At 68.2% G+C, this 56,679-nt stretch carries 51 protein-coding genes (1 of these 51 only partly in view); 25 read left to right on the top strand and 26 right to left on the bottom strand.

Going from position 1 to position 56,679, the window contains the following annotated elements; translation table 11 throughout:
- On the bottom strand, window positions 1-204 hold the beginning of the coding sequence (gene trmL, locus RZR99_RS25760) for a tRNA (uridine(34)/cytosine(34)/5-carboxymethylaminomethyluridine(34)-2'-O)-methyltransferase TrmL (protein ID WP_323122606.1). It extends 267 nt beyond the left edge of the window; the window shows 204 of its 471 coding nt (coding positions 1-204); its start codon is at window positions 202-204; its stop codon lies beyond the left edge, outside the window.
- Window positions 205-244: 40 nt separating this feature from the next.
- On the bottom strand, window positions 245-1,018 hold the full coding sequence (locus RZR99_RS25755; RefSeq protein ID WP_323122605.1) for a ComF family protein: 774 nt from the start codon (window positions 1,016-1,018) through the stop codon (window positions 245-247).
- Between the two features lie 83 nt (window positions 1,019-1,101).
- On the opposite strand from RZR99_RS25755, the gene RZR99_RS25750 reads away from it, so the two are divergent.
- The 8 genes from RZR99_RS25750 to RZR99_RS25715 all read left to right on the top strand — a co-directional run bounded on the left by RZR99_RS25750 (window position 1,102) and on the right by RZR99_RS25715 (window position 8,096).
- Entirely contained in the window at window positions 1,102-2,070 is a 969-nt protein-coding gene (locus RZR99_RS25750) for a methyltransferase domain-containing protein (RefSeq protein ID WP_323122604.1), read from the top strand.
- Window positions 2,071-2,305: 235 nt separating this feature from the next.
- Window positions 2,306-2,782: a DUF2244 domain-containing protein gene (locus RZR99_RS25745; protein WP_323122603.1), complete on the top strand. Its 477-nt coding sequence runs from the start codon at window positions 2,306-2,308 to the stop codon at window positions 2,780-2,782.
- Window positions 2,783-2,832: 50 nt separating this feature from the next.
- Window positions 2,833-4,401, top strand: a complete 1,569-nt coding sequence (gene coxB, locus RZR99_RS25740) for a cytochrome c oxidase subunit II (RefSeq protein WP_323122602.1) — start codon at window positions 2,833-2,835, stop codon at window positions 4,399-4,401.
- A 43-nt stretch (window positions 4,402-4,444) separates the two neighbouring features.
- A complete protein-coding gene (gene ctaD / locus RZR99_RS25735) occupies window positions 4,445-6,055 on the top strand; it encodes a cytochrome c oxidase subunit I (RefSeq protein WP_323122601.1) in 1,611 nt (536 codons plus the stop codon).
- A gap of 72 nt (window positions 6,056-6,127) precedes the next feature.
- A complete protein-coding gene (locus RZR99_RS25730; RefSeq protein ID WP_323122600.1) occupies window positions 6,128-6,268 on the top strand; it encodes a cytochrome oxidase small assembly protein in 141 nt (46 codons plus the stop codon).
- A gap of 23 nt (window positions 6,269-6,291) precedes the next feature.
- On the top strand, window positions 6,292-6,894 hold the full coding sequence (locus tag RZR99_RS25725; RefSeq protein ID WP_323122599.1) for a cytochrome c oxidase assembly protein: 603 nt from the start codon (window positions 6,292-6,294) through the stop codon (window positions 6,892-6,894).
- A gap of 20 nt (window positions 6,895-6,914) precedes the next feature.
- Window positions 6,915-7,115 (top strand): DUF2970 domain-containing protein, encoded by a 201-nt coding sequence (locus tag RZR99_RS25720; protein WP_323122636.1) that lies wholly within the window; start codon window positions 6,915-6,917, stop codon window positions 7,113-7,115.
- 123 nt (window positions 7,116-7,238) lie between these two features.
- Window positions 7,239-8,096 (top strand): cytochrome c oxidase subunit 3, encoded by an 858-nt coding sequence (locus tag RZR99_RS25715; protein ID WP_323122598.1) that lies wholly within the window; start codon window positions 7,239-7,241, stop codon window positions 8,094-8,096.
- A 159-nt stretch (window positions 8,097-8,255) separates the two neighbouring features.
- Here the strand turns inward: RZR99_RS25715 and RZR99_RS25710 are convergent, their stop codons facing one another.
- Window positions 8,256-8,465, bottom strand: coding sequence for a twin transmembrane helix small protein (locus RZR99_RS25710; RefSeq protein WP_323122597.1), 210 nt, complete (start codon window positions 8,463-8,465; stop codon window positions 8,256-8,258).
- Between the two features lie 87 nt (window positions 8,466-8,552).
- On the opposite strand from RZR99_RS25710, the gene RZR99_RS25705 reads away from it, so the two are divergent.
- Genes RZR99_RS25705 through RZR99_RS25685 form a run of 5 tightly spaced genes read left to right on the top strand, consistent with a single transcriptional unit; the run spans window position 8,553 to window position 12,665 of the window.
- A complete protein-coding gene (locus tag RZR99_RS25705) occupies window positions 8,553-9,266 on the top strand; it encodes an SURF1 family protein (protein ID WP_323122596.1) in 714 nt (237 codons plus the stop codon).
- A 57-nt stretch (window positions 9,267-9,323) separates the two neighbouring features.
- Window positions 9,324-9,965, top strand: a complete 642-nt coding sequence (locus RZR99_RS25700) for an SCO family protein (RefSeq protein WP_323122595.1) — start codon at window positions 9,324-9,326, stop codon at window positions 9,963-9,965.
- A gap of 31 nt (window positions 9,966-9,996) precedes the next feature.
- Entirely contained in the window at window positions 9,997-11,109 is a 1,113-nt protein-coding gene (locus RZR99_RS25695) for a COX15/CtaA family protein (protein ID WP_323122594.1), read from the top strand.
- Window positions 11,110-11,121: 12 nt separating this feature from the next.
- A complete protein-coding gene (gene cyoE, locus RZR99_RS25690) occupies window positions 11,122-12,024 on the top strand; it encodes a heme o synthase (protein WP_323122593.1) in 903 nt (300 codons plus the stop codon).
- A gap of 23 nt (window positions 12,025-12,047) precedes the next feature.
- On the top strand, window positions 12,048-12,665 hold the full coding sequence (locus RZR99_RS25685; protein WP_323122592.1) for an SCO family protein: 618 nt from the start codon (window positions 12,048-12,050) through the stop codon (window positions 12,663-12,665).
- Window positions 12,666-12,723: 58 nt separating this feature from the next.
- Here the strand turns inward: RZR99_RS25685 and RZR99_RS25680 are convergent, their stop codons facing one another.
- Complete coding sequence (locus tag RZR99_RS25680) at window positions 12,724-13,014, bottom strand: YciI family protein (protein ID WP_323122591.1); 291 nt, start codon at window positions 13,012-13,014, stop codon at window positions 12,724-12,726.
- Window positions 13,015-13,216: 202 nt separating this feature from the next.
- Here RZR99_RS25680 and RZR99_RS25675 point away from each other — a divergent pair, with 202 nt between their 5' ends.
- The 5 genes from RZR99_RS25675 to RZR99_RS25655 all read left to right on the top strand — a co-directional run bounded on the left by RZR99_RS25675 (window position 13,217) and on the right by RZR99_RS25655 (window position 18,877).
- The gene (locus RZR99_RS25675) at window positions 13,217-14,836 is read left to right on the top strand and encodes a methyl-accepting chemotaxis protein (protein ID WP_323122590.1); all 1,620 of its coding nucleotides are present in this window, start codon (window positions 13,217-13,219) and stop codon (window positions 14,834-14,836) included.
- 143 nt (window positions 14,837-14,979) lie between these two features.
- On the top strand, window positions 14,980-15,795 hold the full coding sequence (locus RZR99_RS25670) for a MetQ/NlpA family ABC transporter substrate-binding protein (RefSeq protein WP_323122589.1): 816 nt from the start codon (window positions 14,980-14,982) through the stop codon (window positions 15,793-15,795).
- 255 nt (window positions 15,796-16,050) lie between these two features.
- A complete protein-coding gene (locus RZR99_RS25665) occupies window positions 16,051-17,022 on the top strand; it encodes an ABC transporter substrate-binding protein (RefSeq protein WP_323122588.1) in 972 nt (323 codons plus the stop codon).
- A 164-nt stretch (window positions 17,023-17,186) separates the two neighbouring features.
- On the top strand, window positions 17,187-18,083 hold the full coding sequence (locus tag RZR99_RS25660; RefSeq protein WP_323122587.1) for an ABC transporter permease: 897 nt from the start codon (window positions 17,187-17,189) through the stop codon (window positions 18,081-18,083).
- Complete coding sequence (locus RZR99_RS25655; protein WP_323122586.1) at window positions 18,083-18,877, top strand: ABC transporter ATP-binding protein; 795 nt, start codon at window positions 18,083-18,085, stop codon at window positions 18,875-18,877. The genes RZR99_RS25660 and RZR99_RS25655 overlap by 1 nt, the downstream gene beginning before the upstream one ends.
- A 150-nt stretch (window positions 18,878-19,027) precedes the next feature.
- Here RZR99_RS25655 and RZR99_RS25650 read toward each other — a convergent pair whose 3' ends face one another.
- The 9 genes from RZR99_RS25650 to RZR99_RS25610 form a co-directional block, all read right to left on the bottom strand.
- Entirely contained in the window at window positions 19,028-20,272 is a 1,245-nt protein-coding gene (locus tag RZR99_RS25650) for an ATP-grasp domain-containing protein (RefSeq protein ID WP_323122585.1), read from the bottom strand.
- Window positions 20,273-20,357: 85 nt separating this feature from the next.
- Window positions 20,358-21,674 (bottom strand): POT-type proton-dependent oligopeptide transporter, encoded by a 1,317-nt coding sequence (locus tag RZR99_RS25645; RefSeq protein WP_323122584.1) that lies wholly within the window; start codon window positions 21,672-21,674, stop codon window positions 20,358-20,360.
- 47 nt (window positions 21,675-21,721) lie between these two features.
- Window positions 21,722-23,053, bottom strand: a complete 1,332-nt coding sequence (locus RZR99_RS25640) for a hypothetical protein (RefSeq protein WP_323122583.1) — start codon at window positions 23,051-23,053, stop codon at window positions 21,722-21,724.
- Complete coding sequence (locus RZR99_RS25635) at window positions 23,050-24,198, bottom strand: amino acid kinase family protein (protein WP_323122582.1); 1,149 nt, start codon at window positions 24,196-24,198, stop codon at window positions 23,050-23,052. Before RZR99_RS25635 ends, RZR99_RS25640 begins: the two co-directional genes overlap by 4 nt.
- 130 nt (window positions 24,199-24,328) lie before the next feature.
- Window positions 24,329-24,826 carry a hypothetical protein gene (locus RZR99_RS25630; RefSeq protein WP_323122581.1) on the bottom strand — a complete coding sequence of 166 codons (498 nt, stop codon included), beginning with the start codon at window positions 24,824-24,826 and terminating at the stop codon, window positions 24,329-24,331.
- Window positions 24,827-24,905: 79 nt separating this feature from the next.
- Window positions 24,906-26,024: a fatty acid desaturase gene (locus RZR99_RS25625; protein ID WP_323122580.1), complete on the bottom strand. Its 1,119-nt coding sequence runs from the start codon at window positions 26,022-26,024 to the stop codon at window positions 24,906-24,908.
- 51 nt (window positions 26,025-26,075) lie between these two features.
- Window positions 26,076-27,353, bottom strand: coding sequence for a diaminobutyrate--2-oxoglutarate transaminase (ectB, locus tag RZR99_RS25620; protein ID WP_323122579.1), 1,278 nt, complete (start codon window positions 27,351-27,353; stop codon window positions 26,076-26,078).
- 43 nt (window positions 27,354-27,396) lie between these two features.
- Complete coding sequence (gntD, locus tag RZR99_RS25615) at window positions 27,397-28,413, bottom strand: guanitoxin biosynthesis L-enduracididine beta-hydroxylase GntD (protein ID WP_323122578.1); 1,017 nt, start codon at window positions 28,411-28,413, stop codon at window positions 27,397-27,399.
- Window positions 28,414-28,566: 153 nt separating this feature from the next.
- The gene (locus RZR99_RS25610; protein WP_323122577.1) at window positions 28,567-29,703 is read right to left on the bottom strand and encodes an inosamine-phosphate amidinotransferase 1; all 1,137 of its coding nucleotides are present in this window, start codon (window positions 29,701-29,703) and stop codon (window positions 28,567-28,569) included.
- A gap of 1,216 nt (window positions 29,704-30,919) precedes the next feature.
- On the opposite strand from RZR99_RS25610, the gene RZR99_RS25605 reads away from it, so the two are divergent.
- The 4 genes from RZR99_RS25605 (at window position 30,920) to RZR99_RS25590 (ending at window position 37,633) form a co-directional block, all read left to right on the top strand.
- Window positions 30,920-31,648 (top strand): 3-keto-5-aminohexanoate cleavage protein, encoded by a 729-nt coding sequence (locus tag RZR99_RS25605; protein WP_323122576.1) that lies wholly within the window; start codon window positions 30,920-30,922, stop codon window positions 31,646-31,648.
- Window positions 31,649-32,043: 395 nt separating this feature from the next.
- A complete protein-coding gene (imuA, locus tag RZR99_RS25600) occupies window positions 32,044-32,766 on the top strand; it encodes a translesion DNA synthesis-associated protein ImuA (protein WP_323122575.1) in 723 nt (240 codons plus the stop codon).
- A complete protein-coding gene (locus RZR99_RS25595) occupies window positions 32,690-34,195 on the top strand; it encodes a Y-family DNA polymerase (RefSeq protein ID WP_323122574.1) in 1,506 nt (501 codons plus the stop codon). The genes imuA and RZR99_RS25595 overlap by 77 nt, the downstream gene beginning before the upstream one ends.
- A 6-nt stretch (window positions 34,196-34,201) precedes the next feature.
- Window positions 34,202-37,633 (top strand): error-prone DNA polymerase, encoded by a 3,432-nt coding sequence (locus RZR99_RS25590; protein WP_323122573.1) that lies wholly within the window; start codon window positions 34,202-34,204, stop codon window positions 37,631-37,633.
- 16 nt (window positions 37,634-37,649) lie between these two features.
- On the opposite strand, the gene RZR99_RS25585 is transcribed toward RZR99_RS25590, so the two are convergent.
- The 13 genes from RZR99_RS25585 to gcvA form a co-directional block, all read right to left on the bottom strand.
- A complete protein-coding gene (locus RZR99_RS25585; protein ID WP_323122572.1) occupies window positions 37,650-37,850 on the bottom strand; it encodes a hypothetical protein in 201 nt (66 codons plus the stop codon).
- Window positions 37,851-38,196: 346 nt separating this feature from the next.
- Window positions 38,197-39,612, bottom strand: a complete 1,416-nt coding sequence (locus tag RZR99_RS25580) for an FAD-binding oxidoreductase (protein ID WP_323122571.1) — start codon at window positions 39,610-39,612, stop codon at window positions 38,197-38,199.
- A gap of 375 nt (window positions 39,613-39,987) precedes the next feature.
- On the bottom strand, window positions 39,988-41,112 hold the full coding sequence (locus tag RZR99_RS25575) for a TauD/TfdA family dioxygenase (RefSeq protein WP_323122570.1): 1,125 nt from the start codon (window positions 41,110-41,112) through the stop codon (window positions 39,988-39,990).
- A gap of 4 nt (window positions 41,113-41,116) precedes the next feature.
- Window positions 41,117-41,779 carry a class I SAM-dependent methyltransferase gene (locus RZR99_RS25570; protein WP_323122569.1) on the bottom strand — a complete coding sequence of 221 codons (663 nt, stop codon included), beginning with the start codon at window positions 41,777-41,779 and terminating at the stop codon, window positions 41,117-41,119.
- Window positions 41,780-41,811: 32 nt separating this feature from the next.
- Window positions 41,812-43,056, bottom strand: coding sequence for a citrate/2-methylcitrate synthase (locus tag RZR99_RS25565; RefSeq protein WP_323122568.1), 1,245 nt, complete (start codon window positions 43,054-43,056; stop codon window positions 41,812-41,814).
- Window position 43,057: 1 nt separating this feature from the next.
- The gene (locus RZR99_RS25560) at window positions 43,058-44,911 is read right to left on the bottom strand and encodes an acyl-CoA dehydrogenase (protein ID WP_323122567.1); all 1,854 of its coding nucleotides are present in this window, start codon (window positions 44,909-44,911) and stop codon (window positions 43,058-43,060) included.
- Complete coding sequence (locus RZR99_RS25555) at window positions 44,908-46,020, bottom strand: hypothetical protein (protein ID WP_323122566.1); 1,113 nt, start codon at window positions 46,018-46,020, stop codon at window positions 44,908-44,910. Before RZR99_RS25555 ends, RZR99_RS25560 begins: the two co-directional genes overlap by 4 nt.
- A complete protein-coding gene (locus RZR99_RS25550; protein WP_323122565.1) occupies window positions 46,017-47,612 on the bottom strand; it encodes an acyl-CoA ligase (AMP-forming), exosortase A system-associated in 1,596 nt (531 codons plus the stop codon). The genes RZR99_RS25555 and RZR99_RS25550 overlap by 4 nt, the downstream gene beginning before the upstream one ends.
- 21 nt (window positions 47,613-47,633) lie before the next feature.
- On the bottom strand, window positions 47,634-48,818 hold the full coding sequence (locus RZR99_RS25545) for a type III PLP-dependent enzyme domain-containing protein (protein ID WP_323122564.1): 1,185 nt from the start codon (window positions 48,816-48,818) through the stop codon (window positions 47,634-47,636).
- On the bottom strand, window positions 48,808-49,800 hold the full coding sequence (locus tag RZR99_RS25540; RefSeq protein WP_323122563.1) for a beta-ketoacyl-[acyl-carrier-protein] synthase family protein: 993 nt from the start codon (window positions 49,798-49,800) through the stop codon (window positions 48,808-48,810). Before RZR99_RS25540 ends, RZR99_RS25545 begins: the two co-directional genes overlap by 11 nt.
- A gap of 94 nt (window positions 49,801-49,894) precedes the next feature.
- The gene (locus RZR99_RS25535) at window positions 49,895-50,149 is read right to left on the bottom strand and encodes an acyl carrier protein (protein WP_323122562.1); all 255 of its coding nucleotides are present in this window, start codon (window positions 50,147-50,149) and stop codon (window positions 49,895-49,897) included.
- A 324-nt stretch (window positions 50,150-50,473) separates the two neighbouring features.
- On the bottom strand, window positions 50,474-52,258 hold the full coding sequence (locus RZR99_RS25530) for an AMP-binding protein (protein ID WP_323122561.1): 1,785 nt from the start codon (window positions 52,256-52,258) through the stop codon (window positions 50,474-50,476).
- 251 nt (window positions 52,259-52,509) lie between these two features.
- Entirely contained in the window at window positions 52,510-53,505 is a 996-nt protein-coding gene (gcvA, locus tag RZR99_RS25525; protein WP_323122560.1) for a transcriptional regulator GcvA, read from the bottom strand.
- Window positions 53,506-53,672: 167 nt separating this feature from the next.
- Between gcvA and RZR99_RS25520 the strand changes: the two genes are divergently transcribed.
- From RZR99_RS25520 to RZR99_RS25510, 3 genes are all read left to right on the top strand, one after another.
- Window positions 53,673-54,683 (top strand): fatty acid desaturase family protein, encoded by a 1,011-nt coding sequence (locus RZR99_RS25520; protein ID WP_323122559.1) that lies wholly within the window; start codon window positions 53,673-53,675, stop codon window positions 54,681-54,683.
- A gap of 85 nt (window positions 54,684-54,768) precedes the next feature.
- Window positions 54,769-55,749 (top strand): iron-containing redox enzyme family protein, encoded by a 981-nt coding sequence (locus RZR99_RS25515; protein ID WP_323122558.1) that lies wholly within the window; start codon window positions 54,769-54,771, stop codon window positions 55,747-55,749.
- A gap of 50 nt (window positions 55,750-55,799) precedes the next feature.
- A complete protein-coding gene (locus tag RZR99_RS25510; RefSeq protein WP_323122557.1) occupies window positions 55,800-56,522 on the top strand; it encodes an aspartate/glutamate racemase family protein in 723 nt (240 codons plus the stop codon).
- Window positions 56,523-56,679: the final 157 nt, after the last annotated feature.

Here is a 56,679-nt window from a genome sequence, read left to right as displayed (position 1 = left end):
GGCGAGGAACGCGTCCCAGTCACGGTGGACCTGCATCTGCGCGTACTCGTGATAATCGAGCCCGGCGCGGCGCAGCTTGGTGTCGTCGAGCGGGAAGCCGAGCGGCTCGATCAGGTGCAGGCGCGCGCCCGTGTTGGCGCACAGGCGGATGACGTTGCCGGTGTTCGGCGGGATTTCGGGTTCGACCAGGACGACGTTGAACATGATTCGGATTCGGACGGTAAATGCGTGAGTCGGACCAACATCAATCTTGCGGGGTGCGCAGCGCGACGAAATTCGTCACGCGCCGCGCGCCCGCTTCCTTCAGCTTATGCGCGAGCGCGTCGAGCGTCGCGCCCGACGTCATCACGTCGTCGACGAGCCCCACGTGCAGCCCCGCCACCGGGCGCGTCAGCGCGAACGCGGCGGCGACGTTGGCGCGCCGCGCGCCGGCATCGAGCCGCGACTGCGGCGCGGTATCGGCGACCCGCTCGGCGAGCGTCGCGGCGGCGCGTACCCGCAGCCGGCGGGCGAGCGGGCGCGCGATCGCCCATGCCTGGTTGTAGCCGCGTTCGGCGAGACGCCGCCGCGCCAGCGGGACGGGAGCGATCAGGTCGAGCCCGTGCGCGGCGCCGAGCCGATCGTCCGCCAGCCGGGCGAGCCGGGCGGCGAATTCCGGGCCGAGCGCGAGCCGCGCACGAAATTTCAGGTCGAGCGCGAGCCCGTCGAGCGGCGCGCGGTAGTCGGCCAGCGCGAGCGTCGCGTCGAACGGCGGCGGCGCGTCGCGGCATGCGCCGCACCGGTAGCCGCCCGTGCGCCGAGATCGCCCGGCGGGTAGCGGCAGCGCGCACTGCGCGCAGCGCAGCCGCGCTTCGTTCCAGTAGGCGGCGTCGCAATGCGCGCAAATCGTCGGATGTGACAAATTGCCGCATAGCGCGCACTGGTTCGGCAGCATCCGCGCCGAGACGCGCGCGAGCGTCTCGGCCGCGCACATTAAGGGTGCGCGAATGCTGCGCTGCAAAATCGCCGGGTATTTCATCCGCTTGGCTCCTGCGAGGGCCGCTTCGCTGAAGGGCGTGAGGCGAGCGAGTATACTTCGGGCTCTTCGCCAGTTTGCCCGACATGTCCCCAGCTCCCGCACCCTCTAGCCGTCCGGCCTATGATTCCCGACGTCTGCGGCGGATCTTCGACCGCCGCGCCGCCGCGTTCGACGCCGTGGCCTTCCTGCCGCGCGAGATCGCGCAGCGGATGTGCGAGCGCCTCGATTACATCAAGGTGACGCCCGCCGGCGTGCTCGACGCGGGCTGCGGCGTCGGCGACGACCTGCCGTTGCTGCGCGCGCGGTTTCCCGAGGCGCCGGTGTTCGGCGTCGATCTGTCCGGCGAGATGCTGGCCCGCGCCGGCGAGCGCGAGACGGTCGAGACGAACTGGCGCCGCTTCCTGCCCGCGTCGCTCGCGAAGGCGCTCGGCAATCGCGGGCCGCGCGTCGCGCAGGCCGATTTCTCCGAGCTGCCGTTCGCCGGCGGCTCGTTCGATTTCCTCTGGTCCAATCTTGCGCTGCACTGGCATTCGCGGCCCGATCTCGTGTTTCCGGAATGGCAGCGGGTGCTGCGGGTCGACGGGCTGCTGATGTTCAGCACGCTCGGCCCCGACACGCTGCGCGAATTGCGTGCAGCGTATGCGCAGGCCGAGGCGGCGGTGGGCGGCGAACGGGCGGACGCGCATGTGGTCGAGTTCGTCGACATGCACGATCTGGGCGACATGCTGGTCGAGAGCGGCTTCGAGATCCCGGTGATGGATCAGGAAGTGCTGACCGTCACCTATAAGTCCGCCAACTCGCTGCTCGCGGACGTGCGCGGCTGGGGCGCCTATCCGTTCGAGCGCGATCTGCTCCGGCCGGGTCCGTCGCGGCGCCTGCGGCGCGCGCTCGACGATGCGCTCGAGGCCCGCCGGCGCGACGACGGCACGATTCCGCTGACTTTCGAGGTGATCTACGGCCATGCATGGAAAGCGGTGCCGCGAACCACTGCCGAGGGGCACGGCATCGTGCGGATCGAGGACATCGGAAAAGGGCGTCCGAGGCATCGTTGAAGCGGTAAAGCGCGGATTTGTTATGTCTGAAATTAGCGGTCGGAAGCGAGTGGAAAAAGCCCCCCGAAATGGCGGGGAAGCTTGTCGTGCTTGGCTCGCCGGGCGATAGGCGTTTGCTTGTGGATGCCATTGATCGCGCCTATAATGCGTCAGTTTGTCGTCCTGGGGGTCCCTACAATACAGGGCGGCGGGCCCGATGCGGGCAAGCACCACGTGCCATTCGCAAGAGGTGGCGATGGAAGCAGCGGACGGGTTGACGGATGCCGAGCCGGTCCTGAAGGACTGGCTGATGAAGCGTAACTGCTCGGTATCGCCGCGCCAGTTCGTGGCGTTCTATGCGTCGCTCGCGGCATGTTCGCTTGTCATCGCCACTGCGTTGCTGTGGCGCGGTGCGTGGCTCGTGCTGCCCTTCACCGGGATCGAGTTGCTGGCGGTAGGCGTCGCGTTCGCCATCTACGCGCGCCATGCGGTCGATTACGAACGCATCCGGCTGTTCCCTCACCGGCTCGTGATCGAGCGGATGAGCGCGGAGCAGCTGACGCAGATCGAATTCAACCCGCGCTGGGTGCGGGTCGAGCCGGGTGCGTCGCCGCGCGATCCGATCCGGCTGGTGTCGCGTGGGCAGGCCGTCGTGGTCGGGCAGCATCTCGCGCAATACCGGCGCGCGCAGTTTGCACACGAATTGCGTGTGTCGCTGCTGCGCTGCGGCTGAACGAGGCGGCCGCCGCGCAGCGAGGCAGCTCGCGACGGGGGAGGGTTTGAATGGAAATTTTGGGTAAGGAAGCTATGAAAACAATCAAGCGAGCCCTGACGGGCGTGCTGGCATGCAGCGGGTTGCTCTTTGCCGGTGCCGCCCTGGCGGTCGGTGACAGCCCGGGCGGCCCCCGTGTCAACGAGATCAATCTCCAGGCGCCTGCGACGAAGATCGCCGAGGAACTCTACGATCTCCACACGATGATGCTGATCCTGTGCACGGTGATCTTCGTCGCCGTGTTCGGCGTGATGTTCTATTCGGTTTTCGCGCACCGCAAGTCGAAAGGCCACAAGGCCGCCAATTTCCACGAAAGCACCACCGTCGAAATTATCTGGACGATCGTGCCGTTCGTCATCGTCGTGCTGATGGCGCTGCCCGCCACCAAGACCGTCGTCGCGATGAAGGACACGACCAACGCCGACCTGACGATCAAGGTCACCGGCTACCAGTGGAAGTGGGGCTACGACTACGTGAAGGGTCCGGGCGAAGGCATCAGCTTCCTGTCGACGCTGTCGACGCCGCGCGCCGAAGTGAACGGCCAGCAGCCGATCACCGACACCTATCTGCAGGAAGTCGACCACCCGCTCGTCGTGCCGGTCAACAAGAAAATCCGCATCATCACCACCGCGAACGACGTCGTGCACTCGTGGTACGTGCCCGCGTTCGGCGTGAAGCAGGATGCGATTCCGGGCTTCGTGCGCGATACGTGGTTCAAGGCCGACAAGGTCGGCACCTTCCGCGGTTTCTGTACCGAACTCTGCGGCAAGGAACACGCGTACATGCCGGTCGTCGTCGAAGTGCTGTCGGACAACGACTACGCGGCCTGGGTCAAGGACCAGAAGGCCAAGCTGGCGGCGGCCTCGGTCGATCCGAACAAGGTGTATACGAGCGCGGAGCTGATCTCGCACGGCGAAGAAGTCTACAAGGCGAACTGCGCGGTCTGCCACCAGCCGAACGGCAAGGGCCTCGGCGCGTTCCCGGCGCTCGACGGCAGCAAGATCGCCAACGGTCCGATCGCCCAGCACGTCAGCATCGTGCTGCACGGCAAGGGCGCGATGCCGACCTGGGCGTCGCTGTCGGACCTCGACATCGCATCCGTGATCACCTACGAGCGCAATGCGTGGGGCAACCACATGGGCGATTCGCTGCAGCCGAAGCAGGTGGCCGACGCGCGCAACGGCAAGATGCCGGAAGGCGGCGCGCAGGCCGCGGCGGCGCCGGCGGACGCCGCATCGGACGCGGCAGCCGCGCCGGCACAGGCCGCGCTGCCCGCCACCGTCTACTTCGAAACGGGCAAGAGCGACCTGCCGGCGGACGCGAAGGACGCGATCGCCGCGGCGGCCGATTACGCGAAGGCGCATCCGGACGCGAAGCTGGCGCTGTCGGGCTTCACCGACAAGACCGGCTCGGCCGACGTCAACGCGGAACTCGCGAAGCACCGCGCGCAAGCCGTGCGCGATGCGCTGAAGGCTGCGGGCGTCACGGAAGACCGCATCATTCTCAAGAAGCCGGAAACGGTCACGGGCGGGGCGGACGCGAAGGAAGCGCGCCGCGTCGAGATCGCGCCGGCGGCGTAACGTGTCGTTGTGATTGTCGCAGTATTCGCATTAGGAGATTTTCATGTCTAGCATCGGGCACGATGTAGCCGGCCACGGCCACGAGCACGACGACCACGCGCACGCAACGCCGCACGGTTGGCGCCGGTGGCTGCTCGCCACCAACCACAAGGACATCGGGACGCTGTACCTGCTGTTCTCCTTCATCATGTTCCTGTCGGGCGGCGTGATGGCGCTCGGCATCCGCGCCGAGCTGTTCGAGCCGGGCCTGCAGATCATGCGTCCGGAGTTCTTCAACGAACTCACGACGATGCACGGTCTGATCATGGTGTTCGGCGCGATCATGCCGGCGTTCGTCGGCTTCGCGAACTGGATGATTCCGCTGCAGATCGGCGCATCCGACATGGCGTTCGCGCGGATGAACAACTTCAGCTTCTGGCTGCTGCCGGTCGCCGCGGTGCTGCTGGTCGGCTCGTTCTTCGCGCCGGGCGGCGCGACGGCCGCCGGCTGGACGCTGTACGCGCCGCTGTCGACGCAGATGGGCCCGGGCATGGACTTCGCGATTTTCGCGGTCCACTTGATGGGCGCGTCGTCGATCATGGGCGGGATCAACATCGTCGTGACGATCCTGAACATGCGCGCGCCGGGCATGACGCTGATGAAGATGCCGATGTTCGCGTGGACCTGGCTGATCACCGCGTACCTGCTGATCGCCGTGATGCCGGTGCTGGCGGGCGCGATCACGATGGTGCTGTTCGACCGCCACTTCGGCACGTCGTTCTTCAACGCGGCGGGCGGCGGCGATCCGGTGATGTACCAGCACATCTTCTGGTTCTTCGGCCACCCCGAGGTGTACATCATGATCTTGCCGGCGTTCGGGATCGTGTCGCAGGTGATCCCGGCGTTCGCGCGCAAGCCGCTGTTCGGCTACAGCTCGATGGTGTACGCGACGGCGTCGATCGCGATCCTGTCGTTCATGGTCTGGGCGCACCACATGTTCGCGACCGGCATGCCGGTCACGGGCCAGCTGTTCTTCATGTACGCGACGATGCTGATCGCGGTGCCGACGGGCGTGAAGGTGTTCAACTGGGTCGCGACGATGTGGCGCGGTTCGCTGTCGTTCGAAACCCCGATGCTGTTCGCGATCGGCTTCCTGTTCGTGTTCACGTTCGGCGGCCTGACGGGCCTGATGCTCGCGATGGCGCCGCTCGACATCCAGTATCACGGGACCTATTTCGTGGTCGCCCACTTCCACTACGTGCTGGTGGCGGGCTCGCTGTTCGCGCTGTTCTCCGGGTGGTATTACTGGGCGCCGAAGTGGACCGGCTGGATGTACAACGAGACGCGCGGCAAGATCCACTTCTGGGCGTCGATGATCTTCTTCAATCTGACGTTCTTCCCGATGCACTTCGTCGGCCTCGCCGGCATGCCGCGTCGCTACGCCGACTACCCGGCCCAGTTCACCGACTTCAACCAGGTCGCGACGATCGGCGCGTTCGGCTTCGGCCTCGCGCAGGTGTACTTCCTGTTCGCGGTCGCGCTGCCGGCGTATCGCGGCGGCGGCGAGCTGGAAAAGGCGGACGACAAGCCGTGGGACGGCGCGACGGGCCTCGAATGGACGGTGCCGAGCCCGGCTCCGTTCCACACCTTCGAGAACCCGCCGACGGTCGAGTAACGCTCGAAGTCGACGCCGCTCTCGGCCCGCTCCGGCGGGCGAGGGCGGCGCAATCCAGAACCAGGCAATGGCATGACCCGGAATCCACCTGAAGGACGAACGCCCGAGCAGATCCGCGCGGGCAACAAGCGGCTCGGTTTGATCCTGCTCGTCGTGGTCGCTGGTTTTTTTGTGGCTGTCGTCGTTAAACAGTGGATCCTGTCCACTTCCTGACGCAGTGTTGAGGACGTTGTTGCATGTCGAAGCCCGAGGCTGACGCCGATCGCTCTTTTAACCGCTCGATGCTCGTGAAGCTCGTCGTTGTCGCGGGCCTGATGTTCGGATTCGGTTTCGCGCTGGTGCCGATGTACCGCGCGATCTGCCAGATCACCGGCATCAACAACCTGCTGCAGCGCGACGTCAGCGAGCGGGAAGCGAAGAACACGCAGATCGACTACAGCCGCAAGATTTCGGTCGAGCTGGACGCGAATGCACGCGGTCCGCTCGGTTTCAGGCCGGAGCAGAACAGCATCGACGTGCATCCGGGCGAACTGACGACGGTGGTCTACGAAGTGACCAACGGGCAGGGCCGCGCGGTGGTCGCGCAGGCGATCCCGAGCTACGCGCCGAAGCAGGCGACCGAGTTTTTCAAGAAGATCGAGTGTTTCTGTTTCACGCAGCAGACGCTGGCGGCGAACGAATCGCGCAAGATGCCGGTGGTATTCGTGATCGATCCGAAGCTGCCGAAGGATGTGAAGACGATCACGCTGTCGTACACGTTCTTTGAATTGAATACGCCCGCGCCGACCGCGCGCGGAACGGCGGGGCGGACGGCCGAGTCTCCGAAGCCGGATGCATGACAGACGAGGGGACGAGGACGATGGGCGGAGCAGGCGACAAGAGCACGTTCGTCAAGACGATCAAGGCTGTGCTGTGGTCGTTTTTCGGGGTGCGCAAGCGGAGCGATCTCGAGGCGGATGCGACGCAGCTCAACCCGCTGTACGTACTGATCGCCGCGCTGATTGCGGCGGGGTTGTTCATCGGCGTGCTGATCCTGATCGTGCATGTTGTGGTGGGGTAGCCGGCAGGGTGTCGACGGAGCGCCGCGGCGCTCCGCAGCAGAAAGAGAGGCGGCGCCGCACGCGCCGCGAGAAATAAAGCCGGAGCCTTCCGGAATACATTGGACTGAAGTGGAGAATCAAGCATGAGCGGTCAAAACGAGAGCCCGTATTATTTCGTGCCGCATCCGTCGCATCACCCGATCAGCGCGGCCGTCGGCCTGCTGGTCATGCTCGGGTCAACGGCGCTCTGGATCAACGGTGAACCGTGGGCGCCTTATACCGCGCTGGTCGGTCTGCTGTGGCTCCTCTTCACGCTGTACCACTGGTTCGGCGACGCGATCTCCGAGTCGGAAGGCGGGATGTACGGCAAGCGGGTCGACAAGTCGTACCGCTGGAGCATGAGTTGGTTCATCTTCTCCGAAGTGATGTTCTTCGGCGCATTCTTCGGCGCGCTGTTCTACGCGCGCGAAATCGCGCTGCACCAGCTCGGCAGCCTCGACTACAAGCTGATCTGGCCGGATTTCAGCGCGGTGTGGCCGAACGAAGGCCCGGCGGCGCTGGCAGGCCACTTCAAGACGATGGGCCCGTGGCCGATCCCGACGCTCAACACGGCGTTCCTGCTGTCGTCGGGCGCGACGCTGACGGTGTCGCACCATGCGCTGCGCGACAATCACCGCAAGAAGGCGATCGCCTGGCTGGCCGCGACGCTCGTGTTCGGGATCTGCTTCCTGTTTCTGCAGGGCTTCGAATATTTCCACGCGTACAACGAGCTGAACCTGACGCTCGGCTCGGGCGTGTACGGTTCGACGTTCTTCCTGCTGACGGGCTTCCACGGTTTCCACGTGTTCCTCGGCGGCACGATGCTCGCCGTCGTGCTGGTCCGGATGATCCGCGGCCACTTCACGGCGGATCACCATTTCGCGTTCGAAGGCGCCGCGTGGTACTGGCACTTCGTCGACGTCGTCTGGCTCGGCCTGTACGTCGTCGTCTACTGGCTGTAATGAAAAACGGCCCGCGCAGCGATGCGCGGGCCGTTGTGCTTTATCCGGCCGTGCGTCGAACCGGCGCCGCCGAACCCGCAGGCCGACCTGTGCGCCGCCCCGACTTCGTCAGGCGGCGCTTTTGCTTGAAGGATGCAGCGAATGCGGCGATATGCCGCATCAGCGGCCGATCGGCAAACCGGTCGAATGGATCCAGCCCATCCAGTTCGCGAACAGGATGAACAGGAACAGCGAGATCGACAGGCCGACCCGCATCGCGAGCGACCACACCATGCGCTTCGTATGGCCGCGGTCGTGCATCATGAAATACAGCGCCGACCCCAGACTGGCAATGATGAGGGCGAAGGCGATGGGAACGAGAATGTGCATGAAGCGAACCGGAATCCGGCAATTCGAAAGGGAGGTGTCAATTATCGCACTTCACCCGTCCGGATGTGGCCGGGGCGGAGCGGCCCGATGAAGATCCGCTGGCTGCCCGCGCTGCTGATCCTGGCCGTCGTCGCGGTGACGGTGCGGCTCGGTTTCTGGCAGCGCGACCGCGCGCATCAGAAGGAAGCGCTCGCCGCGAGCATCGTGCGCTACGAGCATGCGCCCGCGCGCCAGGTGGGCGCGCAGCCGGTCGCGCTCGCCGACATCGAATTCCACCGCGTGCGCGCGCTCGGCCGGTTCATGCCGGAACGCGCGGTCTACCTGGACAATCGGCCGTATCGCGATCAGCCGGGTTTCTACGTCGTGATGCCGTTTAAACTCGCGGACGGCGGCTACGTGCTGGTCAATCGAGGCTGGCTGCCGCGCAACATCTCGGATCGCACCGCGATCGAGCCGTTCGCGACGCCGGCGGGCGAGATCGAGATCGAGGGCATCGCGCGCGCCGATGCGTCGCAGGCGTTCGAACTGGGCGAGGGCGGCTCGGCCGCGCATCAGGCGATTCGCCAGAATCTCGACGTCGCCGCCTACGCGCGGGAAACCGGCCTGCCGCTGCAGCCGTTCGTGATCCAGCAGACGAGCGACGACGGCGACCGGCTGGTCCGCGACTGGCCCGCGCCGACGCTCGGCGTCGAGCGCAACTACGGCTACATGTTCCAGTGGTGGAGCATGGCGGCCGCGGCGGCCGGCTTCGGCCTGTACGCCGCGCGCCGTGCCGCGAGGAAAACATCGGGCGCGGCGTAAGCCGGGCCGGTCCGTCGCGCGGCGGGTACCGCCGCGCATTGTTCGAAGAGGTCTCTTTTGTCTACGCAATCTTCCCGTTCGACGCCGCCCCAGGCCGACAAACCGTCCGCGCAGCGCGGCTCGTGGCAACGCGGCCGCTGGGTGCTGCTCGTGCTGTTCCTGATCTGCGCCGCGCCGATGGTCGCTTCGTATTTCACCTACTACGTGATCAAGCCGCGCGGCGGTTCGACCAACTACGGCACGCTGATCGATCCGCAGCGGCCGATTCCGGCATCGCTGAGCGTCACCGACGAGAGCGGCAAGACGGTGCCGCTCTCGTCGCTGCGCGGCGTCTGGCTGCTGGTGATGGAAAACGGCAGCGCGTGCGACGAAGCGTGCGCGAAGAAGCTCTATTTCATGCGCCAGGTGCGCGTGACCCAGGCCGGCGAACGGCACCGGATCACGATGGTGTGGCTGCGCAGCGATACGGCCGCGGTGCCCGCCGTGATCGATCGGGCGTATCCGGACACCCGCAAGCTGGTCGCCGATCCGGCGGCGGTGGCGGCATGGCTGCCGGCGGACGCCGGCACGCAGGTCAGCGACCACATCTACATGGTCGACCCGAACGGCAACCTGATGATGCGTTTCCCGAAGGATCCGAATCCGAGCAAGATCAAGGGCGACGTGACGAAGCTCCTCAAGTGGTCGAGCATCGGCTGAGCGCGGCCCGGGACCGGTAAGAGAGAACCAGATGTCGTATCTACTGCAACTCGGCCTCATCGGCTTGTGCATCGCGCTGCTGCCGCTGTCCTACGTGTGGGTGAAGGCGGACGACGACAAGTTTCGCAAGCTGGTGTGGATCACCACCTTCCTCACGCTCGATCTCGTGATGTTCGGCGGTTTCACGCGCCTCACCGATTCGGGGCTCGGCTGTCCGGACTGGCCGGGCTGCTACGGCACCTCGTCGCCGTTCATCGCGCACGCGGCGATCACCGCCGCGCACCAGGCGATGCCGACGGGCCCGGTGAGCATGACGAAGGCGTGGATCGAAATGATTCACCGCTATTTCGCGATGGCGATCGGCGTGCTGATCATCGCGCAGACGGTCATCGCGTGGACGGCCCGGCTGCGCCGCCGTCCGCTGCACGTATCGCCTTGGTGGCCGACCGGCCTGCTGCTGCTGATTCTCGTGCAGGGCGCGTTCGGCGCGTGGACGGTGACGATGAAGCTGCAGCCGGTGATCGTCACGATCCACCTGCTGCTCGGGCTCACGCTGCTCGGCGCGCTCGGCTGGCTCGCCGCGCGCCAGACGCCGCTGCCCGCGTACGAGCCCGAAGCGGCCCGCTATCGCGCGGCGGCGCTCGCGGCGCTTGCGCTGCTGGTCGTGCAGATCGCGCTCGGCGGCTGGGTCAGCACCAATTACGCGGTGCTCGCCTGCACCGATTTCCCGACCTGCAACGGCCAGTGGATTCCGCCGATGGATTTCCAGCACGGCTTCCATCTGTGGCGCGCGCTCGGCATGACGAAGGACGGCGACGCGATCACTCAGGACGCGCTGGTGGCGATCCACTGGACCCATCGGACCTTCGCGTTCGTCGTGGTCGCCTATCTGGTCGGCTTCGCGCTCCGGCTGCGCCGCTTCGCGTCGCTTCGGCGGCCGGCCGACGGCGTGCTGCTGGTGGTCGTGCTGCAGTTCATCACCGGCCTGACCAATATCGTGCTGCAATGGCCGCTGCCCGTGGCCGTCGCGCACAACGGGGGGGCGGCGATCCTGCTGCTGCTCGTCGTCATGCTAAACTTTCGCATCCTTTCAAGCCGCCCCGGACGTGCCGCGCCACCCGCGCGCGGCGCCGCGCCCGCGTGACGCCGACCCCACATGGACACCACACTTTCTCAAACACCCGGTAGCCGCATCTCCCAGTACCTGGCGCTGACGAAGCCGCGTGTCACGCAGCTCGCGGTGTTCTGCGCGGTGATCGGGATGTTCCTCGCGACGCCGGGCATGGTGCCGTGGACCGTGCTGATCGGCGGTACGATCGGCATCTGGCTGCTGGCCGGCGCGGCGTTCGCGATCAACTGTCTGGTCGAGCAGAAGATCGACGCGCTGATGCGCCGCACCGCGTGGCGTCCGTCGGCGCGCGGCGAGATCACCACCACGCAGATCCTGCTGTTCTCCGCCGTGCTCGGCAGCGCGGGCGCATGGACGCTCTACACGTTCACCAATGCGCTGACGATGTGGCTGACGATCGCGACCTTCGTCGGCTACGCGGTGATCTACACGCTGCTGCTCAAGCCCGTCACGCCGCAGAACATCGTGATCGGCGGCGCGTCGGGCGCGATGCCGCCCGCGCTGGGCTGGGCCGCCGTCACGGGCGCGGTGCCGGGAGACGCGTGGATCCTCGTGCTGATCATCTTCGTGTGGACGCCGCCGCATTTCTGGGCGCTCGCGCTGTACCGCCGCAAGGACTACGAGAACGCCGGCCTGCCGATGCTGCCCGTCACGCACGGCGAGCAATACACGCGGCTGCACATCCTGCTGTACACGGTGATCCTGTTCGCCGTCACGATGATGCCGTTCATCTCCGGGATGAGCGGGGCCGTCTATCTGGCAAGCGCGGTGCTGCTCGGCGCGATCTTCCTCGGCTATGCGTGGAAGATCTACCGCGACTACTCGGATGCGCTCGCCCGCAAGGCATTCCGCTACTCGATCGTCTACCTGTCGCTGCTGTTCGCGGCGCTGCTCGCCGATCACTACGCTCGCCCGCTGCTCGGGATGTAACCCACCGTCTTATCTTGAATGCGATGCTGAATTCACTGTTTGGGCGCCGCGCGCGCCAGGGCTGGATGGCCGCCGGCGCGCTCGCGGGCGCGCTGCTGCTGGCGGGCTGCGACAAGGCGCCCGCGTTCCAGAACGTCGACATCACCGGCAACACGCAGTTCGGCAGCGATTTCGCGCTGCCCGACACCGCCGGCAAGGTCCGCACGCTCGCCGATTTCAAGGGCAAGGCGGTCGTGATGTTCTTCGGCTACACGCACTGCCCGGATGTCTGCCCGACGACGATGGCGGAGCTGTCGCAGGCGCTGCAGCAGCTCGGCCCGGACGCGGCGAAGCGGGTGCAGGTGCTGTTCGTCACCGTCGATCCCGAGCGCGACACGGCCGCGCTGCTCGGCCAGTACGTGCCGGCCTTCAATCCGACCTTCATCGGCCTGCGCCCCGCCGACGAGGCCCAGTTGAAGAAGGTCACGAAGGATTTCCGCGTGTATTACGCGAAGGTGCCGGGCAAGGCGCCGGGCAGCTACACGATGGACCACACCGCCGCGAGCTACGTGTTCGATACCGACGGCAAGCTGCGCCTGTTCGTGCGCGACGGGCAAGGCCCGGGGCCCTGGGTCCACGATCTCAAGCTGCTGCTGAACTGAGCGGCGCTCCGGGCGGCGTTCTGCCGCCCGATTTCATTCCCTTCGTTTTTCCCGATGCCTACGGCAGCGCCGGCAGGTTGATGCCGGGCGCCGCGCGCGTCATCCGGAACTCGGTCACCGCGTAGGTGGCGAGGCCTTCCGTCACGAACGGGTCGGTCTCCAGGATCGCGTCGAGTGCGGCGCGGTCGATCCGTGCCGCCAGGATCACGCCGCCGTCGCGCGGCACCTTCGGGCCGGCCGCGATGAACACGCCCGCGTCGAAATGGCGTTGCAGGTATTCGCGGTGGCGTTCCAGCGCGTCGTCGACGCGTTCGAGCGATGCGGTGTATCTGATGTCGATGACGTACATAGGCGGGCCTCGTGAACGCTGCGGCATCGCGCCGCAGCCAGCCGTCCTTGTAGCACAGCGCACGCCGCCGTGCTGCCGCCGCGACGCGCCCCATTCAAGTTGTAAGCCGGCCTGCCGTAGTTAACGTGACTGTCGTTTGCGGGCGAAAGGCCGGGCCGCGAGCGATGCGCGACGAATCGGACACTCATAAAAGGCACGCACGATGAGCAGAATGAGTTTGAACCGCAAGCTGTGGCTGGCGCTTGCGCTCGTATGGATCGGATTGCTGGGAGTCGGCGCGTGGAGCGCGTTCGAGACGCGCGCGACCATGCTCGCGGAGCGCAAGGAGGGGATGGCGAACCTCGTCGAGGCGGGCGCGGGGATCGTGAAGTCGTACTACGCCCTCGCGCAAAGCGGCAGGATGAGCGAAGCCGATGCGCAGCGCGACGCGCTCGAGCGGCTGTCGGCGATGCGCTACGGCGACGCCGGCTATCTGTTCGTGATGGATTCGAAGCCGGTCGTGCTGATGCATCCGACCTTGCCGAAGCTGGTCGGCACGTCGGTGGGCGAGTACAAGGACCCCGACGGCAAGCTGCTGTTCGTGACCGTGCTGAACGCGGCGAAGGCCGACGGGCACGGTTTCGCCGAATATCGCGGGCGCCTGCCGCACAGCGAGACGGCGGTGCCGAAGATCAGCTACGTGACCCGCTTCGCCCCGTGGGACTGGAACCTGTCGAGCGGCGTGTTCATCAAGGACATCGACACGATCTACTACGAAACCCTGTTGGGCCACCTCGCGGTGGTGTTCGTGATCGGCCTCGTGATCACGGCGGCGATGCTGGTCATCATCCGCAACGTGCGGCGCAGCCTCGGCGGCGAGCCGGACGAGGCGGCCGGCCTGGCCGCACGCATCGCGCTCGGCGACCTGACGCAGCCGGTGCCGGTGCGCGCGGGCGACTCGACCAGCATGATGGCGGCGATGCACGACATGCAGGGCCGCCTGCAGGCCACGATCGGCGGGATCCGCCACGCGGCGGAATCGATCGCGGCGGCGAGCCAGCAGATCGCGGCGGGCAACAACGATCTGTCGCAGCGCACCGAACAGCAGGCGGCGTCGCTCGAGGAAACCGCCGCGAGCATGGAAGAGCTGACCGCGACCGTCAAGCAGAACGCCGACAACGCGCGGCAGGCGAGCGGCCTCGCGAACAGCGCGTCGGAGATCGCGCTGAAGGGCAACGACGTGGTGAGCCGCGTGATCGGCACGATGGGCGAAATCAACGACAGCTCGCAGAAGATCGCCGACATCATCGGTGTGATCGAGGGCATCGCGTTCCAGACCAACATCCTCGCGCTGAACGCGGCGGTCGAGGCGGCGCGCGCGGGCGAGCAGGGCCGGGGTTTCGCGGTGGTGGCGGGCGAGGTGCGCTCGCTCGCGCAGCGCAGCGCGACGGCCGCGAAGGAGATCAAGCAGCTCATCAACGATTCGGTCGAACGCGTGCACAACGGCTCGCAGCTGGTCGGCCAGGCGGGCACGACAATGAGCGAGATCCTGCAGGCGGTGCGGCGCGTGACGGACATCATGGGCGAGATCGCGGCGGCGTCCGAGGAGCAGGCGAGCGGCATCACGCAGGTGGGCCGCGCGGTCACGCAGATGGACGAAGTCACGCAGCAGAACGCGGCGCTCGTCGAGGAAGCCACGGCCGCGGCCGCGTCGCTGCAGGCGCAGGCGGCGCGGCTGCGCGAGTCGGTGAGCGCGTTCCGGGTCGGCGCCGCCGTCGCGCGCGGCGCGGCGTGGGAGGTCGTGCCGGACGCGCCGGAGCGGGCGGAACCCGCGCTGGCCTGATGCATACCCATATGAGCGGGATGTATTTCACAGCGCCGCGAACCTGTGACACCATCTGCGCTTTCTGACGCGAGCCGATCGGGCCGGCTATCGCGCCCTATTTCAAAGCCCGGACTTGTGTACTGCAAGAAAGCGAGAAACAGATGAAGCGTCGCAATCTCCTGAAAGTGGTTTCCGCCGTCGCGGCCAGCGCGGCACTGAGCGTTTCGTTCGGCGCGCATGCGCAGGACAAGGTCATCAAGGTCGGCACGGTGGCGGGCCCGGACGCGCAAGTGTGGCAGGTGGTGCAGAAGGTGGCGAAGGAGAAGGAAGGCCTCAACGTGAAGGTCATCGAATTCAACGACTACGTGCAGCCGAACGCGGCGCTCGACGCGGGCGATCTCGACGCGAACAGCTTCCAGCACCAGCCCTATCTCGACAGCCAGGTGAAGCAGCGCGGCTACAAGATCGTCAGCGCGGGCCTCACGTACATCTCGCCGATCGGCGTGTACTCGAAGAAATACAAGTCGCTGAAGGATCTGCCGCAAGGCGCGAAGGTCGCGGTGCCGAACGATCCGTCGAACGAGAACCGCGCGCTGCTGCTGCTGCAGTCGCAGGGCGTGATCAAGCTGAAGCCGGGCGCCGGCACGGGCGGCAACAACGCGACGGTGCTCGACGTGGCGGACAATCCGAAGAAGCTCAAGCTGACCGAGCTGGATGCGGCGCAGCTGCCGCGCGTGCTGAGCGACGTCGATGCGGCGGTGGTCAACACGAATTACGCGATCGCCGCGAACCTGCAGCCGACCAAGGACGCGATCGCGCTCGAATCGCTGACGAGCCCGTACGCGAACCTGATCGCGGTGCGCGCGAAGGACAAGGACCAGCCGTGGGTGAAGAAGCTCGTGAAGGCGTACCAGTCGCCGGAAGTGAAGGACTTCATCGCGAAGCAGTTCAAGGGTTCGATGGTCGCGTCGTTCTGATCTGACGCATCGCATTCGACCGAAGGGGCCTGCCGACGCAGGCCCTTTTTGTTTTGCGGCGGCCGGCACTTCCGGGGGCCGCGGGCCGCCGGGCCTCGAAAACGGGATATCGGAGTGGTATCCTCGTGCGCTTGCTGTCGATTCCGTTACAGGCACCCCGCCTGCCGGCCCGTCGCAGCGGCCGCGCCCGCCCCGTCCGGGGCCGCGCGGCGACACGGATCCATCAAACAAACCGATATCGGGGGAGACTCATCCATGAAGCGTTTCAACGCAATTGCCATCCGTTCGATCCTGGCGGGCGCCGCCTCGCTCGCGCTGCTGTCCGGCGCCGCCGCCCACGCGCAGACCGTCAAGGTGCTGTCGATCGTCGATCACCCGGCGCTCGACGCGATCCGCGACGGCGTGCGCGAGGAGCTGAAGGCGTCTGGCTACGACGGCGACAAGCTCAAATGGGAATACCAGAGCGCGCAGGGCAACACCGGCACCGCCGCGCAGATCGCCCGCAAGTTCATCGGCGACCAGCCCGACGTGATCGTCGCGATCGCGACGCCCGCCGCGCAGGCCGTGGTCGCGTCGACGAAATCCGTGCCGGTCGTCTACTCCGGCGTGACCGATCCGGTTGCGGCGCAACTCGTCAAGGGCTGGGGCCCGTCGGGCACCAACGTGACGGGCGTGTCGGACAAGCTGCCGCTCGACAGGCAGGTGGCGCTGATCCGGCGCGTGGTGCCGAAGGCGAAGACGGTCGGGATGGTCTATAACCCAGGTGAAGCCAATTCGGTCGTGGTGGTGAAGGAGCTGAAAGCGCTGCTCGAGAAGCAGGGCATGAGCCTCAAGGAAGCCGCCGCGCCGCGCACGGTCGACATCGCGCCCGCCGCGAAGAGCCTGGTCGGCAAGGTCGACGTGATCTACACGAACACCGACAACAACGTGGTGTCCGCGTACGAATCGCTCGTGAAGGTCGCGAACGAAGCGAAGATCCCGCTGATCGCGGGCGACACCGACAGCGTGAAGCGCGGCGGCGTCGCGGCGCTCGGCATCAATTACAGCGACCTCGGCCGCCAGACCGGCAAGGTCGTGGTGCGGATCCTGAAGGGCGAGAAGCCGGGCGCGATCGCGTCGCAGACCAGCGACAACGTCGAGCTGTTCGTCAACACGGATGCGGCCGCGAAGCAGGGCGTCACGCTGTCGCCGGACCTCGTCAAAGAGGCGAAGACGGTCATCAAGTAAGGCCCGCGCGGCCGCAGCGCCGCCGCGTGAGCAGGCGGCGCGGGTTCGCCGGCCCTACCGGGCCATGCAAAGAAAGGCGGACGACGCGTCTTATCCGGACGGCGTCGTCCGTTGCGTATCCGGCGCGGCATGCGTTTGCCGCGCCCGCAACAGGATTTCCCCACATGTCTCTGTTCTCGATGCTGGGTGCGCTGGAGATCGGCCTGATCTTCAGTCTCGTCGCCCTCGGGGTGCTGATCTCCTTCCGCATCCTCAATTTTCCCGATCTGACCGTCGACGGCAGCTTTCCGCTGGGCGGCGCCGTCGCCGCGACGCTGATCTCCGCCGGCTACGACCCGTTCACGTCGACCGCGCTCGCGATCGTCGCGGGCGCGTGCGCCGGCTTCATCACCGGCTGGCTCAACGTGCGCCTCAAGATCATGGATCTGCTCGCCAGCATCCTGATGATGATCGCGCTCTATTCGGTCAACCTGCGGATCATGGGCCGGCCGAACGTGCCGCTGATCACCGAACCGACGCTGTTCACCGTGCTGCAGCCGGACTGGATGCCCGACTACGTGCTGCGTCCGGCGCTACTGCTCGTCGTCGTCGTGATCGCGAAACTCGGCCTCGACTGGTTCTTCTCGTCGCAGCTCGGCCTCGCGATGCGCGCGACCGGCGCGAATCCGCGAATGGCGCGCGCGCAGGGGATCGCCACCGGCCGCGCGACGCTCGCCGGGATGGCGCTGTCGAACGCGCTCGTCGCGCTCGCGGGCGCGCTGTTCGCGCAGACCCAGGGCGGCTCCGACATCTCGATGGGGATCGGCACGATCGTGATCGGCCTCGCCGCCGTGATCATCGGCGAGACGCTGCTGCCCGCGCGCCGGCTGGTGCTGACCACGCTCGCCGTCGTGCTCGGCGCGATTCTCTATCGCTTCTTCATCGCGCTCGCGCTGAACAGCGATTTCATCGGCCTGAAGGCGCAGGATCTGAACCTCGTGACGGCCGTGCTCGTGACGGTCGCGCTGGTGCTGCCCGCGACCCGCAAGAAGCTGTTCGCCCGCAAGCAAGGAGGTGCGTGATGCTGTCCGCACAAGACCTGAAACTCACCTTCAACCCCGGCACGCCGATCGAGACCCGCGCGCTGCGCGGGTTGTCGCTCGAGATCCCGGACGGGCAGTTCGTCGCGGTGATCGGCTCGAACGGCGCGGGTAAATCGACCTTCCTGAACGCCGTCAGCGGCGACCAGCGGGTGGACGCCGGGCGCATCGCGATCGACGGCGTCGACGTCACGCGGCAGCCCGCGTGGGATCGCGCGCCGCTCGTCGCGCGGGTGTTCCAGGACCCGATGGCGGGCACCTGCGAAGCGCTGACGATCGAGGAGAACATGGCGCTCGCGACCGCGCGCGGCGTGCGGCGCGGCTTTCGTCCGGCGCTCAATCGCGCGTCGCGCGAGCTGTTCCGCGACAAGCTGCGGCTCCTGAACCTCGGGCTGGAAAACCGCCTGGCCGACCGGATCGGCCTGCTGTCGGGCGGCCAGCGGCAGGCGGTGAGCCTGCTGATGGCGTCGCTGCAGCCGTCCCGTATCCTGCTGCTCGACGAACATACCGCCGCGCTCGATCCGAAGACGGCCGCGTTCGTGCTGGAGCTGACCGCGCGCATCGTGCGGGAAAGCCGGCTGACCACGATGATGGTGACGCACAGCATGCGGCAGGCGCTCGACTACGGCGACCGCACGGTGATGCTGCACCAGGGGCAGGTGGTGCTCGACGTGTCCGGCGACGAACGCAAGGGGCTCGACGTGCCCGACCTGCTGCGGATGTTCGAGAAGACCCGGCACGAGCAGCTCGACGACGACGCGCTGCTGCTCGGGTGAGCTGGCTGCGGCCCGATGCGACGCGGGCCGCGCGCACGCCATGAGGGACGAGCCCGGCGCGCGTAACGCGCCGGGCGGTTCGGGGCCGCGCGGCGGTGCCGTTGCGCGCCGCGTCGGCGGGTTCGACGGCCGCCGCGCAGGCAGGACGCCTTATCCGAAGCTCTCCGCGATCAGCGACTGAAGGCGCGTTTGCGCGTCGCGCAGCCGCGCATCGAGGGCGGGCCGATCTTCGGCGGTGAACACGATGTGTCCCACCCGGCCGCGAAAATCCGTCAGCGGATGCACGGTCTCGCCCGGACGGAGATAGACCTCGACCTCGTCGCAGCCGGGCATCGCGCGAATATCGTCCAGCCCGCGCACGTCGCCCATCGTCGCGCCCGCGGCCGCCGATACGAAGCGCACGCCGGCGATGCCGTGCCGCTCGCCGAGCGCGATGCTCGGCGCGGGGATGTCGAGCGCGCAATAGCTTCGCACCATCGCGGCGGGCAGCGATACGCCCTTCGCCAGTTCCACCAGCCGGACGACCCGGCCGCCGCCCAGGCGGCAGTTGATTTCGATCAGGATCGGCCCCCGGCGCGTGAGACGGGCTTCGGCGTGAAAGGCGCCGATGTCGAGGCCGATCGCCCTCGCGACGTCCTCGATGTACTTCACCACCGCGCCGCGTTCGTCGCCCGAGAGCGACGCCTCGACGACATGCCCCATCTCCGCGAAGAACGGCGCGCCGTCGAGACGCTTTTCCGTCACGGCGACGACATGCGGCGTTCCGCGATCGAGGTAGCCCTCGATGCTGAATTCCGGGCCGTCGAGGTATTCCTCCAGCAGAAACGATTTGCCGACGAAATGGTCGACGTCGAGCATGCCGGCCGACGACGCCTCGAATGCCGCGCGCAATTCCGGCAGCGAATCCACGCGCCGGACCAGCACGCTGCCGCCGCCGTCGGTCGGCTTGAAAACCGCGGGAAATCCGACTTCGGCCGCGCCCGATTCCAGATCGGACAGCGTATGGATCTGCGCAAAGCGCGGCACCGCGAGGCCGGCGGCCTTCAGTCTTTGCCGGCACAGGAACTTGTTGCGCGCCGCGGCGGCCGTCGCCGTGGACAGGTGCGGCAGGCCGAGGCGGCGCGCGGTCTCCGCCGCCACGTCGACGCAGTATTCCCAGCCGGGAATCACGGCGAGAAACGCCCGGTCCTTGTGCAGTTGCAGGGCCGCGGCGGCTACCGCCTCGGTATCGTAGGTATCGACCGTCACGACCGAGACGCCCGGATCGTCGGCCGACCCGGTGAACTCGCGCTCGCCCTGGCGGGCCGTAAAGACGACGACGTCGAGGCCGCTGCGCCGCGCGGCTTTCACCAGCCCGATGCCCGACGACAGGGGCTCCAATATGATCACATGCATGGCCGCTCGTTCTCTCCCAGGTTGTGGAACACAGTGCATCGACAGACGCGTTCGCCGTGCCGCCCGCGATGCGCGGGCATGCGCGTCATCCCTCCGTTCTCAGCGCGGCAGGCGCCTTCTCGTATCGCGCCGACGTCACCCAGAGCAGCAGCGCCACCGCCCAGCACGCGGCGGCCGATACGCCCAGCAGCAGCGAGAAGCGGCCGAGACTCTCCATTAAGCCGGCCATGGTGCCGGACAGGTAGGCGCCCGCGCCGTAGACGGCCGTCCAGACGCCCACCACGAGCGCCTGGCGGCGAGGGGGCGCCAGTCCGGAGACCAGCGACACCGCGATCGGCGCGAACAGCAGCTCGCCGATGGTCGCCAGGAAGATCGCGAGCAGTACCCAGATCCAGCTCACCATCACGTCCTGGCCGTTGCCGTTGATGCCGATCGTCGAGAGCGACAGGACGCCGAAGCCCGCGCCGAGGAACACGACGCCGATCGCCAGCAGTTCCGCCTGGGACCAGCGCCGTTCCGACGCCGGGCCTTTCATGAGCGTCGCGAACAGCGGCCCGAGCAGGATCACGAAGAAGGGGTTGATCGACTGGACGAACCCCGCGGGCAGTACCGCGAAGCCGAGATCCCGCTGCACGTATCTGCGCGCGAGCAGCGTGACCGACGAACCCAGCTGATCGAACACGGCCGCGAACACGATGCCGGCCAGTCCGAGCACCGCGATGAAGAGCCAGGGGCTGTGAGCGGACGATGCGCTGCCGCTGTCCGCCGCGCGCGGCGATGACGACGCCGTAGCGGGCTTGCCGCCCGATTCGACGGCGGAGGACGCGTGCCGGCGCGTGGCGGTCCGGAACAGCCAGAAGGCGAGCAGCGGCCAGATGCCGCCCAGCAGGAAGCTGTATCTCGCGCCCACGCGCAGCGCCAGATAGCCGAACAGCAGCGGGCCGATCGCCGCGCCGATGTTGATGGCCGTATAGAGCACGGTGTAGGCGGAGTCGCGCAGCCGCTCCTCCGTATAGACGCGCGCGACCGCGACGCTCAGGTTGGTGTCGAACAGGCCGAACCCGAGCGTATAGACGGCCAGCGCCACGATCATCACGGTCGAATCGCCCCAGAAGAGCCCGACGTGGCCGGCCAGCATCAGGAGCAGCCCGAGCGCGCCGGCCGATCCGTATCCGCGCGCCGAGCCCAGGATGCCGCCCAGTATCGCGGTCAGGAAAAACGAGCCGTAGAACAGCCCGTAGACCTGTCCCGCCTGTTGCGCGGGCAGATGCAGGCTGTCGATCAGATACAGGATCAGCAGCGAGCGGATGCCGTAGTGGCCCAGGCGCTGCAGCGCGCCGGACAGGATGATCCCGGATCGCCAGATGCTCGTTTTCGCGGGACTCGATGGGGTAGTCGACATAGCGCTCGTGTGGATGGGGTCGGCCGGTTCGTCTGGCTCGCGACGCATCATGCAAAATACATGATGCTGTCCCGAACGCGCTTGAAAATCGGTGCGTTGGAGGCCGACTGCTTGCACTTGGCCTTGTGACGCGCTTTCACCTCGGGCGAGAAGGGCAGTTTGCCGGTGTCGGCGAAGCGGATCGCGATGTCGCCGTCGCGGACCGGCGTGATACGCCCGAGCGCCTCCCGATTGGACGGAAACGGAATGTCCAGCCGGCCGTCGTGGAACGCGTCGACGATGGCCGCGATCAGATCCGGCTCCGACAATACCGGATCCAGCAATTCGCGGGTTTCGCGCTGGACCCAGTACGTCTCCTCTTCAACGCGCTCGCGCGGAACGTCGACGAAGGAGAAGTACGCCTCGTAAGCGAGCCGGGTTCTGCGTATCCCTTCGGCGTTGACCTCCGCGTCCGGAATGCCGATCGCCTCCTGCGACGTCTTGTTGATGATCTTCGTGGCGCGGCCCAGGCGGGCCGTCAGGCCGCCGAACAGGATGAGCGTTTGCGCGCGCTCGACGTCCTGCGGAAACACGCCCATGAATTCATGCAGCACGGGGTACACGTTCACGTCGGCGCCGAGATAGTCCCCGGCGAGTTCGCGGATGGACCGCAGCGCGGCGACGTCCTGGATGATGTTGCCCGATTGCGGATAGGCGAGAGAGAGGCATCGGCATCCCGCCCGCGCGGCCAGGACGGCTTCCAGGAAAATGACGGCGAGCGAGATGGACGGCGGCATCAGGACCGCCGACAGCGAGCCGAAGAATTCGCGATCGATCGCGCATCCCGCCGCTTCCAGCGCACCGCAGGCCTCGTCGATCTCCTGCCAGGCGCGCAGCGACACCTCGAGCGGAACGTTGCGGCAGTACGGCAGGTTGTAGCTGATGCCGCCTCCTTCATAACTCTGGATGCCCCCGGCGACGCTTTCGACGAACAGGCGGCGGCCGTCCGGCGACCCGTGGCGTACCTGGATCGGACGATCGTAGCGTTCCGTGAGTTCGCGCACGGCCCGATAGCCGTGCGCGACCAGAGGATAGCCGTTCAGCTGTTCCGGCGCGTGCGCGAGCAGGCGCTTCGCGGTGTCGAACTTCAGCAGACGGGTGTGGCTGTCGATGGTCAGCGTCAGGCAATCGGCGGTATCGGGGCGGTTCAGCACGTCGAGCAGGGCGATCATCTGCCGCTGCGAGCCGACGCCGGAGCGCGGCTGGATCAATGCGACGCCGCTGCGATCGGCTTCGGCGAGGCGCTGGGCCATCGTGGGCCGGCTCAGTTGCGTGAGGTAGCGGACGATCTCGTCGACGGGCGGCACGTCGGGCACCGCTTCGAAGCAGGCGAAGCTCATGCCGACGCCTCCCTGGGCGCGTCACCGTACACGCCGGAATGGCTGCCCCGCTGCTTCTGCGGCTGTCCTTGCGCTTTGGGAAAGTCGGTGTCCTTCACGAGACGATCGTGGATGTCCTGCGCGTACGCCTGGCGTTCCGCTTTCGGCACGGCATGCACCTGCAGCGCGCCGTCGAGCGAAAAGGCCGCCACCGGCGCCAGCTCGTCCGCGGTCGCCACCGCGCCGGCGGCGGCCAGTTCGCGATAGCGGTCGTCCAGCGCGGCCGCGAAGTGGCCGGCTCGGCCGGCGACCGGCACGGGCTGCGCCGCGAAGCCCGGCGCGGCAAGCCGGCCCGATGCGTTCGCCGATGCCCGGCAGATCACGATGTGGTCCGGCAGGCACACCTGCACGCCCGGCCCGCTCTCGGCGATTTCCGTCCCGACGCGGGTCGTGCCGTCGGCGTCCAGCGTCGCGCAGCGAATCCGCACATGATGCCGCTCGGCCAGTTCGACGCAGCCCGAATGCAGCACCTTGGCGCCCCACTGCGAATAGGCTTTCGCCTGCCGGTAACCCAACTGCGGAATCAGCGACGTGTTGGCCAGCCGATAGGGATCGGCGGTGAAGACGCCCTCGACGTCCGAATAGATCGTGACCGCCGGACGGCGCATCGCGACGGCGACGGCAATCGCGGTCAGGTCGGAGCTGTTGCGCCCGAGCATGACGAGGCGATGGTCGTCGGTGACGGCTTGACCGCCGGAGATCGTGACCACCGGCGTGCGCCGCAGCGCATCCGCGATGACGGTGTCGGGAAAGTCGGTGAGCCGCCCCGCCGTGAAGTCGGCGGAAGCGCGCCATCCCAGTTGGAATGCATTCAGCGAGACGGCCTCCACGCGATGCGCGCCGAGCACCGCCCGCACGAGGACGGAGGCGAGGATTTCGCCGGTGCCGAGCGCCGCGTCGACGTCCTGCGGCTCGGGGGAGGGCACGATCGAATGCAGCAGTTCCGACAGGCGCCCGGTCGTGCCGGACATCGCCGAGACCACGACGCACAGGCGTTCGCCGCGCGCCACGCGCGCCGCGAGGTGGCGCGCCACGGCGTGATAGGCCTCCGGATTCGCGAAAGACGAACCGCCGAACTTGAGCACGCTGACCGCATCTTCGTTCATGTTGGGACCGTGGTGGTGCACTGGGTGCGCTTCTCTCTCGGTCGCCCATCCCGCGCGCGTCTCGGCGGGATGGGCGAGCCTCCGTCGACCGGCGGCGCGGCCGCGTCGTGCCGGCCATGTGTCCGGCGCGCTATAGCGCCTCGCTCGTCACGTTGCCGCGGAACAGGCCGGCCGCCGCGAGCCGGGACGTGTCGTTCATGGCGTCCGCCATGCGCGCGGATACGTCGAACGTTTCGGCGAGGCGATCCAGCAGCGGCAGCAGTTCCTCCAGCGTTTCCACGAAATGATCGATGCCGACCGCGCGCAGCTGATTCTGCTGCCCTTGCTTGTTGTTGCAGCCCAGCGTGTAGTGGCCGCCCAGGACGACCGGAATGCCGGCGGGCTTGTAATCGCGAAGCGCGTGCAGATCCTCCAGCGCGTGGCCGTTCTGATTGCACAGCACGTAGGCCAGCACCGGCGCGTGGCCCGGCGCGTCGGCCATCAGTTCCGCCACCGGATTCTGGCAGCTGCGATTGATCACGCTGTAGCCGTACTCCTCCAGCATGATGGCCGCCAGGTATAGCGACACGACATGCGTATCGCTCTCCGTTCCCCCCAAAACCACAATGCCCTTGCCAAACTGATCCATAGGATCCTCCATCCCGGTTCATGGATTCCCGACGAGACGGACCTGCACGGGGCGGGCCGATCTCGTTCGAGTCGCGTGCTCAGACTTCCACTTCGAGGTAATCGAGACGGGCGGCATGCTCGTGCGCCGCCGAGATATGGGAAAACACGATGTCGATCGCCGCGAACAGCCCCCAGATCTCGCGGTCTTCCATCTGTCCGGCCGCAATCGCGTCGCGCCGCGCGTATGCGCTGACGGCCCAGTTCGGATTGTTCGGCGCGACATGATGGAAGTCGTGCTGGGGCGCGTCGCCGGTGAGGACGAACATCCGGCAGGGCAGGTGGTAGAACAGCATCCGCGCGGCCCAGCGCAGCCACCTCAGGCCGCCCTGGCCGACGGGCGCCGCGTCCCCGCAGAAGCGCCCCCAGATCAGCTCGGCGGTACGCTGGCGCGGCGTGACGGTATTGAGCGGCCGCATCCACACGTGCTCGCAGATCAGTTCCAGGAAGGCGCTGACGTTGTAGAGCACGAACACGGGCAGCAGATAGCCGATCGCGATCGGCAGCCGCAACGGCGGATACAGCACGAGGAGCGCGCCGATCGCGAGCCACCAGACGATGGCGGCCAGGCGGCGCGGCAGGCGCTCGCACGTCAGGTTGGCGCGCCAGCGGTTGAACAGGTAGCGCCCGTGGAAGGCCGGGGAAAAACCGAGCAGCACGAGCTGGCGCCAGAGCTGCGGCTTCGAGCGCGCCTCGGTGAAGTCGAGCTGGCGGATGAACATCATCACCGGATCCTGGAAGGTGCCGAAGGTCTTCAGCGCGTGATGCACCTGGAAGTGGTCGTGCCGGTAGCCCTCGTAGTCCTGCGTGCAATTGAGCGTCGAGAGGACGTCGTGCACGATCCGGTTCAGGCGCTTGCCGCGGCAGAACCGCAGGTGGGCGCACTGGTGCGCGACGGTCAGGATCAGCAGACGCGAACCGTACAGCGCGAGCCCCACGGTGAACGGCACCAGCCAGACCGGCGCGCCGGCGCGCATCAGCAGGAAGAAGCTGCCCGCGATGCCGCCCAGGAACACCGCCATCGAGATGGCCAGGTAGGTCCAGCAGCTCGGCACGAACAGCGGCTGTTCGTCCGCGAGCGGCTTGCCGGTGAAGAGCGTCCAGAACGGTTGCGACCACTTCGGAAAAACAGCGTACGACTCTCGGATGTTCGCAGACATGTCAGCCTCGATGTGCGTGACGGCCGGATATGAAGCGTGAAGGGGCGCCGGTCATGATTCGACGGTATCGAGCGGCGCGCGCGCGGCGCAGGCTTCCTCGACCGCCGCCCCGACGATGTGCAGCCCGCGCTCGAGCGCATCGTCCGGGATGGTCAGCGGCGGCAGCAGCTTCACGACGTTGTTGCCGGGGCCGCACCGCTCGATGAGCAGACCGTGCGCCAGCGCGAGCGATTGCACGCGTCCCGCCACGCCGTCGTCCCGGAACTGGAGCCCCTGCATCATGCCGCGGCCCTTGCGGATGCATGCATGGCGCTCGGTCAGCGCGCTCAGGTGCCGCGCGATCTTCGTCTCGTTGGCCCGCACGCGATCGGCGAGCTGCGTGTCCCGCCAGAACTTCTGCAGCGCGACCGTGCCGGTGAGGAACGCATGCGCGTTCCCGCGGAACGTGCCGGTGTGCTCCCCCGGTTCCCATTGATCCAGCTCGCGACGCATCAACACCATCGCGAGCGGCAAGCCGAATCCGGACAGCGACTTCGCGAGCGTCACGATGTCGGGCTGAATCCCGAGGCTCTCGAACGAGAAGAACGTGCCGGTCCGGCCGCAGCCCGTCTGAATCTCGTCCACGATGAGCAGCGCGCCGTGCGCGCGGGCGAGGGCGGCGATTTTCTGCGCCCATTGCGGCGACGCGACGTTGAAGCCGCCTTCGCCCTGCACGCCTTCGAGAATGATCGCCGCGACGTTGTCGAAGCCGCTCGACGCGTCGGACATCATCCGTTCCAGCAGGTCGGCGCTGTCGAGGCCGTCGTGATAGCCGTCATAGGCGGCGCGATACGCATGCCCCAGCTCGCCCTGGAACGCGTGGCGGTAGTTGCGGTTGCCGGTGACGCTGAGCGCGCCCAGCGTGCAGCCGTGGAACGCATTGGTGAACGTGACCACATGGCTGCGGCCCGTGACCTTGCGTGCCAGCTTCAAGGCCGCCTCGACCGCGTTGGTGCCCGTCGGGCCCACGCACTGCAGCTTGTAGTCGAGCGCTCTCGGCCGCAGCACGATGTCGCGGAACGCTTCGAAGAAGCGCGTCTTGGCCTCGAAGTAGAAATCCAGGCCGAGCGCGATTCCGTCGCCGGCGATGTACTCCAGCAGCGCCGCTTTCATGTCGGGATCGTTGTGCCCGTAGTTCAGCGATCCGGAACCCATCAGGAAATCGATGTACTCCGCGCCCGTGGTGTCCCAGAGGCGGTGATTCGCGGCGCGCGAGAACATCACCCGCGTCTGGCGGGAGTAGCCTCTGACCGACGACTCCAGCGAGTCGTGCAATGCGATGTAATCCAAGGACGTCTCCTTTACGGGGTGGGGGCCGTGTCCGCCGGTCTTCCTACAGGATCTTGCGCGAGGTCGCCGACGCGCGGTGCGCGCGCGATTTCCTCAGGTCGCGGGCCACCTTCACGCGCTTCAGCCAGCGATCGGTGCCGTCGTATTTCGCCTTGAACGGATCGCGTCCGTGCACCGTGCGGAAGTTGTCGATGAACACCATGTCTCCGGGCCGCAGGCAGACGCGCGTCTTGTTCTCGTTCAGCGCCTGCAGGAACCCGCGCATCGCGGCCTGCGATTGCTCGCCCTCGTCCGCATACATGTAGGGCGGATCCAGGCGCAGGTAGGGCGCTTCCCGGTCGCCGAACAGAATCGCGGTTCTGGGCGGTTGCTTGATTTCCTCTTCGCGCTGCGACAAGGCCAGATCGCGATGCGTGTTGTAGCTGTTCTGCTGCGTGGCGGACGCCAGATGCGCGTCGTCGGGGCGGACGAAGAAGTTTTCGCCGAACAGCGTGTCGAGATCGAGGTGCGACGTGTCGAGATCGGACAGCGCGCTGATCGTGGTGCCGGTCAGATCCGGATTGCGCATGCAGATCAGCCCCAGGTAGTCGGGGGAGTAGGGGCTGAACGCATCCTCGACATGGAGAATGAATTCGTTGGCGCTGCCCCAGCCCAGCTGCGAATCCTCGTACTGCTTGATCGGCAGCACGTTGTGAACGATGTATCCGTCCTGCTCGGACGCCCACGTCACCAGGTCGCCGAGCAGCGTGCCGCAGAGCGACAGCAGCGCCTCCTCCTCGAGCGTGCGCGAGGCCGCCGGGCGCTCGTCCCAGCTGGCCGGCGTCGGACCGATCTTCTCCGCGTCGACGGGAAAGCCGCGAATCACCGCGACGCCGTAGTCGTTGTCGCGGAGGCGGAATTCGTTCATTCCCTTCCGCAGGCGCCGGGGCAGCGCCTGCGCCAGCAATGTCGCCTCCATCAGGAATTCCTGCGAGTCGACGCTGGTGAAGTTCGCGGCGACGTCTGCGAGCAGTCCGCGGATCTCGCCGATTTCCCGGTCATCCAACGTAATTTCGAGCATGACTGTGTCCCAAGATTTTTGCCCCGCCCAGTCGGTCCGGGCGGCGCGAAGCCTTCATCGACCCTGCCCGAGCGCACCGGGAGCGGGTCCGTCGCGCCGCCCGCCCTCGCGAGCGAGGCGGCCGGGCGCGGCGGCGGCCGTTCCCGGCGTCGCTCATCTGAAATACGACTCCATCTTGCCGTCGCGCCGGGTGTCCAGCGTGACGCAGTGAAAGCCGCCGCCGAGCATCCGCGAATGCCGCAGCTTCAGGGGCAGCACGTCGACGCCGTTGTCCTCGAGCAGCTTGATGAGCGGTAGCTGATCGCGGTCCGCGACGACCAGATCCGGCCGGATGCTGAACAGATTCAGATCGATCCAACTGGTCGCGATGGCCTGGGAGAGATAGTCGTCGCTGAAGCGATCGACGCCCACGAGCGGCGGGCTGTAGATGATTTCCCAGTCCTGGAAGCACTTGGGCAGCATCGCCTTCTTGACCCGTTCGGGGTTGCAGAGCAGCAGCCCGGGCCGCAGCGCCACGATCGACGTGTCGATGTGGCTGCCGTGATAGTCGAGCCGGCAGAGGTGCACGCGGTATTTCTCGCCGAGCATCGCCTGCAGCCAATGCGCGCCCATCTCGTTGCCGGTGCAGCTGATCAGATAGAGCAGGTCGTAGCCGAAGCGCAGCACGTTGGCGGCATCGAAGATGGGCTCGTCGTTCTTCGGAATCGGATAGGCGTGATCGACATCGAACACGTCGTCCAGCAGCATCGGCTTCGGCGCGCCATACCACCGGGCGCCCGTCTTCAGATAGTCCATCAGGATGCTGCGATAGCTGAAGCTTTCCAGATAACGGCCGCGGATGGTGTTCGGCGTTTCAATGATCTGATCGCCGATGACCGCGAAAATGTCGCGCGGGCAGTAGTTGTAGTAACCCCTGGTGGTCCAGAACGGCGTGGAAAACTCGCGGTCGTGCGGCCAGTCGTCGGGCCGCTTCACGACGACGTCGAGTTTTTGCAGCTGGCTGGCGAACGCATCGAGATCCTCGGCGGTTTCGTCGACGATCGCCTGCGGAATCGGGCCGTTGGGGATCGTGTCGAAGTCCCGTCCCGCCCATTCCCCGATATGAGAGCTTTTGTCGGGGTGAGGAAATCTCGCGTTCCGGATGTTGCCCACGATCACTTCCCGCAGCGGATCCCATTCGTTGCAGCTCCAGACGCGCGGCGACGTTTGCGCGCCCGCCCGCCAGGCGGCGTCCGCGAATTCGGTCTCGCTACCCTGACTTGCTGCCGGATGATCGATGATCTGGTTCATGGTGCCTCTTCAGTGATGTGAATGAATGCCGCCGAAGCGGACGCTGCCCGCGTGCTTGCGCTCATGACGCGTTCCACTTGAAGCCCGCCGATCGTTTCGCGAAGGCGACCGCCGCCGCGGTTCGGCCTGAGTGCCGAACCGTCCACGCTGCCGTACCGGATACCGGAATGCCGGCGAGCGCACCCGTCGGCCGGACCGGTGCCGCCGTCGTTATTGCCGCTTGGAATCGTGGGGCGCGGCAATACTGCTCATTCCGCGTCGCGTCATAAGCAATCCTTGGAAATTAATTTCGTGCATCGATCGGATTTCCTTCGATCAAGAAAGCCGATCCAGGTCATTCCAGCGCGATTCGCGCCACAAACTCGATACATTTGTCGACTCGACTCCTGTCCGGACAGACGGATATTCCGAGCGGCGGTGAAGCCCCGCGTCGGGAACCATGACCGGAAAGCGAATCGAGCAACTTATTTGAACCGGCCCGGAAACAGCCGGTGGTGACATGAGCGCCAACACAACTATCTTCTAATGGGTAATAACAACAAATCGCCGATGCTGAATTGGCGAAAATGCCGCTAGATTATGGGGGCGGTTTCTATCCTGCACTCCGCAATTCCATATCTATTGTAGTTTTACGGTTTGAAATAATTGGCATGGAGTAGTTCGGCAATACTACGCTCATCGATCCCGACGTATCAAGTTAATTTAATGTGGATCTCAATCCTTCCCTGTCAGGATGGTAAGTGGCTGAAAACATGGGGACTCATCATGTTTTTTCGCATAATCGTTCGATGCGGGGCGCGCAAGGTGACCCCCATTGTCATCGGTAAAACCTGCGGGAATTGACAGGTCATCCGGGTTCTTCGTTGCATGAGCGGATTTATTATGGAATCGTTGCCATGCGGGATATCCGGATTGAGATCGATTATTTTAAACATGCCCGGGAAGGTTATTCGCCGTTGATTCCCGATGCGATGGTGACGAATATCAAATCGCGTCGCGCCTGAATTCCCGGCCGGATCTGAATCTCCAGTATCTGGGATACGGATCGGGCATCCATTCGATCGGCAACATTTGCCGTCAGGTAAAACACGTCATTGAGGCGCCGTGACAAATTCATGGACGGCCGGTGTCGGGTTCGTGACGGCATACAATGATTTTTCTGGCCGGGAGGCGGAATCCGCCTCCCGGCGATCATGGCAATGCGATTGAAGCGAACATGACCTTTCTCCAGGCAGCCCTGAACGGCGAGCGTCGGCACGAGGCCGCACCCCGGCGTCCCGATGCGATCGGCGATGACGCGGCGGCATCGGTGAAGGCCGGCGCTCAGTCGGTGCACGTTCACGCATACGACGCGTCCGGAAAGGAAACGCTGAACGCGGCCGAATGCGGCGCCGTCATACGAGCCATTCGCGCGCGCTGCCCCGGCGTGCCGATTTCGCTCACCACGTCCGCGACGATCATGGCCGATCCGGTCCGGCGCTTGCGGGCCGTGCAGTCGTGGCGCGTCTTTCCCGACCTCGTGACCGCGAACCAGGGAGAGGAGGGGATCACCGCGCTCGGCGAATGGCTCATGTCGCGCGGTGTCGGCATCGAAGCGGGATTGCTGTCGCCCGCGGATGCCCGCGCGTTCGTCGCGTCGCCGCTTCGCGATCGATGTCTGCGCGTGCTGATCGAGCCGCTCGATCCGGATCCCGCGACGGCCCTGCGCGATGCCGATGACATGGAGGCGATCCTGTCGGCGGCGGGCATCGCGCTTGCACAGGTTCATCACGGCTACGACGGATCGTGCTGGGCGGTGAACGAGCGGGCGCTCGCGCGGGGGCATGGGATCAGGACCGGCATGGAGGATGTGACGGTGCTGCCCGACGGCCGGGCGGCGAAGAGCAATGCCGAACTGGTCGAAGCGGCGCGCGCCTTGATCGGGCGCATGGCGTCTCGCGCCTGAACGCAAGGCGGGGATCCCGCGGATCGCGGCATTCGCCGGCCGTTCCCGATCGTCGGTTTCCCCTCGAAGGTCCGAACCGCCGATATGGTGATGTTCCGATGGACCCCAGGGCGTCGGCGACGACGCGCGATCGACGGTGCCGCGATGGCATCGCCTGTGTCCGCGCTCTGTCGACGGTGCGGCGACGCGGTCCGGCTGCCGCTCGCGTCGGGCGGCGGACGACGATCGTGCATGCCGGTTCCCGATGCGTCCGAGCGGAACCTGACGGGCGATACCCGGGCGATTCCATGTGCGTCGCGACGTCATTCCGCTGACGAAATGCCCGTCTCAACCGGCGCTGTGCGCTGCGATCGAGTTGCCATATACTGTATAAATATACAGTTATCGGCGACACCATGTCCGCGCTTCCTCTTTCTCCCGAAACCCTGCATCCCTCGCTCTGGCGCGGCGCCCAGCTCGCCCGGAGCGAGGCGCGCACGGTGGATACCGGGCATCCGCCGCTGTCGGCCGAACTGCCGGGCGGCGGCTGGCCGATCGGCGGATTGATCGAGCTGCTCGTGCCGCATGCCGGCTGCGGCGAGCTGCGCCTGCTCGCGCCCGGTCTCGCGGCGGCCGTCAGCGCGCAGCGGCCGCTCGCGTTCGTGCAGCCGCCGTACTCGCCGGACGCGCGCGCGCTCGCCCGTCTCGGGCTGCCGCGCGATGCTTTGCTGTGGCTGCGGACCGAGCGCGGCGCGGACGCATTGTGGGCGGCCGAGCAGGCGCTCAAGGCCGGCAGTTGCGGCGCGCTGCTGCTGTGGCAGCCGGAGGCGCGGCCCGAAGCGCTGCGGCGGCTGCATCTTGCCGCCGCGCGTTCCGCCGGCACGCTGTTTTTCATGATGAGGCCGCTGGCCGCCGCGCAGCAGCCTTCGCCGGCCGTGCTGCGCGTCGCGGTGCGGCCCGAGCCCGGCGGCGTGACGATCGACATCGTCAAGCGTCGCGGGCCGGCGGCCGGCAACGCGCTGTCGCTCGCGCTGCTGCCGTCGCCGATCCTCGGAGGGCGCCATGCGCGTTTTTCTCGGCGTTCATCTGCCGCACCTGCCGCTGGACGTATGCCGGCCGCGGCAGCCGGCGCCGCCTGAACCCGGCCCCGGCTGCGCGGTGCTGGAGCAGGGCGTGGTGCTGCTCGCCGATGCGGCGGCGCGGGCGGCCGGCGTGCGCGCGGGCATGAAGCGCGGCGGCGTGCTGACGCTCGCGCCCGACACGCGGCTGCTCGAGCGCGACCCGGCGCGCGAGGCGGATGCCTTGCGCGAAGTGGCGCTCGCGCTGCTGCGCTTCTCGCCGTGCGTGACGCTGCAGGACGAAGCGACCCTGCTGGTCGAGATCGGCGCGAGCCTGCGGCTGTTCGGCGGCCTGCCCGCGCTGTGCCGGGCCGCGCGCGCGGCGCTGGCGACGCTCGGCTACAGCGCGCGCGTCAGTGCCGCGCCGACGGGCGGCGGCGCCTGGCTGCTCGCCCGCATCGGCTATCGGCAGGCGGGTGCGCGGCCGCAGCCGGTGCGCCGGGTGCTGTGCGGCCCGTCGCTCGAGCGCGCGCTGGCGGTCCTGCCGTGCGCGCTGCTGCCCGCCGCGCGTCCGTTCGCGGGCTGGTTCGACGGGCTCGGCTGCCGCACGCTCGCCGATCTGCGCCGCCTGCCGCGCGCCGAACTGCAGCGGCGCTGCGGCACCGCGCTCGTCGCGGCGCTCGATCGCGCGCACGGTCAGGCGGCCGAAGTGTTCGAGTGGCTGCCGGTGCCGCCCGTCTTCGATGCACGGGTCGAACTGCCGGAACGGGTCGAGCACGCGCAAGCCGTGCTGTTCGTCGGGCGGCGGCTGATCGTGCAGCTGGGCGGCTGGCTGTCGGCCCGGCAGCTGTCGCTGGCCGCGATGCGGTTTCAGCTCGAACACGAACGCGGCCGGCACGCGGTGCCGCCCACGCCGCTCGAACTCGCGTTCGCCGAACCGGTGCGCGACGAAGCGCATTTCGTGCGGGTGCTGGGCGAACGGCTCGCGCGCGTGCAGTTGCCGGCCGCGGTGGTCGCGGTGCGCCTGACCGTCTCGCGCGTCGTCGAAGCCGGGCCGCCGCCGGACGATCTGTTTCCCGAACCGGGCGGCACGCCGGCGGATCGCGCGCGGTTGCTCGAACTGCTGAGTGCGCGGCTCGGCGCGCACAACGTGCTGCGTCCCGCGCCTGTCGACGACTACCGGCCCGAGATCGCGAACCGCTGGCTGCCGTTCGGCGCGCAGGCGGCCAAGCCGGGCGAGCCCGCGCATCAGCCGCCGCGCCCGGCGTGGCTGCTCGCCGAACCGCTGCCGCTCCTCGTGCGCGACGAGCGGCCGGTGTATCGCACGCCGCTGTCGCTCGCGTCGGCGGCCGAGCGGATCGAGTCGGGCTGGTTCGACGGCCGGGGCATCGCGCGCGATTACTTCGTCGCGCAGGACGCGGAAGGCGCGTGCTACTGGATCTACCGCGACCGCTTGAGCAGCGCGGCCGGCGCCGAGCAGCGCTGGTTCCTGCACGGTCTTTTCGGATGAACGGCGATGGCCTCGACGAACGAGTGGCTGCCGGCGTATGCGGAGTTGTTCTGCCGGTCGAATTTCTCCTTCCTGCACGGCGCATCGTCGGCGGAGGAGCTGGTCGCGCGCGCGGTCGAGCTGAACTATCGCGGCATCGCGATCACCGACGAATGCTCGCTCGCGGGCGCGGTCCGCATGCATGTCGCGGCGCATGCGGCGGGACTGCGGCTTGCCGTCGGCGCCTATTTCGACGTCACGCCGGATGACGGTGCGCCCGGCTTCGGTCTCGTGCTGCTGGCGCGGACCCGCGAGGGCTACGGCAATCTGTCCGAGCTGATTTCCTGGCTCAGGATGCGCGCGCCGAAGGGCACCTACCGGCTCGCGCCGCGAGAGCTGGCCGAGCCGGACAGCGGCTTCGCGCATCTGCGCGGCGTGCCCGATTGCTTCGCGATTCTCGTACCGCGCTATCCCGCGCAGGCGGATGTGCTCGACCTTCAGCTCGCCTGGATGCGCGCGACGTTCGGCGAGCGGGCGCGCACGGGGCTCGTGCTGCATCGGCAGGCATTCGACGGCGCGCATGCGAACGACGTCGAGGCGGCGGCGCTGCATTACCGCGTGCCCGTCGTCGCGCTCGGCGACGTGACGATGCATGTCCGGTCGAGAAAGCCGCTGCAGGACACGATGACGGCGATTCGCGCCGGCCGGCCGATCGCCGAATGCGGGTATGCGCTCGCGCCGAATGCGGAGCAGCATCTGCGTTCGCGGTTCAGGCTGTCGCGCGCCTATCCCGTCTCCGCGATGGAGGAGACGTGCCGGATTCTGGACGCCTGCGTGTTTTCGCTCGCGGAGCTGCGCTACGAGTATCCGCACGAAATCGTGCCCGACGGGCACACGCCGGCGAGCTATCTGCGCCAGGAAACCTGGCGAGGCGCGCACGGCCGCTATCCGCGGGGTGTGCCCGGCCCGGTGCGCGAGCGCATCGAGTACGAGCTCGGGTTGATCGCGGCGCTTCACTACGAGCCGTATTTCCTGACGGTCTACGACATCGTGAGCTACGCGCGCAGCCAGGACATCCTGTGCCAGGGGCGCGGCTCGGCCGCGAATTCGGTGGTGTGCTATTGCCTGCGCGTCACCGAGGTGAATCCCGAGCAGAGCACCCTGCTGTTCGAGCGCTTCATCAGCCGCGAGCGCGGCGAGCCGCCCGACATCGACGTGGATTTCGAACACCAGCGCCGCGAGGAGGTCATTCAGTATCTCTACAGGAAGTACGGCCACGATCGCGCCGCGCTGGCCGCCGCCGTCTCGACCTACCGTCCGCGCGGCGCGCTGCGCGAAACCGGCAAGGCGCTGGGCGTCGATCCGATGATCGTCGAGCGTGTCGTGAAGGAGCATCAATGGTTCGACGGCCGCCGCGACCTGCTCGCGCGTTTCGCGGCGAGCGGGCTCGATCCCGATACGCCGCTGATCCGCACCTGGGCCGCGCTGGCCGCGAAGCTGCTCAATTTCCCCCGCCATCTGTCGCAGCATTCGGGCGGCTTCGTGATCAGCCGCGGCAAGCTCACGCGGCTCGTGCCGGTCGAGAACGCGGCAATGGAGGGTCGGCGCGTGATCCAGTGGGACAAGGACGATCTCGAATCGCTCAAGCTGATGAAGGTCGACGTGCTGGCGCTCGGCATGCTGTCGGCACTGCATCGCGCGTTCGACATGCTGTCCGGGCGGGCGGGCCGGCCGTTCCGGATGGAGGACATTCCCCAGGACGACGGGCCGACCTACGCGATGATCTCGCGTGCCGATACGGTCGGCGTGTTCCAGATCGAATCGCGCGCGCAGATGTCGATGCTGCCTCGCCTGAGGCCGCGGAATTACTACGATCTGGTGATCGAGGTCGCGATCGTGCGGCCGGGGCCGATCCAGGGCGGCGCGGTGCATCCGTATCTGAAGCGGCGGCAGAAGCGGGAGCCCGTGACCTATCCGAAGCCCGAGCTGAAGGCCGCGCTCGCCCGCACCGAAGGCGTGCCGATCTTCCAGGAACAGGTGATGCAGATCGCGATGATCGCCGCCGGCTTCACGCCCGGCGAGGCCGACGAGCTGCGGCGCGCGATGGCCGCGTGGAAGCGCAAGGGCAATCTGGAGAAGTACCACCGGAAGATCGTCGACGGGATGCGCGAGCGCGACTATCCGCTCGAATTCGCCGAACAGATCTTCGAGCAGATCAAGGGCTTCGGCGATTACGGTTTTCCGGAGAGCCATGCGGCGAGCTTCGCGCATCTCGTCTATGCGAGCAGCTGGCTCAAGTGCCATTACCCGGCGGTGTTCCTCGTCGCGCTGCTGAACAGCCAGCCGATGGGTTTCTATCAGCCGGCGCAGCTCGTGCAGGACGCGAAGCGGCACGGCGTGACGGTGCTGCCCGTGGATGTGACGCGCAGCGGCTGGGATGCGGCGCTCGAAGGCGAAGGCGGCTCGATGCGAGGGAGGCCGGATGACAGGCCCGAGGCGCGGATCGATGGCGATGCGCGTGACGCTTCGCCGGGCAGCGTGTGCGGCCACCGGCTCGAGTGCGCATCGGACCGTGACGCCGGCGATGAGGCGGATTCCGGGATCGGCGCGGAACCAACGCTCGATGCGGCACCGGCGCGCGCATCCGGCCGCGACGCCGGCGACGCATCGAACGTATTCGATACGTCAGCCGCCGCGGCAGGCGAGCGTGCGTTCGGCGCCGGAGGACTCCGCGCCGCATCCGGCCCGCTGCCCGCCGTGCGCCTCGGCTTCTCGCTCGTGAGCGGGATGAGCGAGGCGGGCGCGCGCCGCATCGAGGCGGCGCGCGCGCAGCGTCCGTTCGAAAGCGTCGACGATCTCGCGCGCCGCGCCCGGCTCGAACGCCGCGACCTGGAGGCGCTCGCGGCCGCCAATGCGTTCGCGCCGCTCGCGGGCAACCGCCGCGATGCGCTCTGGCAGGCGGTCGCGGCGGTGCCCGAGCGCGGCCTGCTCGCCGATGCGCCGATCGACGAGGCCGTGCGCCCCGACCTCGGCGCGCCCACCGAGGCCGACGACATCCTCGGCGATTACCGCAGCGTCGGCCTCACGCTGAACCGCCATCCGCTCGCGCTGCTGCGGCCGGCGCTGCGCGCGGAACGGCTGCTGCCCGCCGCGGAGCTGAACCCGCTCGGCAACGGCCGGCTCGCGCGCGGCTGCGGGCTCGTCACGGCGCGCCAGCGGCCGGGCACGGCAAAAGGCGTGCTGTTCGTCACGCTCGAGGACGAGACCGGCTGCGTCAACGTGATCATCTGGCCGAAGCTGCTGGAGCGGCAGCGCCGGGAGGCCGTCGATGCGGCGCTGCTCGCCGTGTACGGCGTCTGGCAGTGCGAGGGCGAGGTACGGCATCTGGTCGCGCATCATCTCGTCGACAAGACGCCGCTGCTGAACGGGCTCAGGACGGTCAGCCGCGATTTCCACTGACGCCGGCGCACGGCGCTCAGTGGTCCTTCATCCGCTGCAGCCAGCGCCACAGCGTCGCACTCGTCACCCTGTCGTGCGGCAGTCCGACCACATACGCGGTGCCTTTCACGCCGATGATCGCGCCGTCCGCCGGCCACGCATGCCATGTGCCGTCCCGGTCGTGCGCGGGGTGCTGCTGCTCGTCCGCGTCGGGCGGAAGATCCTGCGGGTCGTTCATACCGGCTCCTGAAGCGTCGGGACGGAACAAGGCGGCCCCCGCCGCGCCCGCGCGGCAAGTGCCGTTCGCGGGCCCGCCGCCATGCGCCCGGTTCCGCGCGCGAGGCAAGGGGGCCCGCCGGTCTCTCATGCTGATGCCCGATCGCTTGAACGGGTCGTGCGCCGTGTCGGCGTTGCCGGGGGCCGGCACGCAACGCGATCGCCGCGTGCCCGGATCCTCCGCGTATCGGATCAAGGCGCGCGCCGGTCTTCGCCGCCGGCGTCGGATGTTGCGGAGCGGCCACGCGCCGGGTCTGCCGCGCGAGTGCGGCGGGGGCCGCGCGCGCATGGGCTTCGCCGCCGGCCGCTCAGTACCGCACGCGCCCGCACAGCGCGCGCGGATCGAGCGCCTGCTGGATCGCCGTGGCGGCGGCGCGCGTGGCGGGCGGTACGAACTTCCGGTAGTACGCGAGGTTGGTCGGACCGATGCCGTGCTCGGCGCTGAAACTGCCGCCATGCCGGCGTACCCGCTCGTACAGCTCGCCGCGCAGCGCGATCTGGCGCATCGGTCCGTACTGATCGGCGAGCGCGAGCGGAATCGCGACGATCAGGTGGCAGCCGCCGTCGCCGAAGTGGCCGAACTCGTAGTATCCGAGTCGCGGATGCGCGGCGGCGAACCAGCGTGCCGTTTCCTCGAGAAACGGCGCCAGCGCGCCGCGCGCGAACGCGATGTCGAACGACAGCGGCAACGCATCCTGCGCGACGGCGAGCGGCAGGCTGTCGCGGATCCGCCAGAAGCGTTCGCTCGCGCCGAACGCGGCGTCGAGCGCGGCCCCCTCGCCGAGCAGGGCCTGGACGAGGTCGAGCCCGCGCGCCTCGAAGAGCGCGTCGAGCCCGGCCATCCCGCTCGCGATCTCGACGAGCGCGAAGCAGGCCGCCGCGCCGTCGTCGAACGGCGCGCGCAGCGCCGGGAAGACGGCCGAGACGTGCGCCAGCGCGCGCGCCGAGATGAACTCGTAGGCGGACAGCAGCTCGCCGAACGCGGCCTCGAACGCGACGAGTCCGCGCGTCGCCGCATCGTACGATGCGAACGCGATCAGGATCGTGTGCGACGAGCGTTCGACCGGCGCGAGCGCGAACGACACTGCGCTGACGAGCCCGTTCGCGCCGCCCGCGCCGATGAACAGCTGCTTCAGGTCGAGCCCGGTATTGTTCTTGCGGAGCGGCGCGAGCAGGTCGAGCACGGTACCGTCGCGATCGGCGAGCACCGCCTCGACGCCTAGCACGTTGCGCCGCGTGTCGCCGTACTTGATCAGCCGGCTGCCGCCGGCATTCGCGCCGAGCAGCCCGCCCACGGCGGGATCGCTGCCGAGATCGATCGGCAGGCACAGGCCCGCCGGCTCCGCGTGGCGGTTCAGCTCGGACAGCCGCAGGCCCGCTTCGACGGTGATGCTGCGGTTGACCGGATCGTAGCCGCGCACGCGTTTCATCCGGGCGAACGACACCGCGCATTGCGTGCCGCCGCGATCCGGCAGCGCCGCGCCGCACAGGCCGGTGCGCTCGCCTTGCGGCACCAGCGTCACGCGCTGTTCGAACGCGGTGCGCGCCAGCGCGCTCAGTTGTTCGACGGTCTCGGGCAACGCAACGCCGAGCGCCGTGCCCTGGTAACGCAGCACGTCGGCGAGGTAGGGCGCGGCCGCGTCGCCGGTGAGCCAGGCGCCGTCCGGCAGCAGCGCGGCGAACGCGTCGCGCGGCGACGTCGGGGCATCGAGGGGGGCGTTCATGGCCGGTCCGCCCGCATGGCGGCGCGGCATGGCGCACCGTCCGCCCGCGCATCGCGCAGGTCATGCGCGGCACGTGCGCGCGGTTCCGCCCCCGGCCGGCGGCGGAACCGCGGCGAGATCGCGGGCAGCGCATGATTCGGTTTCATTTCGCGTCTCCTTCCAGACGGACCGCCACGGGCCCTCAGACCAGGCGCGCCTCGCGCCGGTCATGCGCGGCACGTGCGCGCGGGTCCGCCCCCGGCCGGCGGCGGAACCGCGGCGAGATCGCGGGCAGCGCATGATTCGGTTTCATTTCGCTTCTCCTTCCAGACGGACCGCCACGGGCCGTCAGACGAGGCGCGCATCGCGCCGGCGGCCCATGCCGCGTCTTTCGGCTCACCCCTGCGCGGCCGGATAGTCGAGCAGCATCACCTGCGTGTCGCGCGGGCCGCGATACGGATTGCGGCCATGCGCGACCAGCAGGTTGTCGATCAGCATCACGTCGCCCGCGCGCCATTCGAACGCGATCTCCTCGGCGTCCATCGCGTCGTAGACGTCGGTCAGGTCCGGGTAGGGCATCTCCGTGCCGTCGCCGTAGCGGATCTCGTACGGAAACGCGGCGCTCGACCGGTATACGCGCTGCAGATAGCGATAGCTGAAGCCGCCCATCGAGCGCGGATTCGGATGCTGCGCGCTCGCCTGGTTGAACCAGACGTGCTCGCCGGTGCGCGGATGCGTGATCAGCGCCGGGCCGACGTGCGACACGGTCACGCTGCCGTCGTCGAGCCAGCGGCGGCCGAGCGCGCGTTCGTCGCACAGCCGCTCGACCTCCGCCCGATCCTGCGTGTCGAACGCCTCGTGCCACGGCCGGTGGTATTCGCCGAACGGCAGGTTCGGATTGGCGGCGACGCCGGGCTCGCGGCTGTCCGGCGACGCGAAGTTGCGCAGGTACATCACGCCGCGCGCGGCGAACCGCTCGCGCACGTCGGCGGGCAGCCGCGCGGTGACGCGGCGCATGTCGCAGATCGGCGTCTCGCCGCCGGCCTGGGCGGGCACCCGGCAATAGAACGCGAGCAGGCGCGGAAACGTCGCCATGTAGGCCATTTCCTGATGCAGGCCGATCTTGAACGGCGGCGGCATCCGCGTCGATTCGTAGACCTGCCCGGCGATCGCCTTGCGCGGCGCGGCGCCCGCCGTGTAGCCGCGCGCGTGCGGCGGGTAGAGCGCGCCGAGCGCGCCGAACGCGGCCGTGTCCGGCACCGCGAACCCGCGCCACAGGATCGCGCCGTACTCGTCGAGGAGCGCGCCGATCGTGTCGAGACGCGCGCGATACCACGCGACGAACGCATCGGCGGAGGTCGCGAGCGCCGGATCGAGCGGCGTCACGCACAGCGGCAGCGCGCGGCCTTCGACCGGATGCAGGCAGCGCACGTGGCGCGCGCCGAGACGCTCGGCCGCCTGGTCGAGGCGGGCGGCGGCGGTGTCCGCCGCCGGGGGCGGGTGCGGGATCGGATGGCTCATGGCGTCACGCGAGCGCGGGCTTCTTCAGCAGGATTTCGAAGCCGAGCGCGCCGAGTCCCGCGCTCGGGCTGTGGATCGACGCGTACGGCGCGAGCCCCGCTTCGGCGACGAGCGCATGGGCTTCGTCGAGCGTGATCTTTTCCTCGACGTGGGTCGGCGGATAGTCGGCGGCGGCGCGCATCTGCGTGAAGCGGTCGAGCAGGTGCTGCGGCGCGTCGCGGCGCATGTCGTGCACCAGCGCGACGCCGCCCGGCTCCAGCACGCGGAACATCTCGGTGAGGCTCAACGCCTTGTCGGGCAGATGGTGCAGCGTCGCGCGGCCGACCGCCATCGTCAGGCTGCCGTCGTCGAACGGCAGCGCGAGCGCGTCGCCGACCCGCATCTCGATCCGCTCCGACAGCCCCAGTTCGCGGATGCGCGGCAGCCCTTCGTCCAGCATCGCCGGATCGAGATCGACGCCGACGAAGCGCCATGCCTGCATCGACGGGTCGGTGCCGAGCCGGACCGGCACCACGCCGGTGGCCGTGCCGATGTCGGCGATCACGCCCGGCGTCATGTTGCGCGCGAGCATCCGGATCCGGCTGATGAACAGCAGATCCCAGGGTTCCAGCGTTTCGGTGGCGAAGCGGTCGTAGTCGGTTGCCGGGCGCAGATTCTTGAGCAGCATGATGGTCCTCGAATGGAGTGCGAAGGGGAAGGTCACAGCCAGCCGACCGGGACGGCGGCCAGCAATTTGCGCGCGGTCGCGCTGGTCACGCCGAATGCGGGGCGCTGCCGCCGCTCGACCGCATGCGCGGCCATCGCCGCGATGCGCGAGCAGAGCCCGACGCCGACCCCCCAGGACGGCACCGTCACGCCCAGTTCGAGCAGCGCGGTCGCGGTCAGGAAGTCGATGTTCGGATTCAGGTGCTTGCGTTCGGCGGCGCGCGCGCAGCACGCATCGAACAGCGTCAGGTACGGGCCGGACAGATCCCATCCGGCGAACAGCGCGCGCAGATGCGGCGGGCGCGGATCGGCGACGAACAGCGGATGGCCGAATCCGAACAGCAGCGCGCCGTCGGCGTCGAAGATCCGGTCGACGGCGCCCGCGCTCGCGCGGCGCAGCGCATCCGGCGTGCGCTCGCCGGGCGCCAGCGTCGCGGCGAGCGACTGCAGCCAGTCGAGCGCTTCGAGCGCCGCGCCGACATGCGACGGTCCGCTCGCCATGAAGCCGGCCGCGATCGCCTGCGTGAGCGTCACGCCCGTGCCGATCGCGACGCGCGGCGCGAGCACGGTCGGCGTGATGTAGCCGAAGCCCGCGTGCCACGCGACCAGCAGCGCGTCCATCACGCGCTCGGCGAGCGGGTCGTGGCGCGATGCGCCTGTCAGCACCAGCATCCGCTGCGCATGGCTCAGGCCGGCATCGATGCGGCGCGCGCCGGTCGACACCGCGAACGGCCGGCCGTCGATCGCGGCGCGCAGCAGGAACGGCGCGGCGGCGGCGCACGCGAGCATTGCGTCGAGATCCGGGTCGCCGAGCGGCTCGCCGGCGGCGCGGACGATCGCATCGTCGAGGCCGCGCAGCAGGCCGGCGGCGGCGGCGAACACCGGCTCCACGCCCGCCGCGCCCAGGTTCGCCGCGACGTCCTGCGCGGCCGAGCCGTGCGCGAAGCTCGCGCCGAGCGCGCCGAGACGCTGCCGGATCGCCGCCGTCCGGGCATCGTCGGCGTGCCGGTCGAACCACAGGTGCGCGAGCGCGTGCTCGAACGAGGTCGTGCCGATCAGGTCGTTGAGATTGCGGTCGCGCACCCACAGGCCTTCGGGCGCGAGCGTCGCGCCGTCGATCTCGGTGCCGCGATGGCGGGTCGCCGGCCGGCCGAGCAGGTTGCGCGGCGCGTCCGGGGCGGGGCCGGCTGCCGGCGCGGGCGACGCGTCGGCGGACGGAAGCGGGAGTGTCGTATCCATGTCATTCCACCTGGGCAAGTTCGTCGCTGCTGACGCTGACCGCCGCGTCGCCGATCGACGCGATCGCGCGCGCATGCTGTTCGACGAGCGGCAGCACGTTGGCGAAGAAGTAGCGCGCGCTCTTGAGCTTGCCGCGATAGAACGCGGCTTCGCCGGGCTCGGCGTCGGGATCGAGCGCGGCGAGCCGCCGCTGCGCGATACAGGCCGATTCCAGCAGCACCCAGGCCGACGTGACGAGCCCGAACATGTCGAGAAAGCGCGTGTAGAACTGGCTGCTGCGGTGCGTGTGGCCGTCCTGTACTTCGCGCGCGATGTGCGCGAGCGCGGCTTCGATGCGCTCCGCGCCCGCGCGCAGCTCGCCGAACAGCGGCGCCAGTCCGGCATCGATGTCGGCGCCGCCCTCGGGCCGGGTCGCGAGGAACGCGTCCAGCTCGTCGCGGTAGTAGCGGATCAGGCGCGAGTGGCGGCCGAAGCCGAGCTTGTCGCGCACGAGGTCCTGCGCCTGGATGTAGTTGGTGCCTTCCCAGATCGACAGGATCTTCACGTCGCGCGCGTTCTGCTCGACGGGGCTCGCGTCGGTGTAGCCGAGCCCGCCGTGTACCTGGATCGCGGTTTCGCAGATGCGCCACGCCTGATCCGAGATGAACGCCTTGCAGATCGGCGTGAGCAGCTGCTGCAGCTTGCGGTGCCGCTCGATCTCCGCCGGGTCCGAATCGGGCGTCACCTCGAGGATCGACGCGCGGGTGGCGGTCGCGGCGAGCTTGCCGAGCAGCCCCCGGCAGCCGTCGACGCGGCTTTTCATGTCGAGCAGCATCCGCTGCACGTCCGCGTGCTCGATGATCGCGACGCGCGCGGCGCCCGTGTTCGACGCGTGCTCGATCGGCCGGCCCTGCATCCGGCGGCTCGCGTAGTCCACCGCATGCAGATACGCGCTCGATGCGACGCCGACGCCGAACATGCCGGTGCTCATCCGCGCCTGGTTCATCAGCGGCATCAGCTGCAGCAGTCCGACGTTGCGGCGGCTGCCGAGCAGCCAGCCGCGGGTCGTGCCGTTCGAGCCGAACACGAGGTGGGTGTTCGCGCAGCCCTTCAGCCCCATCTTGCGCGGCAGGCCGATGCATTCGACGTGGTTGGGCAGCAGCGCGCCGGTCTCCTCGTCGGGCCAGTAGCGCGGCACGACCAGGCACGACAGCGAGAACGAGTCGGGCGTGGCGGTGTCGATCCGGCCCAGCACGAAGTACAGCGTGTTCTCGGTCAGCTCGTGCATGCCGGCCGAGATGTAGACCTTCTCGCCGCTGACCGCGTACACGTCGCCGTCGAGCGGTTCCGCGCGCAGCGCGATCGCGGTGAGGTCGGTGCCCGCCTGCGGCTCGGTCGCGCAGAAGCACGCGTCCCAGCGATAGCTTTCGAGCGCGCCGATGAAGCCCTTCTGATGCGGCGTGCCGTGCATCTTCAGCAGCTTGACGGCGGGACGCGTGAAGCCGCCGTAGGTCATGAACGACGGGTTCGCGCCCATGAACATCTCGTAGATCATCTGCGTGACGATCGGCGGCAGCCCGTGCTCGGTGCCGAACAGCGTGTTCGACCACTCGTCGCGAAAGCGCGCCCACAGCGCGTGGAAATGCGACGGGATCTGCACCTGGCCGTCGTCGCTCAGCCGGCAGCCTTCGACGTCGGCCATCTGGTAGCTGCGGCCCAGCTCCAGCGCGAAATCGCGCGCGCGTTCGAGCAGCGCGTCGAAGTACGCGCGGTCGTGCGTGCTGTACGGGCCCTGCGCGAGGAAGCACCGATCCGCTTCGAACAGTTCCCACAGAAAAAAGCGCAGTTCGCGCAGGCTGACTTTATAGGCGCTCATGGCGTGTCTCCTTCGATATCGAGTGCGGCGTCGAAGCCGCCCGTCACGTCGAGCACGGCCGCCGCGGCCGCGCCGTGCAGCGCGGCATCCCAGACCAGCGCGAGGCGGCGCTCCGCGTGGTCGAGCGACGCGGTGAGGCGGATCAGCGATACCGCCGAATCCGCCGATGACAGATGTCCGCCCATGTCGTGCTGCACGCGGCAGCAGAGCGGAATGGCGGCCGCGTCGGCGACGCGCGCGGCGAAGGCCGGATCGAAGCCGGGCGCGATGCACCAGTCGAGCTGGTCGGGCCGCAGCTTCGCGTCGTAGAGCGCGCGCCGGATCGCGCGGGCCGCGAGCGGCGCGAGCGCGTCGCGCAACGCATCGGGCGCGCCGGCCCAGGGATCGGCGATCGATGCGCCGAATTCGAGCGCGACGCTTCTCAGCCCGCCCCACGCGTCCGCCTGCGGCGCGTCGGTCGCGCGGCGCACCAGCATCGCGGCCGCGGCGTCGCCGTAGCCGACCAGATCGCCGAACTGGCGGAAGAACGGGTACAGCCACTTGTCGGTGAGGATCACGAGCGCCTGGCCGTCGTCGCCGAGCATGCCGTCGAGCAGCGTCAGCGCCGAGTACCAGCCGAGCGTGCCGTTCTGGCCGAGCGCGAGCGGCGTCACGTGGTTCAGCCCCAGTTCGTATTGCATCCGTCCGACCACCGAGTCGCCGATCGCCTCGTTGAGCGCGCAGCTCCCGACCAGCACGTGGCTGGTGCGCGCAAGCTGCTCGGAGCCGAGCTGGTCGCGCAGGTCGAGCGCCGCGTCGGCGGCCAGATCGGACAGGCTGCGGCCGGCGGGCGCGATGCGCAGCACCGGGCGGCCGGTCGGCGTGAGGCGCCGCGCTTCCTCGTCGCTGATCCTGCCGCTGCCGCGCGGGCGCGCGAAGCGCGCCTGCGGCAGCAGCAGGTGCCGGTAGCCGGGGTGGCGCTCCTGCGCCTGGACGGCGTTGAACGCGACGGTCGGCGGCAGCACGGCGACGCCCCCCAGCATCGCCAGCGCGCACGCGCCGGCCGCTTGCGGCCAGTGCGCGTCCGCGTTCGCCGCATGCCGGGGGACGTCGAGCGTGGGAATCGTCATGCGATGCTCTCCTCGGCGGCCGACGCGGAGAAGGCGTCGAGGTGCCGCGCCTTCAGAGCCGGCCGGTCGATCTTGCCGTTCGGGTTGCGCGGCAGCGACGCCTGCACGTCGACGATCAGCGGCGCCATGTAGGTCGGCAGCGCATCGCGGCATGCGCGGGCGATGTCGGCGCGGCACGCGTCGGCGTCGAGCGTCGACACCACGCACGCGGCGATCGTCTGGCCGAGCGCCGGATGCGGGACGCCGAACACGGCGGCCTCGCGGATGTGCGGCAGCGCGAACAGCACGTCCTCGACCTCGGTCGGGCTGACGCGGTAGCCGGAGGTCTTGATCATGTCGTCGCCGCGCGCGACGAAGTACAGGTAGCCCTCGGCGTCGCGCCGGACGATGTCGCCCGACCACACCGCGACGCCCGCGCGCGGAATCTGTCCGTGCCGATGCGGCAGCGTGCGGAAGCGCTGTTCGGTGAGCTGCGGCTGGTTCCAGTAGCCGAGCGTGACGAACGCGCCGCGATGCACCAGTTCGCCGGGCTCGTCCGGGTCGCACGCGCTGCCGTCGGGGCGCAGCACGAGGATCTCCGCGTTCGGCACCGCCTTGCCGATCGATGCGGGGCGCGTGTGCGCGTCGGCGGGCGACAGGTAGGTGGAGCGGAACGCTTCGGTCAGCCCGTACATCAGGTAAGGATCGGCGTTGACGTACAGCGCGCGCAGGCGTTGCAGCAGCGGCGTCGCGAGATGGCCGCCGGTGTTCGCGAAGCGGCGCACCCGCGAGCGCGCGGTGTCGCTCCACGGGACCGACGCCAGTTGCATCCACAGCGGCGGCACGCCGGTGATCGACGTGACGCGGCGCGCATCGCAGTAGCGCGGCACTTCGGACGGCTGCAGGAAATCGAGCGGCGCATAGCAGGCGCCCGATACGAGCGCGGTGGTCAGCTGGCTCAGGCCCGCGTCGAAGCTGAGCGGCAGCACGCCGAGGATCACGTCGGTCGAATGCAGGCCCTGGTACGCGGCAACGCTATACGCGCCCGACACCAGATTGCGCTGCGATACCACCACGCCCTTCGGCTTGCCGGTCGAGCCGGACGTGTAGAGGATCGCGGCGGGGTCGTCGTCGACCGCGACGAAGCCGGCGAGCAGCGGATCGTGCTGGCCGCCGGTGTACGTGCCGCAGGCGACGTGCACGATGTCGGCCAGATCCTCCGTCAGCAGCACGCCGGGCGCGCCGGGCGCCGCGGCGAGGTCGGGCATCCGCTTGAGCCGCAGCGCGCCGGTGACGAGCAGCGCCGCGCCGCTGTCGCTCAGGATGTGCTGGACCTGCGCTTCCTTGAGCTGCGGATTGACCGGCACGAACAGCGCGCCGATCGCGTTGACGGCGAGGATCGACACGACGGTCTCGTATTGCTTCGGCGCATAGATCGCGACCCGGTCGCCGAATCCGACGCCTCGCGCGCGCAGCGCGGCGGCCGCGCAACGGACCGCGAACGCCAGCTGCGCGAACGCGATCTCGCGCTTGCCGTCGGCATAGGCGATGTGGTGCGGCCAGCGGCGCGCGCCGTCTTCGAGCACGTCGGCGATGCGTATCAAGGCGTTCATGAGCGGCTCCCTGGAGTGCGCTTAAGCGGGTTTGATGTACACGTGCGCGGCTTCGTGAGACAGGAAGCCGTTCATCGAGTAGGTGCGGTGATAGGCGCCGCACTGCGAGAAGACCGCGAGGTCGCCCGGCCGGGGCGGCGCGTTGCCGGTGCCGCGGCCGATCACGTCGGCGCGGCTGCAGGTGCTGCCGACGAACAGCGTCGACGCGGCGCCGACGTCGCCGGGCTCGGGCGAGCGGCGCACCAGTTGCGGCGCCTGCAGGCGGCGGATCACCGATTCCGTCTGCGCGAGCAGGAAGTTGTGGCTGATGCCGCCGTCGCAGACCGCGATCGTGCGGTCCGCCCAGTGCTTGACGGCCACCACTTTCGTGACGAAGAACCCGGCGTCCGCGAAAATCGCGCGGCCCGATTCGTGCGCGAGCGAATACGGGCCGGCGAGCGGCGCGATGGCGGCGCGGTAGCGCGCGAACGCTTCGGGCTGGACCGGCTGCTCGGGGAAGCCGCCGCCGAGGCTCAGCGATGCGAGCGGCGCGCCGTTGCCCGGCTCGAGGTCGCGCGCGAGCGCCGCGAGCGCGGCGGGCAGCGCAAGCGTGTCGGGCTGGGCGGCGTCGCCTCGCACGAACGAGTGCGGCCCGGAGAACACGTGCAGGCCGTCGATCCGCAGGCCGGCGCCCGCCAGCGCGCGCAGCGCCGCGAAGGCCTCGTTGGGCGTCATGCCGAAGTGATCGTGCCAGTGCGCTCGGGACTGATCGCCCGCCAGCGCGCCCGCGTTCAGTCTGAGCAGCAGCTTGCCGGGCGCGGCGCCCGCCGCCGCCGCGTCGCGCGCGAGCGGGATGAAGCGTGCGACGTGGTCCGGGTTGTCGAGCACGAAGTGGCAGCGCGACGCGAGGCCCGCGCGGATGAACTCCTCGTTCATCGACGGGTTGTTCAGGTAGCGCGGACCCTTGACCCGGCCGACCACCCGATCGAGTTCGCCGCGGCTCGCAAGCTCGACGCCGTCCTCGTACGCGTGAGCGCAGCGCGCCAGCATGTCCTGATCCGGATTGGCCTTCAGCGACACGATCAGGCGCGTGCCGAGCCGTGCCTTCAGGTCGCGGTAGCGGGCGATCGCGATCGCCGGGTCGTACACGTAGCACGGCGTCTTCAGCTCGGCGAGCCACATGGGGTCGAGCGGCGCGGCCGGCGCGCGGTCGAGTTCAGTCTGCATGATGGGTCACCGGGTGCAGGGAGACCGCCGCGTACGCGCCGCAATCCGATTGCATCACGCCCAGCACGTGCTGCCCGTCGGCGAGCGCGGCGAGCCCGGCGTCCGCGAGATTGATCGGGAAATCCGAGCAGCATGCGTGACCGCGCGCGTAGATGTTGGTCGCGTAGAGCCGCTCCTGCGGCACCTGGAGATCGCGGCACAGCGCATTCCAGCCGGGCAGGTCGGCGTTGTGCGGCAGCAGCAGGTCGTAGGCGGACAGCGCGACGTCCTCGAACGCGACCGCCGATTCGATCGCCTTGCGCGTGTACGGCCATTCCAGCGGGATCAGGTCGGCTTCGTGTTCCGCGGTGCCGTCCGCGCCGCGATACCACTTCGCATGGGTCTGGATCGCGATCCGGCCGAGCCGGTTCTTCGTGCTGTTGCGGGTCAGCAGCATCGCCGCGGCGCCGTCGCACTGCACGCCGGTGCCCTGGCGCATCCGGAAATCCTCGCCGTACACCCGGTCGGACGACACGACCAGCGCCGCGTCCAGCTGTGGGAACCGGCGCATCAGCGCGTGCACGGCCTCGATGCCGGCCGCGACCGACACGCAGTTCAACTGCGCGATCGAGCCGAGCCACACCGGCTCGATCCCGAAGCTCGCCGCGACTTCGTGCGGCAGGCTGCGCGGCGCGGGCGGCACGCTGAACTGCTGCGTGTGAACGTGCACGATCGCGCCGATGTCGACCGGATGAATCCGCGCCGCGTCGATCAGGCGGCCGGTCGCCGCGATCGCCAGTTCGGTTTCGCCGAGATCGAGCGCCATGTGGAAGTAGCGGCTGCCCGACCGGGCGATCGCGGCGGCGCGCTTGGCGGGGTAGTCGCGTTCGGCGGCCCACGCCTCGATGTCGACCGGCGGGCCCGGCAGTTCGTAGGCGGCGGCCTCGATGCCGAGCCACGGTTCGACCGCGCGGCGGGCAGGGGGATGGAGGTTCGTCGTCATGGTCTCGGTTGAGCGGCGGCGCGGCGGGGCCGGGCAAGTCGGATCGGGCGGCGGCAGCGTGCCCGACCGGCGTCAGCAGGGTCGACTGCGCGGATCAGGCGGCGTGCTGCTGGTGGCGCAGCTGCGTGTCGAGCTGCTGCAGCGTCGTGAACTGCGTGATGTTGAGCGCTTCCGGATCGATCGCGCCGTACAGCTGCTCGCAGAACACGATCAGCTCGACGATGTTGAGCGAGTCGATGCCCAGTTCGCCGATGCCGGCGTCGGTCGCGACCGTCTCGACGTTGAGAATCTTCGCGACTTCGCGGGCGAGGATGTCGAGTGCGTCGGCGGGAACGGTTTGGGTCGTCATGTTGCGGCTCCTTCAGGATTGAACAAGGTGATCGGGGTCGAGCGGCTGACCGCCGGGGGGATTGCGCGAGCTGTCGTGAGGCTCGGGGTGACGGCGTTGGGGGCGGCCCGCCGGTCGCCGAACCTCGCGGCGGCGGCGAGTGGCCCGATTCGAATGCTCAGCGCGCGGACGCGATGCGGATGCACGGCGGCATGGCGAAGGCGGCGGGCGAGGACGGGCGGCGGACATCGCGCGGCGCACGCATCGGCGGGAACGTCATGACGCGAATCCCTCAGCGTGCCCCGATCGATGGCGCGCGTCGCGGCGACGCGCGGCGGACTGCATTCATGCGTTCGCTCCCTGCGCGAGCGTCGCCGCGTTCGCGGCGGCCGCGTGGCCGGCCATCGGCGAGAGCGGCGCGTCGATCACGGGCAGCGAACCGGCGGCGTACAGGTCCCGGCACTTGACCCGCTGCAGCTTGCCGCTCGTCGTGCGCGGCAGCGCGCCGGGCTCGACGAAGCAGATGTCCTGCGCGGCGAAGCCGATGCGCTGTTGCAGCAGATGCTGGAATTCGGTGCGGGTCTGCGCGGTCGCATCGACGGGGCGCGCCTCGACCGCGACGATCAGGCGCTCCGTGCCGGTCGCATCGTCGGGCAGGCCGAACGCGATGCAGGTGCTCTTGTGCAGCGCCGGATGCTGGCCGAGCGTTTCCTCGATCTCGTGCGGGAAATAGTTGCTGCCGCGGATGATGATGATCTCCTTCTTGCGGCCGAGGATGTACAGCTGGCCGTCGGCCACGTAGCCGATGTCGCCGGTCAGGAACCAGCCGTCCTGCGTCTTCGCCGGATTGATCGAACCGTCGTCCGGGTCCAGGTAGCCGCACATCACCGAGCTGCCGCGAATCGCCACTTCGCCGACCGCGCGCTCGTCGCGCGGATGGCCGTGGTCGTCGACGATCAGGAACTGCATGCCGACGATCGGCGTGCCCATCGCGAGCACGGTCTCCGCATCGTCCTGCGGGCCGGCGGGCTGTGCCTGCCGCGTCTCGATCAGCGTGTGCTTCGCGATCCGGTCGGGGATCACGTACGGCGCGCCGTCGACCCGGTCGGTGTGCCATGCGCGATGCATCGACACCGCGAGCGTCGATTCCGCCATGCCGTAGCACGGCTGCAATGCCGACCCGTCGAGCCCGTAAGGCGCGAAGGTCGCGGCGAAGTCGCGCAGCGTCGCGTCGTCGACCCGCTCGCCGCCGATGAAGATGTTGCGGCACGCCGACAGGTCGACGCCTTCCATCGCGGCGGCGTTGAAACGGCGCACGCAATAGCGCAGCGCGAAGGTGGGCACCGACGTGGTGGTCGCGCGGGCGGCGGCGACGCGCTTGAGCCAGCCGAGCGGATTGCGGATGAAACTGTTCGGCTGCATCATCAGCAGCGGCGCGCGGTAGTGCATGTTCGACAGCAGCGTCAGCAGCCCCATGTCGTGATAGAGGGGCAGCCACGACGCGGTGCCGTCGCCGCGCTCGATGTCGAACGCGACCGAGCCGCCGATGCCGAGCACGTTCGAGATCACGTTCAGATGGCTGAGCACGGCCGCTTTCGGATACGACGTCGAGCCCGAGGTCAGTTGAACGTGGTGCGCATCGTGATCGCGCTTCGAACTGATCACCGGCTGCGTTCCCGCGCGCATCGCCTCGCGCAGCAGCGATTCGGCCGCGATGCGCACGCCGGTGCGCGCGGAAAGCGCCTGCAGCGCTTCCTCGCCCGCATCGGTCGCGACCACGAGGCGCGGGCGGTACAGCTCGCACGCCACGTCGACGACCTGCGTCGCGGTGGTCGTCATGCGCCGGCCCGGAATCGGCACCGTGCACGGCAGCGCGCCGAGCATCACGCACGCCATCATCGTGACCACGTGCTCGACGGAGGCGGGCAGCGCGAGCATCACGAGGTCGTTGTCGCGCACGCCCAGCTCGCGCAGCGCGCCGGCGCGCAGGAAGGTCTGTTCGGCCAGCGCGCGATAGCTGATGCTGGTGTCGGCGCCCGCGTCGTCGACGAACGTCATGCGGTGGCGCGAGCCCCGGTCGCATTCCAGTGCGTCGATCAGGCGAAGAATGGTGGAAGCACTTTGCGTCACGCTAAATCCCCTGCTTGCCGGTGCTGCGGGTTGGACGACTCGAAAGGCACGGCGCGACTGCGACGCAGTCCGCCGTTCAGGTAAGACGGATTTTTTGTCGAAAGACGCAGGGGCGACAAACGGAATCTCCGCAGGCAATGCATGCGCTGAGGGAATGCACGACGCGGGACGGGCGGGGCGGGCTGCCGAGCGGGTCGGGCCCTGCGGGCGCTACGCGTCGGGCAGTGCGCAGCGGAGTGGCGCGGGTGCGCTCAGGCGACCCGCAGCGGCGGGGAGGGGGGCTTGGACGGGGTGTCGCGGCCGGTGTAGCGGCCGTCGTGCTCGGCGTTCAGCCGGGTCTCCTCCATCAGCCAGTCGATCAGCGCGGCGACGTCCGAATCCTCGGCGGGCGCGCTGTCCGTGACCAGATAGTAGGTGCCGGAGGCGATCGAGTGCTCGGGGAACAGCTCGACGAGACGGCCCTGGTGGATCAGGCGGTCCACCAGCGGACGCCGGCCGAGCGCGATGCCGTGGCCGTCGACGGCGGCCTGGATCAACTGGTCGTACTGGCTGAAGTGGAGCGCGCCGGCCGGCTTGAGGCGCGCCTCGCCCAGCTCGTCGAGCAGGTTGTCCCACGTGTACCAGGGCCAGGTGCCGCAGGTGTCGTCCATGTGCAGCAGCACCTGATGCTCGAGATCGCCGGGGGCCTTGAGCTTGTGCGCGCCGGTCGCGGTCAGGCTCGGGCTGCAGACGGCGATCACGCGTTCGTCGAACAGCGGGCGCGCGTCGCGGAATTGCGTGTTGGGGCGCGCGTAGCGGACCGCCAGATGCAGGCGCTTGCGCTTGATGTCCTGCACCTCGCTGGTCGCCGACACGCGCACGTCGATGCCGGGGTGGCGCATCCGGAATGCGCCGAGCCGCGGAATCAACCACAGCGCAGCGAACGAGACGGTGGTCGAGATCGAGATCGAGCGCTGCTCGCCGCTCGACGACAGCTTGCCGATCGCCGATTCGATGTCGAGCATCGCCGCGGAAAACGTGTTGTAGAGCGCGCGGCCCTCCTCGGTCAACGTCAGCGCGCGGATGTGGCGATGAAACAGCTCGATACCGAGTTGATCCTCTAATGCCTTCACCTGGCGGCTGACCGCGGATTGCGTGATGTTCAGCTCCTGCCCTGCCTTCGTGAAACTAAGATGACGCGCGGCACATTCGAAGCCGCGCAGAAAATCCAGCGACGGCAAGCTCTTCAATCTCTTTCGGATTCCCATGCTTCAACCTCATGCATTGAGTTCGGAAATGTCGTTTGTCGACAGCACCGGCTGCTACAACAATGCTCCTCGGCACACGAACGATCGCTGACCGCGCTCGCGGGTACGACCTTCGCCAAGGCGACCGTGTGCATCAGTGTTCGATGAATCCGGCCTAGGAGAGTCTCTTGAGCGCCACTGCACAACTTGCTGCACGACCGAAGCCGGTACAGGAGTTAAAAAGTCGTCCGAGCGGCGTCGTATTCTCCCTCAAACTGGTTGTCTACCTTATAACGCTTGCACATGGCATTATATTTTCGCTATCGATTGTTCCCTTGGTTAAAACAATTGGAATATTGTTGATTGGCTTGATGTTCGCTCATGGGGTCGAATTGCAGCATCAAGCCCTCCATTATCAGGGATTCAAAAGCAATAAATACAATACTTTTTTCGGCATCCTGCTCGGATTGCCCATGCTGGTGTCGTTTCACGAGTATCAGTACAGCCACCTGCGGCACCACGGGCGGCTCGGAACCCCGGAAAACAAGGAATATTTCGACTACGGCGACCAGTACGGAGAAGGAACCGCGGCGACCGCTTGGCTGTGGGTGCTGCGTTTATCGATGATTATGCATTACGGAACATTTTTTAAAAATGTTATCCGATCGGTTTGTTTTCTGCGAGCAGATAATGTAAATGCAACGGTTTCGAAAGCGATACGTATGGATTATATGTTAATGATAGTCGCAGTCGTTTTATTGACATCTGTTTCCGTTATTTTGCACGCTTGGCTGATCGTCTGGGTGTGGCTTGCTCCGTTGATGCTGGTCGCGGCGCCGGTGCATGCGCTGATCGAGATGCCCGAACATTACCGCTGCGATCTGACCAGCACCGATCCGCTTCGGAACACGCGAACCATCAAGAGCAATGCGTTCATGACGTGGTTCACGAACGGCAACAACTATCACGTCGAGCATCACATGATGCCGGGGCTGTCGATGGACCGGCTGCAGGATCTGCATCACTCGATCGAGGGCGACCTCCGCCATTACCATCGCACGTACCGGGCGTTCTACGGTGCGCTGCTGCGCGGCAGGTTGACTCCGCGTGCGCCCGCCGTCGAATCGCGGAGCGGCGCCGCCGGAATCGAAACCGGAACCGAAACCGGGGATAGGCTCGCGCCGACGCGATCGGCCTGACCCGCGTCCTCGTCCGACGGACCGTGCGCGATGAGAGACGCGGCACGGAACCCGTTCCACTTGCTTCCCGCTGGAGAAGGCAACGATGATGATTGAAACGGCTGTTCCGAACGCTGTGTCCCGCACGCCTGAACCGGCCGCGCCGAGCGCCTCGCCGGCGGAGATGCTCCGCCGCGGCGGAGCCGGGGATCAGCGTCGGCTGAACGCGTTCTACCTGCGCGAGCTCGGCGCGCCCGCCGCGTACGCGGCGGCGCCTTCGCTGTCCGAGTATGCGGAGATCCACGCGATCGAGGCGACGTGGAATGCGTTCGAGGAAAGCCGGCTCGACCTGTCCGCGCTGCCGTGCGATGCGGACGGGTTCGCGCGCTGGTATCTGGATCTGCATCGTCGGCACCGCCGCGAGGTCGCGCCGTTCTTCGACTATCTCGCCGAGCGGGCGAGCCTGGAGGAACTGGCGGCCTACGTGGGCCTGGAGGAACAGGTCGACGGCCGCTTCGACGACGTGATCGCGCTCGCGCAGCTCGGCATGAGCGGCGACATGAAGCTCGCGCTCGCCGAGAACTACTGGGATGAAATGGGCTGCGGCGAGCTGGGCGGACTGCATACGACGCTGTTCGCCGAGTCGATCGACGCGTTGCGCGGTTACCTGGGCGCGGACCTGACGCGAGCCGAGGCGCCGGACGCGGCGCTGAAGAACGGCAATCTGCTGATGATGTACGCGTTGCGCCGCCGGCACGTGCCGCGTCTGCTCGGCGCGATCGCGATTCTCGAACACACCGCGCCCTATCGCTTCGCGAAGGTGGTGCGCGGGCTGCGCCGCTTCGACCTGCCTGAGCCGGCGATTCATTATCACGAGATGCATATCGAGGTGGACGCGCGTCACGGCAGGCAACTGCTGAACCGCGTGCTGCTGCCGCTCGTCGCCGCGCATCCGGACGTGATTCGCGAGGTGTGCGTCGGCTGCCTGATCCGCTTCAACATCGCGTGCGACTACTACCGCGCCATCGAGGCGAGCATGCGTCGCGTGGCGGAGGCCGCGGTCGCCGCCCGCGCCGCCGCGCATTGACGCGCATCGGCCCGATCCGATCCGGGGGCGACATGGGCGCGGCCAGAAGCATGAAGAAGATCGGGCTGATCGGCGGCCTCGGCTATCCGTCGACGATCACCTATTACGAACTGATCAACCGGCTCGGCAACCAGTACCTGGGCGGCGTGCGTTCGCCGCGCATCGTGCTCGAGAGCCTCGATTTCCAGGACATCGCGGACTGGCTCACGGCGGACGACCGGGCGGCTGCGACGGGCGAGCTGCGCGCGGCGGCCGCGCGTCTCGTGGCGGCCGGCGCGGAGCTGATCGCGATGTGCTGCAACACGGTGCACAAGTTCGCGCCCGAGGTGGCGGCGGGCCTGCCCGTGCCGCTCGTCAACATCTGCGAGTGCACGGCCGAGCATGCGCAGGCGCGGGGGTTCGGTCAGGTCGCGCTGCTGGGTTCGGCGTATTCGATGGAAGAGCGGTTCTATCACGTCGAATTCGAGCGGCGCGGCATCGTATCTCGGGTGCCCGGGCCGGATGAACGCCGCTTCATGCAGACGGCGATCGAAACCGAGCTGTGCGTCGGCACGCTGCGCGACGAGACGCGCACGGGCTTCATCGAGATCGCGCGGCGGCAGATCGAGCTCGGCGCGCAGGCGCTGGCGCTGGCCTGCACGGAAATCCCGCTCGTGATCCGCGCGGACGATTTCGCGGTGCCGGTGATCGATACGGTGGCCGTGCATGCGGCCGCGATCGTCGCGCGGGCGGCGTGCGGCGTGGCGCAGCGCGTCGGCGCGTCGGCGGAATGACGAACACGGCCGGCGAAGCGGCCGCGACAACGTGATGACATGCGCGGCCGGGCGCTCAGCCGGCGCCTGATTGAAGGATGGAACACCATGCTTTATCCGGAACTTTACAAGTCGCTCGAAGCGGTCCGCTGGGATATGGAGAAGGATATTCCGTGGG

Source organism: Burkholderia alba (assembly GCF_034721475.1).
In the GTDB taxonomy this organism is placed as follows: Bacteria; Pseudomonadota; Gammaproteobacteria; order Burkholderiales; family Burkholderiaceae; genus Burkholderia; species Burkholderia alba.
The sequence above is the reverse complement of the archived record's forward strand: the minus strand, read 5'-3'. Positions and strand labels throughout refer to the sequence as shown.

Coding starts and splice junctions, on each gene's coding strand:
- RZR99_RS25755 (WP_323122605.1), bottom strand. CDS start 1,018: ATGAAATACCCGGCGATTTTGCAGCGCAGCATTCGCGCACCCTTAATG.
- RZR99_RS25750 (WP_323122604.1), top strand. CDS start 1,102: ATGTCCCCAGCTCCCGCACCCTCTAGCCGTCCGGCCTATGATTCCCGA.
- RZR99_RS25745 (WP_323122603.1), top strand. CDS start 2,306: ATGGAAGCAGCGGACGGGTTGACGGATGCCGAGCCGGTCCTGAAGGAC.
- coxB (WP_323122602.1), top strand. CDS start 2,833: ATGGAAATTTTGGGTAAGGAAGCTATGAAAACAATCAAGCGAGCCCTG.
- ctaD (WP_323122601.1), top strand. CDS start 4,445: ATGTCTAGCATCGGGCACGATGTAGCCGGCCACGGCCACGAGCACGAC.
- RZR99_RS25730 (WP_323122600.1), top strand. CDS start 6,128: ATGACCCGGAATCCACCTGAAGGACGAACGCCCGAGCAGATCCGCGCG.
- RZR99_RS25725 (WP_323122599.1), top strand. CDS start 6,292: ATGTCGAAGCCCGAGGCTGACGCCGATCGCTCTTTTAACCGCTCGATG.
- RZR99_RS25720 (WP_323122636.1), top strand. CDS start 6,915: ATGGGCGGAGCAGGCGACAAGAGCACGTTCGTCAAGACGATCAAGGCT.
- RZR99_RS25715 (WP_323122598.1), top strand. CDS start 7,239: ATGAGCGGTCAAAACGAGAGCCCGTATTATTTCGTGCCGCATCCGTCG.
- RZR99_RS25710 (WP_323122597.1), bottom strand. CDS start 8,465: ATGCACATTCTCGTTCCCATCGCCTTCGCCCTCATCATTGCCAGTCTG.
- RZR99_RS25705 (WP_323122596.1), top strand. CDS start 8,553: ATGAAGATCCGCTGGCTGCCCGCGCTGCTGATCCTGGCCGTCGTCGCG.
- RZR99_RS25695 (WP_323122594.1), top strand. CDS start 9,997: ATGTCGTATCTACTGCAACTCGGCCTCATCGGCTTGTGCATCGCGCTG.
- cyoE (WP_323122593.1), top strand. CDS start 11,122: ATGGACACCACACTTTCTCAAACACCCGGTAGCCGCATCTCCCAGTAC.
- RZR99_RS25685 (WP_323122592.1), top strand. CDS start 12,048: ATGCTGAATTCACTGTTTGGGCGCCGCGCGCGCCAGGGCTGGATGGCC.
- RZR99_RS25680 (WP_323122591.1), bottom strand. CDS start 13,014: ATGTACGTCATCGACATCAGATACACCGCATCGCTCGAACGCGTCGAC.
- RZR99_RS25675 (WP_323122590.1), top strand. CDS start 13,217: ATGAGCAGAATGAGTTTGAACCGCAAGCTGTGGCTGGCGCTTGCGCTC.
- RZR99_RS25670 (WP_323122589.1), top strand. CDS start 14,980: ATGAAGCGTCGCAATCTCCTGAAAGTGGTTTCCGCCGTCGCGGCCAGC.
- RZR99_RS25665 (WP_323122588.1), top strand. CDS start 16,051: ATGAAGCGTTTCAACGCAATTGCCATCCGTTCGATCCTGGCGGGCGCC.
- RZR99_RS25660 (WP_323122587.1), top strand. CDS start 17,187: ATGTCTCTGTTCTCGATGCTGGGTGCGCTGGAGATCGGCCTGATCTTC.
- RZR99_RS25655 (WP_323122586.1), top strand. CDS start 18,083: ATGCTGTCCGCACAAGACCTGAAACTCACCTTCAACCCCGGCACGCCG.
- RZR99_RS25650 (WP_323122585.1), bottom strand. CDS start 20,272: ATGCATGTGATCATATTGGAGCCCCTGTCGTCGGGCATCGGGCTGGTG.
- RZR99_RS25645 (WP_323122584.1), bottom strand. CDS start 21,674: ATGTCGACTACCCCATCGAGTCCCGCGAAAACGAGCATCTGGCGATCC.
- RZR99_RS25640 (WP_323122583.1), bottom strand. CDS start 23,053: ATGAGCTTCGCCTGCTTCGAAGCGGTGCCCGACGTGCCGCCCGTCGAC.
- RZR99_RS25635 (WP_323122582.1), bottom strand. CDS start 24,198: ATGAACGAAGATGCGGTCAGCGTGCTCAAGTTCGGCGGTTCGTCTTTC.
- RZR99_RS25630 (WP_323122581.1), bottom strand. CDS start 24,826: ATGGATCAGTTTGGCAAGGGCATTGTGGTTTTGGGGGGAACGGAGAGC.
- RZR99_RS25625 (WP_323122580.1), bottom strand. CDS start 26,024: ATGTCTGCGAACATCCGAGAGTCGTACGCTGTTTTTCCGAAGTGGTCG.
- gntD (WP_323122578.1), bottom strand. CDS start 28,413: ATGCTCGAAATTACGTTGGATGACCGGGAAATCGGCGAGATCCGCGGA.
- RZR99_RS25610 (WP_323122577.1), bottom strand. CDS start 29,703: ATGAACCAGATCATCGATCATCCGGCAGCAAGTCAGGGTAGCGAGACC.
- RZR99_RS25605 (WP_323122576.1), top strand. CDS start 30,920: ATGACCTTTCTCCAGGCAGCCCTGAACGGCGAGCGTCGGCACGAGGCC.
- imuA (WP_323122575.1), top strand. CDS start 32,044: ATGTCCGCGCTTCCTCTTTCTCCCGAAACCCTGCATCCCTCGCTCTGG.
- RZR99_RS25595 (WP_323122574.1), top strand. CDS start 32,690: ATGCGCGTTTTTCTCGGCGTTCATCTGCCGCACCTGCCGCTGGACGTA.
- RZR99_RS25590 (WP_323122573.1), top strand. CDS start 34,202: ATGGCCTCGACGAACGAGTGGCTGCCGGCGTATGCGGAGTTGTTCTGC.
- RZR99_RS25585 (WP_323122572.1), bottom strand. CDS start 37,850: ATGAACGACCCGCAGGATCTTCCGCCCGACGCGGACGAGCAGCAGCAC.
- RZR99_RS25580 (WP_323122571.1), bottom strand. CDS start 39,612: ATGAACGCCCCCCTCGATGCCCCGACGTCGCCGCGCGACGCGTTCGCC.
- RZR99_RS25575 (WP_323122570.1), bottom strand. CDS start 41,112: ATGAGCCATCCGATCCCGCACCCGCCCCCGGCGGCGGACACCGCCGCC.
- RZR99_RS25570 (WP_323122569.1), bottom strand. CDS start 41,779: ATGCTGCTCAAGAATCTGCGCCCGGCAACCGACTACGACCGCTTCGCC.
- RZR99_RS25565 (WP_323122568.1), bottom strand. CDS start 43,056: ATGGATACGACACTCCCGCTTCCGTCCGCCGACGCGTCGCCCGCGCCG.
- RZR99_RS25560 (WP_323122567.1), bottom strand. CDS start 44,911: ATGAGCGCCTATAAAGTCAGCCTGCGCGAACTGCGCTTTTTTCTGTGG.
- RZR99_RS25555 (WP_323122566.1), bottom strand. CDS start 46,020: ATGACGATTCCCACGCTCGACGTCCCCCGGCATGCGGCGAACGCGGAC.
- RZR99_RS25550 (WP_323122565.1), bottom strand. CDS start 47,612: ATGAACGCCTTGATACGCATCGCCGACGTGCTCGAAGACGGCGCGCGC.
- RZR99_RS25545 (WP_323122564.1), bottom strand. CDS start 48,818: ATGCAGACTGAACTCGACCGCGCGCCGGCCGCGCCGCTCGACCCCATG.
- RZR99_RS25540 (WP_323122563.1), bottom strand. CDS start 49,800: ATGACGACGAACCTCCATCCCCCTGCCCGCCGCGCGGTCGAACCGTGG.
- RZR99_RS25535 (WP_323122562.1), bottom strand. CDS start 50,149: ATGACGACCCAAACCGTTCCCGCCGACGCACTCGACATCCTCGCCCGC.
- gcvA (WP_323122560.1), bottom strand. CDS start 53,505: ATGGGAATCCGAAAGAGATTGAAGAGCTTGCCGTCGCTGGATTTTCTG.
- RZR99_RS25515 (WP_323122558.1), top strand. CDS start 54,769: ATGATGATTGAAACGGCTGTTCCGAACGCTGTGTCCCGCACGCCTGAA.
- RZR99_RS25510 (WP_323122557.1), top strand. CDS start 55,800: ATGAAGAAGATCGGGCTGATCGGCGGCCTCGGCTATCCGTCGACGATC.